This is a genomic window from Serratia sp. CY76391, assembly GCF_052166695.1.
Taxonomy (GTDB): Bacteria; Pseudomonadota; Gammaproteobacteria; order Enterobacterales; family Enterobacteriaceae; genus Serratia; species Serratia nematodiphila.
The window spans coordinates 335193-392863 of the sequence record NZ_JBJNOJ010000006.1; the positions used below are offsets into that span (position 1 = coordinate 335193).

Genomic DNA, 57671 nt, shown 5'->3' on the forward strand with positions numbered 1-57671 from the left:
GGCGTGCGTCCGGAAATGCTGTTCGCCTGTTATGCTCTGGTGGGGTTCAGCGTAGGCGTGGTGGGGGCCGTACCGTACGTGATGGTGCGGGCATTCCCGGCGGAAGTGCGGTTTACCGGTATCTCGTTCTCATATAACGTCTCGTACGCTATTTTTGGCGGTTTAACCCCTATTTTTGTGACGTTGATCATGAAATTAACCCCGTTAGCGCCCGCTTACTATGTGTTGGCGCTGTCGCTCATCGGGCTGCTGCTCGGCTTCTACCTGCATCGTGACCTGAACAGCGAAGCCGGGGAGCGGCGAGCCGACTCCTACAGCTAAAAAAAAGCCCTGCAGTGCAGGGCTTTTTCATCAGGGGCGGGCGATTACGCCGTGACCGGTGAGGCCGCGACGCGCGCCGGAGCCGGTTCGCCAATCGGCAGCACGGTGCGGCCGTATTGCTCGTTGAGTACTTCGGCCATCGCCAGGTAAATGGCGCTGGCGCCGCAGATAATCCCTTCATAGCCGGCGAAGGTCAGCAGCGTGTGGTTGCCGGTGATGTTGCCGACGGCCAGCAGGGCGAACAGCAGCGTCAGGCTGGCGAACACGAACTGCAGCACGCGGTTGGCGCCCAGGGTGCCGAAGAACATGAACAGGGTGAAGACGCCCCACAGCGCCAGGTAGATGCCCAGCACGTGGGCTTCGGTGGCCTCTGCCAGGCCCAGACGCGGCAGCAGCAGCAGGCCGACCAGGCTCAGCCAGAAGCTGCCGTAGGCGGTGAAGGCGGTCATGCCGAAGGTGTTGCCCTTCTTGTACTCCAGCAGTCCGGCCAGGATCTGGGCCAGGCCACCGAAGAAAATCCCCATGCTGATGATGGCGGAGTTCAGTGGGAAAAAGCCCGCGTTGTGCAGGTTCAGCAAGACGGTGGTCATCCCGAAGCCCATCAGGCCGAGAGGGCCGGGATTCGCCAACTTGTTGGTGTGCATAAGTCCTCTGCGATAACAGAAAATTAACGGAAACAGCGAATTAAAATCATAAATGGTCTGAATGGCCAAAAAATCGAAGTTTTCCACCAGAGCGCGCGCATCATAATGATCCCCGCAACCGGAAACAATGATCTGAATGACGATAAAAAAAGAAATTTTTTTCGCCTTGCCCCTTGATGCCGGGTTGGATGGCCCCATCTTATTTGCAACCGCAGCTGCTAACCGCGGGTCGCACTGAGATATCGGGCAGTTGAAAAGCAAAAAATCGCCCGCATATAGGTTAGCAACCTGACTGATTATGAATTTTTTAGTGGAGACGTTTAGATGGGCAAAATTATTGGTATCGACCTGGGTACTACCAACTCTTGCGTAGCAATTATGGATGGTGCCAAGGCACGCGTGCTGGAAAACGCCGAGGGCGACCGCACCACTCCTTCTATTATCGCATATACCCAGGACGGTGAAACTCTGGTTGGCCAGCCGGCTAAGCGTCAGGCAGTCACCAACCCTGAAAACACCCTGTTCGCCATCAAGCGCCTGATCGGTCGCCGCTTCCAGGATGAAGAAGCGCAGCGCGACAAAGCGATCATGCCGTACAAAATCGTCGAAGCCGACAACGGCGACGCCTGGCTGGAAGTGAAAGGCCAGAAAATGGCTCCGCCGCAGATCTCTGCGGAAGTGCTGAAAAAAATGAAGAAAACGGCGGAAGATTACCTGGGCGAACCGGTAACTGAAGCGGTTATCACCGTACCGGCTTACTTCAACGACGCCCAGCGTCAGGCGACCAAAGACGCCGGCCGCATCGCGGGTCTGGAAGTCAAGCGCATCATCAACGAACCGACCGCGGCGGCCCTGGCCTATGGCCTGGACAAAGAAGTCGGCAACCGTACCATCGCGGTTTATGACCTGGGCGGCGGTACTTTCGATATCTCCATCATCGAAATCGACGACGTTGACGGCGAGAAAACCTTTGAAGTGCTGGCGACCAACGGTGACACCCACCTGGGTGGCGAAGACTTCGACAGCCGTCTGATCAACTACCTGGTGGAAGAGTTCAAGAAAGATCAGGGTATCGATCTGCGCAACGATCCGCTGGCGATGCAGCGTCTGAAAGAAGCCGCTGAGAAAGCGAAGATCGAACTGTCTTCCGCTCAGCAGACCGACGTTAACCTGCCGTACATCACTGCAGACGCGACCGGTCCAAAACACATGAACATCAAAGTGACTCGCGCCAAACTCGAGTCGCTGGTTGAAGATCTGGTTGCGCGCTCTATCGAACCGCTGAAAGTGGCGCTGAAAGACGCTGGCCTGTCGGTTTCCGACATTCAGGACGTGATCCTGGTGGGCGGCCAGACCCGTATGCCAATGGTGCAGAAGAAAGTCGCAGACTTCTTCGGCAAAGAACCGCGTAAAGACGTGAACCCGGACGAAGCGGTTGCCGTGGGCGCTGCGGTACAGGGCGGCGTGTTGGCCGGTGATGTGAAGGACGTTCTGCTGCTGGACGTGACCCCGCTGTCGCTGGGTATCGAAACCATGGGCAGCGTGATGACGCCGCTGATCACCAAAAACACCACGATCCCGACCAAGCACAGCCAGGTGTTCTCTACTGCGGAAGACAACCAGTCTGCGGTAACCATCCACGTGCTGCAGGGTGAACGTAAGCGCGCCAGCGATAACAAATCTCTGGGCCAGTTCAACCTGGACGGCATCCAGGCGGCGCCGCGCGGCATGGCGCAGATCGAAGTGACCTTCGATATCGATGCCGACGGCATCCTGCACGTGTCTGCCAAAGACAAGAACACCGGTCGTGAGCAGAAGATCACCATCAAGGCATCTTCTGGCCTGAACGAGGACGAAATCCAGAAAATGGTGCGCGACGCCGAGCTGAACGCTGAAGCTGACCGCAAGTTCGAAGAGCTGGTGCAGACGCGTAACCAGGCGGATCACCTGATCCACGGCACTCGCAAGCAGCTGGAAGAAGCGGGTGACAAACTGCCGGCGGAAGACAAAACGGCGATCGAAGCGGCGCTGAAGGATCTGGAAGCGGCGGTGAAAGGCGAAGATAAAGCCGAGATCGAAACGAAGACTCAGGCGCTGGTGCAGGTTTCCGGCAAACTGCTGGAAATGGCTCAGGCGCAGCAGGCTCAGCAGGGTGCTGACGCCGGCGCGGACAACGCGGCGCAGAAAGACGACGACGTGGTTGACGCCGAGTTCGAAGAAGTTAAAGACAAAAAATAATCGCCCTTAAGCGGGCACGGGGCGGCCGAGGTGCCGCTCCCGGAAACCAGCACGGGCGTCGAGGCAACTCTGCGCCCGTGCACGCATGTTAAGGGTAAGCGAAAGAATGGCGAAGAAAGACTATTACGAGATTCTCGGCGTCAGCAAGACGGCGGATGAACGTGAGATCAAAAAGGCGTACAAACGCCTGGCGATGAAATACCATCCTGACCGCAACCAGGAACAAGACGCCGAAACCAAGTTTAAAGAAGTTAAAGAAGCTTACGAAGTTCTGACCGACGACCAGAAACGCGCGGCTTACGACCAGTATGGGCACGCAGCCTTTGAACAGGGCGGCATGGGCGGCGGTGGCTTTGGCGGTGGTGCCGACTTCAGCGATATCTTTGGCGACGTGTTTGGCGACATCTTCGGCGGAGGCCGCCGTCAGCGCGCCAGCCGCGGTTCCGATCTGCGCTATAACATGGAGCTGACCCTCGAGGAAGCGGTACGTGGCGTCACCAAAGAGATCCGCATCCCGACGCTGGAAGAGTGCGACGTCTGCCACGGCAGCGGCGCCAAACCGGGCAGCTCGCCGGTCACCTGTCCAACCTGTCACGGCCAGGGCCAGGTGCAGATGCGTCAGGGCTTCTTCACCGTGCAGCAGGCGTGTCCGCACTGCCATGGCCGCGGTCAGATCATCAAAGATCCGTGCAACAAGTGCCACGGCCACGGCCGGGTAGAAAAATCCAAGACGCTGTCGGTGAAAATTCCGGCCGGCGTCGATACCGGCGACCGCATTCGCCTGGCGGGTGAAGGTGAAGCCGGCGAACACGGCGCACCGGCGGGCGATCTGTACGTTCAGGTGCAGGTGAAGGCACACCCGATCTTCGAGCGTGAAGGCAACAACCTGTACTGTGAAGTGCCGATCAACTTCGCCATGGCGGCGCTGGGCGGCGAGATTGAAGTGCCGACGCTGGACGGCCGGGTGAAACTGAAGGTGCCTTCGGAGACCCAAACCGGCAAGCTGTTCCGCATGCGCGGCAAGGGCGTGAAATCGGTGCGTGGCGGCAGCCAGGGCGACCTGCTGTGCCGCGTGGTGGTGGAAACCCCGGTCAATCTGAACGACAAGCAAAAGCAGCTGCTGCGTGAGCTGGAAGAGAGCCTGGGTGGCCCGTCCGGCGACAAGAACAGCCCACGTTCGAAGAGCTTCTTCGACGGGGTAAAAAAGTTCTTTGACGATCTGACTCGCTAACCTGCTGTTTCTGTTGGCTTATGTGCGAACCCCGGGCTTCTGTCCCGGGGTTTTTATTTGCGCGCCGAACCGCTAATTCCACAACGTAAATGTGACTTATTCGTGCTTTTTATCGGTTTTTTCGAGCTGTTTAGCATTTATAAACTTATTTTTTCGAACTAAAACGCCCTCTATACTCACTTCATGACTGTGGTTCGCAGGGCGCTGTGCCTTGCACAGATTTGGAGAGACGTATTGTGACCAACATCATTCGTCAATTTTTACGTCAGGAAGCGGCGGGCGGTATCATTCTGATCGCGGCGGCGATCGTCGCCCTGATCATGGCCAACACCCCGGCGCAGGGGATCTATCAGGCATTCCTTAACCTGCCGGTGATGGTGAAGGTAGCTTCGCTGGAGATCGCTAAACCGCTGCTGCTGTGGATAAACGACGGCCTGATGGCCATCTTCTTCCTGGTGGTGGGGCTGGAGGTCAAGCGCGAGCTGATGCAAGGCTCGCTGTCCGGGCGCGACAAAGCGGTGTTTCCGGCGATCGCCGCGCTGGGCGGCATGTTGGCGCCTGCGCTGATTTACCTGTTGTTCAACGGCGCGGATGAAGTTACCCGCCAGGGCTGGGCGATCCCGGCCGCGACCGACATCGCCTTTGCGCTGGGCGTCATGGCCTTGCTGGGCAACCGCGTGCCGACCAGCCTGAAAGTGTTCCTGCTGGCGTTGGCAATCATCGACGACCTGGGCGTGATTATCATCATCGCGCTGTTCTACACCCACGAAGTGTCGATGGTGGCGCTGGGCGTGGCGGCGGCGGCGGTGGCGCTGCTGGCGGTGATGAACTGGCGTGGCGTGGGAAAAACCTCGCTGTATATGATGGTTGGCCTGGTGCTGTGGGTGGCGATCCTCAAGTCTGGGGTGCATGCGACGCTGGCCGGGGTGATCGTCGGCTTTATGATCCCGTTGAACGTCAAAAGGGGGCCATCGCCATCGGAAACGCTGGAGCATGAGCTGCACCCGTGGGTCGCGTTTATGATCCTGCCGCTGTTCGCTTTCGCCAACGCCGGGGTCTCTTTGCAGGGCGTATCGCTGGATGGGTTGACGTCGCTGCTGCCGGTCGGGATTGCGGCTGGCCTGTTTATCGGCAAGCCGCTGGGGATTTTCCTCTTCAGCCTGCTGGCGGTGAAAATGGGCATCGCCCGTTTGCCTGAAGGCATCGGCTTCAAACAGGTGTTTGCCGTTTCGGTGCTTTGCGGCATTGGTTTTACCATGTCGATTTTTATCGCCTCGCTGGCGTTCGGCGATGCGGATGCGGCGCTCAGCACCTATTCCCGCCTGGGGATCCTGTTGGGCTCCACCACTGCGGCGGTGGTAGGGTATGGATTACTGCGTCTGGCGTTGCCGCGCGTGCGTTAATCCTGAATGTGCCCGGTAAGGGCACATAATAAAATGGCTGGTCGGAGCTGTGCGGTATAAAATATGTGCAGCTTCGGCCGTTCTTCGTTGGGACTAATGGGGCTACACGTTGTCTGAAGCAGGGAAAGGAAGTTTGTCGCTCGTCACGGCACACCGTTTGCCGCTGCGAAACGTTGTTAAGGAGAGCCGCTCGTGAGGATGTCGCATATCAACTTTAATCACCTTTACTATTTCTGGCAGGTCTGCAAGGCCGGTTCCGTGGTCGGCGCCGCTGAAGCGTTGTTCCTGACGCCGCAGACCATCACCGGCCAGATCAAAGCGCTGGAAGAGCGGTTGGACGGCAAGCTGTTCAAGCGCCAGGGGCGCGGGTTGGTGCCTTCGGAGCTGGGGCAGCTGGTGTTCCGCTATGCCGACAAGATGTTCATGCTCAGCCAGGAAATGTTGGATATCGTCAACTACCGCAAAGAGTCCAACCTGTTGTTCGACGTCGGCGTGGCGGACGCGCTGTCGAAGCGGCTGGTCAGCCAGGTATTGGAAACGGCGGTGGTGGTGGACAACGAGCAGATCCACCTGCGTTGCTTTGAATCGACGCACGAGATGCTGCTGGAGCAGCTCAGCCAGCACAAGCTGGATATGATCTTGTCGGATTGCCCGGTGGACTCCAGCCAGCAGGAAGGGCTGTTCTCGCTAAAGCTGGGCGAGTGTGGCATCAGCTTTTTCTGTCGCCAGCCGGCGCCGGAGCTGCCGTTCCCGGCTTGTCTGGAGCAGCGCAAGCTGCTGATCCCCGGCCGCCGTTCGATGCTGGGGCGCAAGCTGCTCAACTGGTTCAATACGCAGGGCATTCAGGTGGAAATTCTGGGCGAGTTCGACGATGCGGCGCTGATGAAGGCCTTTGGCATGTACCACAATGCGATCTTCGTGGCGCCGACGCTGTATGCGCAGGATACCTACAACGATGACAACGTGGTGGAGATTGGGCGCATCGACAGCGTTCAGGAGGAGTATTACATTATCTTCGCCGAGCGCATGATCCAGCATCCGGCGGTGCAGCGCGTCTGCAACAAAGACTTCTCGGCGCTGTTTTCCTGCTAGCGGTTCACTGAACGCAGGACGTAAAAAAACCGGCCTGAGCCGGTTTTTTTATCAAGCAGATAACGAAATGCTTATTGCATTGCGTTGATGCGTGCAGTCAGGTTTGACTTATGACGCGCTGCTTTGTTTTTGTGGATCAGGCCTTTAGCTGCCTGACGGTCCACCAGTGGCTGCATTACCAGGAATGCATTTTGTGCTGCTTCTTTGTCGCCAGCTGCGATAGCTGCGTCTACCTTCTTGATGAAGGTACGCACCATTGAGCGACGGCTTGCGTTATGCTTGCGGCGTTTCTCAGACTGTACGGCGCGTTTCTTAGCTGATTTGATATTAGCCAAGGTCCAACTCCCAAATATATTCTATTGAGGACAATTCAAAGGCCGAGGAATATGCCCTTTTAGCCTTCGTTTGTCAATGGATTTGTGCAAATAAGCGCCGTTTGTACAGGCGGCACTCGCTACGTTGTGATGGCGCAGGATTTTACCAGCTTCGCTCTTGGGAATACAGTGTTTCGCGAGAAAATTCGCCAATGATTTGCCGCGGCGGGCGCAAGCCGTTGGCCGCGGTCGAGAATCGCCCCGGCAGCGCCGGATAAACTGCGGCGAAGCCGTTTCACGCGCAGATTATCTCCGGTATGGTATGTCTATTACATAAAGGCACCAATCGCGGGTTAACCTTACCGGCTGTACAAGGTATAATCCGCCGATTTCCACTGTTTTGAGCCAGCTATGGAGCTAATTCGCGGCATTCACAATATCCGGGCGCGCCACCATGGTTGCGTGCTCACCATCGGCAACTTTGACGGCGTGCATCGCGGCCATCAGGCGCTGCTGGAGCAGTTGAAGCAACAAGGGCAACGCCTCGGGCTGCCGGTGATGGTCATGATCTTTGAGCCGCAGCCGCTGGAGATGTTCGCCGCAGACAAGGCGCCGGCCCGCTTGACGCGCCTGCGCGACAAGGCCAACTATCTGGCGCAGGCGGGCGTCGATTACCTGCTGTGCGTCAAGTTCGATCCGCGTTTCGCCGCCAACACCGCGCAGGCGTTCGTCGCCGAGCTGCTGGTGGAAAAACTGGGCGTCAAATTCCTGATGGTGGGGGATGATTTTCGCTTTGGCGCCGGGCGTCAGGGCGATTTTCCGCTATTGCAGCAGGCCGGAAAAGAGTACGGCTTCGACGTGGTCAGCACCCCGACCTTCCGCGAAGGCGAGCGGCGCATCAGCAGCACCGCGATCCGCACCGCGCTGAGCGAGGACGATCTGCCGCTGGCGGAGACCCTGCTGGGCCACCCGTACAGCATTTCCGGGCGCGTGGTGCACGGCGACGAGCTGGGGCGCACCATCGGCTTCCCGACCGCCAATTTGCCGCTCAAGCGTCTGGTGGCGCCGGTGAAAGGAGTGTATGCGGTGGAAGTGTACGGCCTGGGGCCGAAGCCGCTGCCGGGCGTGGCCAATATCGGCACGCGCCCGACCGTCGCCGGCGTGCGCCAGCAGCTGGAAGTGCATCTGCTGGATGTCACAATGGATCTTTACGGGCGCCATATTGAGGTGGTGCTCCGCGCAAAATTGCGCAATGAACAGCGGTTTGCTTCGCTCGATGCCCTGAAGCAGCAAATCGCCAATGATGTGGTGACGGCCCGAAAGTTCTTCGGGTTAAAAACACTGGTTTAATCGTTTACCCTAAACAATTCGAGTTGCATCGCGGCGGCAACCGCGCGAACCCCGATGAGCTTGCACAGGCAAGTGATTCGGGTGAGAAAGGGCGGCCGACAAAGATGCAGCTTGAAGTGTGACGGGTAAATAGCCGAAAACGGAAACGAGAATCTCATGAGTGACTACAAGAATACCCTGAACTTGCCGGAAACAGGGTTCCCGATGCGCGGCGATCTCGCCAAGCGCGAACCTGGCATGCTGCAACGTTGGTATGAACAGGATCTGTACGGGATTATTCGTACTGCCAAAAAGGGCAAAAAAACCTTCATTTTGCATGACGGCCCTCCGTATGCGAACGGCAGCATTCACATTGGTCACTCGGTTAACAAGATTCTCAAAGACATTATCATCAAGTCGAAAGGGATGGCCGGCTTTGACTCGCCTTATGTGCCGGGTTGGGACTGCCACGGCCTGCCGATCGAACTGAAGGTTGAGCAACTGTACGGCAAGCCGGGCGAGAAGCTGACGGCGGCCGAGTTCCGCCAGAAGTGCCGCGAATACGCGGCCGAGCAGGTTGAAGGCCAGAAGAAGGACTTCATCCGTCTGGGCGTGTTGGGCGACTGGGATCGTCCGTACCTGACGATGGACTTCAAAACCGAAGCCAACATTATCCGCGCGCTGGGCAAGATCATCAGCAACGGCCACCTGCTGAAAGGCGCCAAGCCGGTTCACTGGTGCACCGACTGTGGCTCGTCGCTGGCGGAAGCGGAAGTGGAGTACTACGACAAGACTTCGCCGTCGATCGACGTGAGCTTCCATGCGGCCGACGCGGCTGCCGTGGCGGCCAAGTTCGGTGTGAGCCACTTCAATGGCGCCATCTCGCTGGTTATCTGGACCACCACGCCGTGGACCTTGCCGGCCAACCGCGCGATCTCGCTGCACCCGGACTTCACCTATCAGCTGGTGCAGGTTGACGGCCAGTGCCTGATCCTGGCGGCCGAACTGGTGGAAAGCGTGATGAAACGCGCCGGCATCACCGAGTGGACAGTGCTGGGCAGCTGCAAAGGCGCCGATCTGGAGCTGCTGCGCTTCAAACACCCGTTCATGGACTTCGACGTGCCGGCGATCCTCGGCGAGCACGTGACGCTGGACGCCGGTACCGGTGCGGTGCATACCGCGCCAGGCCACGGCCCGGACGACTTCGTGATCGGCCAGAAATACGGCCTGGAAGTGGCCAACCCGGTAGGGCCGAACGGCTGCTACCTGACCGGCACCTACCCGCTGCTGGACGGCAAGTTCGTCTTCAAGGCCAACGATCTGATCGTCGATCTGCTGCGTGACAAAGGCGCGCTGCTGCACGTCGAGAAGTTCCTGCACAGTTATCCGTGCTGCTGGCGCCACAAGACGCCAATCATCTTCCGCGCTACGCCGCAATGGTTCATCAGTATGGATCAGAAAGGCCTGCGTCAGCAGTCGCTGGAAGAGATCAAGGGCGTGCAGTGGATCCCGGATTGGGGCCAGGCACGTATCGAAATGATGGTGGCCAACCGCCCGGACTGGTGCATCTCGCGTCAGCGCACCTGGGGCGTGCCGATGTCGCTGTTCGTGCATAAAGAGACCGAACAGCTGCACCCGCGCAGCGTTGAGCTGATGGAAGAAGTGGCCAAACGCGTCGAGCAAGACGGCATTCAGGCCTGGTGGGATCTGGACGCGGCCGACATCCTCGGCGCGGAAGCCGCCGACTACGTGAAAGTGCCGGATACGCTGGACGTGTGGTTCGATTCCGGTTCCACCCACGCCTCGGTTGTCGACGTGCGCCCTGAATTTAACGGCCACGGCGCCGACATGTATCTGGAAGGCTCCGACCAGCATCGCGGCTGGTTCATGTCATCGCTGATGATCTCCACCGCGATGAAGGGCAAGGCGCCGTACAAGGAAGTGCTGACCCACGGCTTCACCGTCGACGGCCAGGGCCGCAAGATGTCCAAGTCGATCGGCAACACCGTCAGCCCGCAGGACGTGATGAACAAGCTGGGCGGCGACATTCTGCGTCTGTGGGTGGCGTCGACCGATTACACCGGCGAGATCGCGGTGTCCGACGAGATCCTCAAGCGTTCCGCCGACGCTTATCGCCGTATCCGCAACACCGCGCGCTTCCTGCTGGCCAACCTGAACGGGTTCGAGCCGAGCACCGATTGTGTGGCGCCGGAAGACATGGTGGTGCTGGATCGCTGGGCGGTTGGCCGTGCGCTGGCGGCGCAGCAGGATATCGAGCAGGCTTACGCCAACTACGATTTCCACGAAGTGGTGCAGCGCCTGATGCAGTTCTGCTCGGTCGAGATGGGCTCCTTCTACCTGGATATCATCAAGGATCGTCAGTACACCGCCAAGAGCGACAGCGTCGCTCGCCGCAGCTGCCAGACCGCGCTGTATCACATCGTCGAAGCTTTGGTGCGCTGGATGGCGCCGATCATGTCGTTCACCGCAGACGAGATCTGGGGCTTCATGCCGGGCAAACGCGCGCAGTACGTGTTCACTGAAGAGTGGTACGACGGCCTGTTCGGGCTGGCGGAAGGCGAGCCGATGAACGACGCTTTCTGGGCTGAGCTGCTGAAAGTGCGCGGTGAAGTGAACAAGGTGCTGGAGCAGGCGCGTGCCGACAAACGCCTCGGCGGTTCGCTGGAAGCGGCGGTGACGCTGTATGCCGACAGCGAGTTGGCGGCGCGTCTGAACAGCCTGCAGGATGAGCTGCGCTTTGTGTTGTTGACCTCTGCGGCAAGCGTTGCGCCATTGGCGGAGGCGCCGGCCGACGCGCAGGCCTCCGAGCTGCTGAAAGGGCTGAAGATCGCCTTCAGCACGGCGCCAGGTGAGAAGTGCCCGCGCTGCTGGCATTACACCACCGATATCGGCCTGGTGGCGGAGCATGCAGACATCTGCGGCCGCTGTGTGAGCAACGTCGCCGGTGACGGCGAGAAGCGTAACTTTGCCTGAGAACTTGCGCCTGATGAGTAAACCAATTTGTTCGACCGGCCTGCGTTGGCTGTGGGTTGTAGTGGCGGTGCTGGCGCTGGATTTCGGCAGCAAACAGTGGATCCTCGCTAACTTTACGCTGGGCCAGTCCCAGCCGTTGATCCCGTCGTTCAACCTGTTTTACGCGCGCAACTACGGCGCCGCGTTCAGCTTCCTGGCCGACCATGGCGGTTGGCAGCGTTGGTTCTTTGCCGGCATCGCCATCGCCATCGTCGCGGTGCTGCTGGTGATGATGTACCGCAGCACCGCGCAGCAGAAGCTGAACAACATCGCCTACGCCTTTATTATCGGCGGGGCGTTGGGCAACCTGTTCGATCGCCTGTGGCACGGTTTCGTGGTCGACTTCATCGACTTCTACGTCGGTGAGTGGCACTACCCGACCTTCAATCTGGCGGACAGCTTTATCTGCGTGGGTGCGGCGATGATCGTGCTGGAAGGTTTCCTGTCGCCGGCGAGCAAAGGCGCAAAGAGTAAAGGTGAGTAATATGACGGCTCAGGTTATCAGTGACAGCGCGGTGCTGGTTCACTTTACGCTGAAACTGGAAGACGGTTCGACCGCCGAATCCACCCGCAGCAGCGGCAAACCGGCGCTGTTCCGCCTGGGTGACGGCAGCCTGTCGGCGCCGCTGGAAGAGCAACTGCTCGGCCTGCGCGCGGGCGACAAGTGCGCCTTTACCCTGCAGCCGGAAGCGGCGTTCGGCGCGGAGAACCCGGATCTGGTCCAGTTCTTCTCGCGCCGCGACTTCGCGGAAACCGGCGTGCCGGACGTGGGCACCATCATGCTGTTTACCGCCATCGACGGCAGTGAAATGCCGGGCGTGGTGCGCGCGGTGGCGGAAGATTCGATCACCGTCGATTTCAACCATCCGCTGGCGGGCCATCCGGTGACCTTCGACATCGAAGTGCTGGAGATTGATCCGCAGCAGGAGGAGACGCATGCAAATATTGCTGGCTAACCCGCGCGGCTTCTGCGCCGGGGTTGATCGTGCGATCAGCATCGTGGAACGTGCGCTGGAGCTGTACGGTGCGCCGATTTACGTGCGACATGAAGTGGTGCACAACCGCTACGTGGTCGACAGCCTGCGTGAGCGCGGCGCCGTGTTTATCGAAGAGATTGCCGAAGTGCCGGACGGCTCTATCCTGATCTTTTCGGCGCACGGCGTTTCTCAGGCGGTGCGCGCCGAAGCCAAGGCGCGCGATCTGACCATGCTGTTCGACGCCACCTGTCCGCTGGTGACCAAGGTGCATATGGAAGTGGCGCGCGCCAGCCGCCGCGGCACCGAAGCGATTCTGATCGGTCACGCCGGGCACCCGGAGGTGGAAGGCACCATGGGCCAGTACAGCAACCCGCAGGGCGGCATGTACCTGGTCGAATCGCCGGAAGACGTGTGGAAGCTGCAGGTGAAAGACGAAAACAACCTGTGCTTCATGACGCAGACCACGCTGTCGGTGGATGATACCTCGGACGTGATCGACGCGCTGCGTCAGCGTTTCCCGAATATTATCGGTCCGCGCAAGGATGACATTTGCTACGCCACCACCAACCGTCAGGAAGCGGTGCGCAACCTGGCTGGCGATGCGGACGTGGTGCTGGTGGTGGGGTCGAAGAACTCCTCCAACTCTAACCGTCTGGCGGAACTGGCGCAGCGCGTCGGCAAACCGGCTTATCTGATCGATTCGGCGGCGGATATTCAGGAAAGCTGGCTGAGCGAAGCGCGCAATATCGGCGTTACCGCCGGCGCCTCGGCACCGGATGTGCTGGTGCAGGAGGTGATCTCCCGCCTGAAAGCGCTGGGCGGCCTGGACGTGCATGAAATCAGCGGGCGTGAAGAGAACATCGTGTTCGAAGTGCCGAAAGAGCTACGCGTGGACGTCCGTCAGATTGACTGAGGTGCGTGAGTGAATGACAACGGGGAGCTTAGGCTTCCCGTTTTTTTTTTGGAATGCCAACGGCATTAAAAATAAAATGCTGAGTATATTCAAATTTTCTGCTAACTAAAGTCAAATTTATTCTGAGTATTTGAAGTAGCGGTGGCGTCATTAATTATATAGGCTGAATGAAGTCATTAAATAGAATATCATTAGGCTGCAATCTAAATAGGGCCTGGTGTCGTCAACGTGATTACAATAATTACAATAGTGGTCTTGCAGATGTTTCTTATTTTATTCTTGTCGAATCTGTTCTAGGTCGTTTAATCCTTTCTCCTTTAAATAGAGCTTCATATGCTCCAGCAATCGCCGGACTTTTAATGGCTGGATCTCCCGTCGCGGCATAATGGCATAGCAATTAATTTCCGGTAATCGCCAGTCGGGCAATATTTCAATCAGCTCGCCGCTGCGCAACTCTCGCTCGACGTTGGCGAAGAAATTGCGAATGATGCCTTTGCCGGTCAGCGCCAGCTCCTTCATCGCCATGCCGCTGTTGGTGAACAGTCGCCCGGTCATGCGCATGCGGTGCTCGCCGCCGTCGCGATGGATCAGGCGAACAAACTGCGGATTGCCGAGCGGCGTAAAGGTGACCCAATGATGATGGGTCAGCGCCTGCGGCGAATCCGGCACCCCGTGGTGTGCCAGGTAGGCCGGGGAAGCGCACAGCACTTCGCGGCAGCGCGCCAGCCGCGTTGAGACGTAACTGGAGTCAGCCAGCGCGCCGCCGCGTATCGCCAGATCGATGCGTTGCGCGATGAGGTCTATTCTCTCATCGTGGATTTCCAACCGCAGCGTGATGCGCGGGTGTTCGTCGAGGAAGCTCTGCAGCGCCGGCACCAGATAATGGGTGGCGAATTCGGTCGAGGTGGCGACGCGCAGTTCACCGACCAGCTCACCGCGCAGCGCGGCGATCCGCTGTTGCCCGCGCTCGGCGGCGTGGATCATCAGCAGACAATCTTCATAAAAGCACAATCCGGCTTCGGTCAGGCTCAATGAGCGCGTCGATCGCAACAGTAATTGAATGCCCAGATGTTCCTCCAGCTGGCGAATATGCTGGCTGACGGCCGATGTCGTCATGCCCAATTCTTTTGCTGCCATGCTGAATGCGCCACAATCGACCACTTTTGAGAAAATGGCCATGCGTTTTAAAATATTGCTCATAGTTTGTTAAGCACAACTTAACCTAGATTGTGAATTATACGGGCTAATAATATAGCACCATCTTTCCTATATTGCCTGAAGCATATAAACGACGGGCTGATTATTATTTTGCATGCGCTTTATCTCTTTTTGATAAATCTTATTGCGCTTGCCAATAATACACCCGCGCCACATCGCAACAGGAGCTCATTGTGGATAGCGCACAGAAAAAAGAAGAAATAGCATTAAAAATCCTACGTGAATTATTGCAATATCGACGTCGCCTCATCGCCGACGATGCTTCTCTGGCTGAAGAAGAGCGGCAGGTCACTCAGGTGCAATTGCCGCGCATTCGGGCATTCATTGAAAACGACCAGCGCATCGAATTCGTGCTGCCGGCTTTTCCGACCAAGTCACCCAACGCCAATAAGGTGATAGGCGCGGTGCCGGACATGGCGGAGCGGCTGTCGCTGATCTTCCTCAACTCGCTGTGCCAGCGCATTCAACTCTATTACCCGCCGGGCGCGCATATCGTTATCTGTTCCGACGGCCATGTGTTCGGCGATCTGATCCGCGTCAGCGACGAAGCGATCAACCATTATCAACGTGAGATTGAAAGCCTGTTGCATGAAGTGGGCGCGACGCATCTTAGTGTATTCAACCTCGGCGACGTCAAAGGCCTGGCGGAGCATACCGATGACTACGATCTGCTGCGCCGGCTGTTGGTGGACGGCTATGCCGAATCGGAAGAGGCGATCAAGCGCCAGCTGATGCAGGACGAGCAGGGATTAATGCTGTATCGCGCCATCACGCGCTTCTTGTATGAAGACAGCCTCCTGCCGGGCTACAGCGGTTCCAACGCCGCGCTGCAAAAAGACGCCAAACGGCGCGCCTGCGGCGTTATCCAGCGCAGCTGGGCCTGGGGCAACCTGCTGGCCCAGCATTTCCCGGCGGCGATACGCCTGTCGATTCACCCGCAGCCGGCCGATAGCCTGAAGATAGGCATCCACATGATGCCGACCAAAGACGACTGGCTGACGCCGTGGCATGGCGTGGCAGCCAACGTGAACGGCCAGTTCGTGCTGATGAAGCGTAAAGATGCGCAGAGCCTGGACGGCGAATTGGTGGAGATTCGCGGCACGCCGAGCCATTACCTGATCGAACAACCGCAGATGGCCTGAGGCCGCTGCAGGCTTTTGCGCCCGAAATCCTGGCGGACGCGTTTTTGACGGCACGTTGCCGTGTGAGCAGCACATTCGATGCAAGGAGAATCACCGATGAATAACCAACCGCTTAATTGCCATATTCAACCGAATACCCCGTTTGGCGCGATCCTGACGCCGCAGCATCCGGGGCAAAAGATTGGCGAACTGCCGGTGGCAGCGCTGCGGGCGCTGGCGCAGGAGCATCACTTGCTGGTGCTGCGCGGATTTGACTCCGGTTTCAGCGAGCCGGAAGTCCTGACTCGCTACGCCGAGCAGTGGGGCGAGATCATGATGTGGCCGTTTGGCGCGGTGCTGGACGTGAAGGAACATCCGGACGCCAAGGATCATATTTTCGACAGCAGCTACGTCCCGCTGCATTGGGATGGCATGTATAAGCCGACTATTCCCGAGTTCCAGCTGTTCCACTGCGTGGCGGCGCCGTCGCCGGACGAAGGCGGGTGCACGACCTTCGTCGACACCACGCGCTTGCTGGCCAATGCGGACGAAGCGTTGCTGGATCAGTGGCTGTCGGTCTCGATCACCTACCGCATCAAGCAGGTGGTGCACTACGGCGGTGAAGTCTGTTCGCCGCTGGTGGTGCAGCACCCGAACGGCAGGGGCTTGATCATGCGCTACAATGAACCGCCGACGGAGGGGAAAAAATTCCTCAATCAACATGCGCTGGAATATCACGGCGTGCCGGAACAACAGCAGGAACAGTTCCACCACACTCTGCAGCAGCATCTGTACGATCCGCGTCACTATTATGCCCACCAATGGCAACAGGGCGACGTGGTGGTGGCGGACAACTTCTCGCTGCTGCATGGGCGTGAGGGCTTCACCGCCCGTTCCGCGCGTCATTTGCAGCGCGTGCATATTCAGAGCAACCCGGTGTGCGCCAATCTGGCGCTGAAGCCGGCTAACGCAGAAGCGTAAAGGAGCATTATGGCAAGGATATTGATGGCGGCAGTCGCCACTCCGGGGCACGTCTACCCGATGTTGGCCATCGCTCGCCACCTGATTGCCCAAGGGCATCAGGTGCGGGTGATGACCGGCGCGCTGTTCCGCGAACGCGCCGAGGCGGTGGGCGCGAGCTTCGTGCCGTTCGACGCGCAGGTGGATTTCGATTACCGCCACCTGGAGCAGCACTTCCCCGAGCGCGCCGCCCTGCCGCCGGGCAATGCACAGATGGCGCTGGCGCTGAAAGATTTCTTCGCCGCGCCGATCCCGCTGCTGGATCGGCAACTGCGTGCGGCCATCGCTGCCGAAGACACCGATCTGCTGATGGTGGAGAACTGCTTCTACGGCGTGCTGCCGCTGCTGCAGTCTGCCGAACGGCCGCCGGTCTTCGGTATCGGGGTCACGCCGCTGTCGTATTCCTCGCGCGATGCTATTTTTTATGGTCCGCGCATCCCGCCGGCGCTGCTGCCGCAGGCGCTGACCCGTGAGCAGCTGGTGGATGAAGAAACGCGCGTGCTGCTCGATGAAGTACAGCAGAGCTTCGATGCGGCGCTGGTGCAGGCGGGGGGACGGGCGCTGGATCGCCCGTTCACCGACGCGCTGATCGGCGGCTGCGAGCGTTTCCTGCAGCTGGCTACCACGGCGCTGGAATATGAGCGTGACGATCTGCCGAGCGGCGTGCGCTTCGTCGGCCCGCTGCGCAGCGGCGGCCAGCCGGCGGCGGAAGAAACGCTGTGGGAGGCGGACGATCGTCGGCCGCTGGTGATTGTGACGCAGGGCACGTTGGCCAATGTCGATCTGCATCAGCTGATCGTGCCGACGCTGCAAGCGCTGGCTCATCTGCCGGTGCGGGTGTTGGCCACCACCGGCGGGCGGGCGACGGAAGGACTGATGGACGCGCTGCCGGCCAATGCCAGAGTGCGGGAGTTTATCTCCTTCGAACGCTGGTTGCCGGAGACGGCGCTGCTGATCACTAACGGCGGTTACGGCTCGATCAACTATGCGCTGAACAGCGGCGTGCCGCTGATCGTCGCCGGCACCGGCGAAGACAAACTGGAGGCGGCCGCGCGCGTGGTCGCCGCCGGCTGCGGCATCAGCCTGCACACCAGCACGCCAAGCCCTGAACAGATCCTGGCGGCGGCGACGCGCATTCTGCAGCAGCCGATCTATCGCCAGCGCGCGGCACTGGTGCGTGAGGACTATGCCCGCCACGATGCGCTGACGGCGATCGCCAACGAAGTGGCCGCCATTACTGCCTGACTTCGCTGTGATCCTTTCCACAGGCGCCGTTTTCGGCGCCTTTTTTCTGCATTTTTTTGCCATGGAAACTGCATGATTATGTACAATCGTCGCAGGCCGCCAAATCGGTTGAATGTTAATCTCACGACAGCGCCGCTGATGAAAACGGGGGAATATCATAATTTTCTAATTATGAAATGAATCCTCTGGCGGCGCTGCAGCGGGGCAGTTACCCTGAATCGATAGCCTAATGGGATAGGCGTCAAATCAAGAAGAGAGCAAGCATGAGTGATTCACAAATCCGCATTGCGATTGCGGGCGCCGGCGGCCGGATGGGCCGTCAGTTGATCCAGGCGGTGCAGCAGGCGGAAGGCGTGGTGTTGGGCGCGGCGTTGTCGCGCCCGGGTTCAAGCCTGATCGGCGTCGATGCCGGCGAGTTGGCGGGCATTGGCGCACTGGGCGTCAAGGTAAGCGACAGCCTGGAGAAAGTGGCTAGCGAGTTCGACATTTTGATCGACTTCACCCGCCCGGAAAGCACGCGGAACTACCTGGATTTTTGCGTGGCGCACCACAAGGCGATGGTGATTGGCACCACCGGCTTCGATGACGCGGGCAAGCAGGCGATCCGCGCTGCAGCGCAGCATATCGGCATCGTGTTCGCCGCCAACTTCAGCGTCGGCGTCAACCTGGTGCTGAAACTGCTGGAGAGGGCCGCGCAGGTGATGGGCGACTATACCGATATCGAAATCGTCGAGGCGCACCACCGCCACAAAGTGGATGCGCCGTCGGGCACGGCGTTGGCCATGGGCGAAGCGATCGCCGGCGCGCTGGGGCGCGATCTGAAAAGCTGTGCGGTCTATGCGCGCGAAGGCCATACCGGCGAGCGCGATCCGAAGAGCATCGGCTTCGCCACCATTCGCGCCGGCGACATCGTCGGCGAGCACACCGCGATGTTCGCCGACATCGGCGAGCGGGTGGAAATCACCCACAAGGCCTCCAGCCGCATGACTTTCGCCAGCGGCGCGGTGCGCGCGGCTACCTGGTTACATAACCGGGATAAAGGTTTATTTGATATGCGCGACGTGTTGAATTTGGACCAGTTATAATTGATTTGCATACCATCGTGATGTGGTTGTATTGATCATAATGCTATGATAATCGGGCAATAATTTTATTGTCCTTTTTTTTTAACATGATAAATATCGTGTTGATGTTGTTTCCTTGTCAAGGCTGGTATTTGTTTATGTTTATCTTGCTAATTATCTGCTTTTTTTCCACCATTGGCTTTTTCAGCGTCTTTTTTGTCCCATTCCGGCACTATTTTCCGTCATTCTTCCCCGCAACCGTTTTCCAGCCCCGGTTTTCTGTGTTTTTATCGCCGCTCAAGCCGCATGAGCGCCGAGAACTGCAAAAATAAAACAAAAAACGGCAGTTTGGGTAGACAAGCCAGGCACTCATCATTAAAATGCGCCCAATTTGCCAAAAATTGGCCTCGCGGACGGTTTTTGCATTGATTTAGATCGCGATATCTGAATTAATATGCAAATATTGTGATTGATTATTCCTTGGAGGGTGTTTTGATAAAGTCAGCGCTATTGGTTCTGGAAGACGGAACCCAATTCCACGGTCGGGCCATCGGGGCAGAGGGAACGGCAGTGGGGGAAGTGGTCTTCAATACGTCGATGACCGGTTATCAAGAAATCCTCACTGATCCTTCCTATTCCCGCCAGATCGTTACTCTTACTTATCCTCATATCGGCAATGTCGGCACCAACGCTTCCGACGAAGAATCCTCCGCAGTACACGCCCAAGGCCTCGTCATTCGCGACCTCCCACTGATCGCCAGCAACTACCGCAACGAAGAAAGCCTGTCCGACTACCTCAAGCGTCACAACATCGTGGCGATCGCCGATATCGATACCCGTAAATTGACTCGCCTGCTGCGCGAGAAAGGCGCCCAGAACGGCTGCATCATCGCCGCCGATTCGCCGGATGCCGCGCTGGCGCTGGCCAAGGCGCAAGGCTTTCCGGGGTTGAAGGGCATGGATCTGGCGAAAGAGGTCACCACCCAAGAGGCCTACAGCTGGCAGCAAGGCAGTTGGACGCTTGAAGGCGACCTGCCGGAAGCCAAAACCGCCGCGGAACTGCCGTTCCACGTGGTGGCTTACGACTACGGCGCCAAGCGCAACATCCTGCGCATGCTGGTGGATCGCGGCTGCCGCCTGACCGTGGTGCCGGCGCAGACCCCGGCCGACGAGGTGCTGAAAATGAATCCGGACGGCATCTTCCTGTCCAACGGCCCGGGCGATCCGGAGCCGTGCGACTACGCCATCACCGCCATCAAACAGTTCCTGGAAACCGACATTCCGGTGTTCGGCATCTGCCTGGGCCACCAGCTGCTGGCGCTGGCCAGCGGGGCGAAAACCATGAAGATGAAGCTCGGCCACCACGGCGGCAACCACCCGGTGAAGGATCTGGACAACAACACCGTGATGATCACCGCGCAGAACCACGGCTTTGCGGTAGATGAGAACAATCTGCCGGCGAACCTGCGCGTGACGCACAAATCGCTGTTCGACCACACGGTGCAGGGCATTCACCGCACCGACAAAGCGGCGTTCAGCTTCCAGGGCCACCCGGAAGCCAGCCCAGGCCCGCACGATGCCGCGCCGCTGTTCGATCACTTTATCGAACTGATTGAGACTTACCGTTCTAACGCCAAATAATCAGGAGCAGTAAAAAATGCCAAAACGTACAGACATAAAAAGCATCCTGATCCTCGGCGCTGGCCCGATCGTTATCGGCCAGGCGTGTGAGTTCGACTACTCGGGTGCCCAGGCGTGTAAAGCGCTGCGCGAAGAGGGTTACCGCGTCATTCTGGTCAACTCCAACCCGGCGACCATCATGACCGACCCGGAAATGGCCGACGCGACATACATCGAGCCGATCCACTGGGAAGTGGTGCGCAAGATCATCGAAAAAGAGCGCCCGGATGCGGTGCTGCCGACCATGGGCGGCCAGACGGCGCTGAACTGCGCGCTGGAACTGGAGCGTCAGGGCGTGCTGGCCGAGTTCGGCGTTACCATGATCGGCGCCACCGCCGATGCGATTGACAAGGCCGAAGACCGTCGCCGTTTCGATGTGGCGATGAAGAAAATCGGTCTGGATACCGCGCGTTCCGGCATCGCGCACACCATGGAAGAAGCGCTGGCAGTGGCCGCTGACGTCGGCTTCCCGTGCATCATCCGTCCTTCCTTTACCATGGGCGGCACCGGCGGCGGCATCGCCTACAACCGCGAAGAGTTCGAAGAGATCTGCGAACGCGGCCTGGACCTGTCGCCGACCAACGAGCTGCTGATCGATGAATCGCTGATCGGTTGGAAAGAGTACGAGATGGAAGTGGTGCGTGATAAGAACGACAACTGCATCATCGTCTGCTCCATCGAAAACTTCGACGCCATGGGCATCCACACCGGCGACTCGATCACCGTCGCGCCGGCCCAGACCCTGACCGACAAGGAATACCAAATCATGCGCAACGCCTCGATGGCGGTGCTGCGTGAGATCGGCGTCGAAACCGGCGGCTCCAACGTGCAGTTCTCGGTCAACCCGAAAACCGGCCGCCTGATCGTCATCGAAATGAACCCGCGCGTGTCGCGCTCTTCGGCGCTGGCGTCGAAAGCCACCGGCTTCCCGATCGCCAAGATCGCCGCCAAGCTGGCGGTGGGCTACACCCTCGATGAGCTGATGAACGACATCACCGGCGGCCGCACCCCGGCGTCGTTTGAACCGTCCATCGACTACGTCGTGACCAAGATCCCGCGCTTCAACTTCGAGAAGTTTGCCGGCGCCAACGATCGCCTGACCACCCAGATGAAGTCGGTCGGCGAAGTGATGGCCATCGGCCGCACCCAGCAGGAATCGCTGCAAAAAGCGCTGCGCGGTCTGGAAGTGGGCGCCACCGGCTTCGATCCGAAAGTGAGCCTGGACGATCCGGAAGCGCTGACCAAAATCCGCCGCGAGCTGAAAGACGCCGGTTCCGACCGCATCTGGTACATCGCCGACGCCTTCCGCGCCGGTTTGTCGGTAGACGGCGTGTTCAACCTGACCAACGTCGACCGCTGGTTCCTGGTGCAGATTGAAGAGCTGGTGCGCCTGGAAGAGCAGGTGGCCGAGGCGGGCATCAACGGCCTGAACAAAGAGTTCCTGCGCACTCTGAAGCGCAAAGGCTTCGCCGATGCGCGTCTGGCCAAGCTGGCCGGCGTCGCCGAGAGCGAAATTCGCAAGCTGCGCCACAGCTACGGTTTGCATCCGGTGTACAAGCGCGTGGATACCTGCGCGGCGGAATTCGCCACCGACACCGCCTATATGTACTCCACCTATGAAGAAGAGTGCGAGTCCAACCCGACCAATGACCGGCCGAAAGTGATGGTGCTGGGCGGCGGGCCGAACCGTATCGGCCAGGGCATCGAGTTTGACTACTGCTGCGTGCACGCTTCGCTGGCGCTGCGTGAAGACGGCTACGAGACCATCATGGTCAACTGTAACCCGGAAACCGTCTCCACCGACTACGACACCTCAGACCGCCTGTACTTTGAGCCGGTAACGCTGGAAGACGTGCTGGAAATCGTGCGCATCGAGAAGCCGAAGGGTGTGATCGTGCAGTATGGCGGCCAGACTCCGCTGAAGCTGGCGCGCGAGCTGGAAGCCGCAGGCGTGCCGGTTATCGGCACCAGTCCGGACGCCATCGACCGCGCCGAAGACCGCGAGCGCTTCCAGCAGGCGGTCAACCGTCTGGGCCTGAAGCAACCGGCCAACGCCACCGTGACCGCCATCGAACAGGCGGTGGAGAAGGCGGCGGCCATCGGTTATCCGCTGGTGGTGCGTCCTTCCTACGTGCTGGGCGGCCGGGCGATGGAAATCGTTTACGACGAAACCGACCTGCGCCGCTACTTCCAGACTGCGGTCAGCGTATCCAACGATGCGCCGGTGCTGCTGGATCGCTTCCTGGACGACGCGGTGGAAGTGGACGTCGATGCCATTTGCGACGGCGAACGCGTGCTGATTGGCGGCATCATGGAGCACATCGAGCAGGCGGGCGTGCACTCCGGCGACTCCGCGTGTTCGCTGCCGGCGTACACCCTGAGCCAGGAAATTCAGGACGTGATGCGTCGTCAGGTGGAAAAACTGGCGTTCGAGCTGCAGGTGCGCGGCCTGATGAACGTGCAGTTCGCGGTGAAAGACAACGAAGTCTACCTGATTGAAGTCAACCCGCGCGCCGCGCGCACCGTGCCGTTCGTCTCCAAAGCGACCGGCGTGCCGCTGGCCAAAGTGGCCGCGCGCGTGATGGCCGGCAAAACGCTGGTTGAACAGGGCGTGACCGAAGAGATCATCCCGCCGTACTATTCGGTGAAAGAAGTGGTGCTGCCGTTCAACAAATTCCCGGGCGTCGACCCGATTCTGGGGCCGGAAATGCGCTCTACCGGGGAAGTGATGGGCGTGGGCCGCACCTTCGCGGAAGCCTTCTCCAAAGCGATGCTGGGCAGCAACTCGGGCATGAAGAAGCAGGGCCGCGCGCTGCTGTCGGTGCGTGAAGGCGATAAAGCCCGCGTGGTCGATTTGGCCGCCAGCCTGCTGAAGCAGGGCTTCGAGCTGGACGCCACCCACGGCACCGCGGTGGTGCTGGGCGAAGCGGGCATCAACCCGCGTCTGGTCAACAAGGTGCACGAAGGGCGTCCGCACATTCAGGACCGTATCAAGAACGGCGAGTACACCTACATCGTCAACACCACGGCAGGCCGTCAGGCGATTGAGGACTCCAAGCTGATTCGCCGCAGCGCACTGCAGTACAAGGTGCACTACGACACCACGCTGAACGGCGGCTTCGCCACCGCGATGGCGCTGAAAGCGGATCCGACCGAGCAGGTGACGTCGGTACAGGAAATGCACGCGCGCATCGGCAAGTAACCGCGCGATAACGCAACGTAAGGGGCGCTGCAGATGCAGCGCCCTTTTTTATTCAGCGAATTTGTCGGCTGGCGTTAAAAATTTCCGCTATCAATCAGTGGGCAAACTGTCACTCTGTGTGATTGGTATATGCTTGGTGTATTGGCAAGGAACGAAGGAACGACGATAACAATGATTCTGATAATTTATGCTCACCCGTATCCCCGGCATTCGCATGCCAATCACCGCCTGCTGCAGGCGGTGAAGGATCTCCCCGAGGTGGAGGTGCGCTCGCTGTATGAGCTGTACCCCGATTTCAATATCGACATCAACGCCGAGCAGCGGGCGGTGGAGCGCGCCGACCTGGTGGTGCTGCAACATCCGATGCAGTGGTACAGCTTCCCGCCGTTGTTGAAGCTGTGGATCGACAAAGTGCTGGAGCACGGCTGGGCCTACGGCCACGACGGCAATGCGCTGGTGGGTAAAGACTGCCTGTGGGCAGTGACCAGCGGCGGCGACGAGCACCACTTCGAGCTGGGCGACTTCCCCAACTTCGCCGCGCTGGCGCAGCCGCTGCAGGCCACGGCGATCTATTGCGGCATGACCTGGCTGCCTTATTTCGCCGTGCACAATACCTTTACCTGCAACGAGCCGGCGCTGCTCGCCGCCGGCGAAGCCTACCGCCAGCGGCTGGTCGACTACCTGATGGAACATGCCGAAGCGGAAACCCGGGAGGCCAGCCATGGATAATCACCACATGATGATCGAAGGGCTGATCTACCTCGGCTCCGCGGCGCTGTTTGTGCCGATCGCGGTGCGCCTGGGACTGGGCTCGGTGCTCGGTTACCTGATCGCCGGCTGCATCATTGGCCCCTGGGGGCTGAAGCTGGTGTCGGACGCCGAATCGATCCTGACCTTCGCCGAGATCGGCGTGGTGCTGATGCTGTTTATCATCGGCCTGGAGCTGGATCCTAAACGGCTGTGGACGCTGCGTGCCTCGGTGTTCGGCGGCGGCAGCATTCAGATGGTGGGCTGCGGCCTGGCGCTGAGCGCCTTCTGTTACTTCCTTGGCCTTAACTGGAAGGTGGCGTTGCTGATTGGCCTGACGCTGGCGCTCTCATCCACCGCCATTGCCATGCAGGCGATGAGCGAACGCAATCTGACGCCGTCGCCGATCGGCCGCAGCGCGTTTGCGGTGCTGCTGTTCCAGGATATCGCGGCGATCCCGCTGGTGGCGATGATCCCGCTGCTGGCCAGCAGCGGCGCCACCACCACGCTGGGCGCTTTCATGCTGTCGGCGGCCAAGGTGGTGGGCGCGTTGACGATGGTGGTGTTGCTCGGCCGCTACGTCACCCGCCCGCTGCTGCACTTCGTCGCCCGTTCGGGCATGCGTGAAGTGTTCAGCGCCGTGGCGTTGTTCCTGGTGTTCGGCTTCGGCATCCTGCTGGAGATGGCCGGGCTGTCGATGGCGATGGGGGCGTTCCTCGCCGGGGTGCTGTTGGCGAGCTCGGAATACCGCCACGCGCTGGAGAGCGATATTCAGCCGTTCAAGGGGTTGCTGCTGGGGCTGTTCTTCATCGGCGTCGGCATGTCGATCGACTTCGGCACGCTGTTCCATCATCCGTTACTGATCGCCTCGCTGCTGCTGGGCTTTATGCTGATCAAGGCGGCGTTGCTGTGGCTGATTGGGCCGCTGCTCGGCGTGCCGAAGCGCCAGCGCGGCCTGTTCGCCATTCTGCTGGGGCAGGGCAGTGAGTTCGCCTTCGTGATTTTCAGCGCCGCACAGCTGGCCGGCGTCTTGCCGGTTGAATGGGCCAAGTCGCTGACGCTGGCGGTGGCGCTGTCGATGGCGGCCACCCCGCTGCTGTTGGTGATCGCCGCGCAGCTGGAGAAAAATGCGCCGAAAGAGGATCGCCCGGCTGACGTCATTGATGATGAGAATGCCAGCGTGATCATCGCCGGCTTCGGCCGTTTCGGCCAGATCGCCGGTCGTTTACTGTTGGCCAACGGCGTGCACACCGTGGTACTTGATCACGATCCGGACCATATCGAAACGCTGCGTAAATTCGACACCAAGGTGTTCTACGGCGACGCCACGCGCGCCGATCTGCTGGAGGCCGCCGGCGCCGCTCACGCCAAGGTGCTGATCAACGCCATCGACGACGTGGAAGACAGCCTGGCGTTAACCGAGCTGGCCAGGCAGCACTTCCCGCATCTTAAGGTGGTGGCGCGGGCGCGCGACGTCGATCACTGGTATCAGCTGCGGCAGTTGGGGGTGGAAAAACCGGAGCGCGAAACCTTCGAAAGCTCGCTGCGCGTCGGCCGTGAAACGCTGGAGTTGCTGGGGCTGGACGCCTATGAGGCGCGCGAGAAAGCGGACACGTTCCGTCGCTATAACCTGAAGATGCTGGAAGATACGCTGGATAATTACCAGGATACTGAATTCCGTATCGCCAGCCTGCAGCGGGCCAAGGAGATGCTCAGCGCGGCCATCGAGCAGGATCAGAATCGGCTGGCGCGGGTGCAGCAGACCGGCTGGCGCGGCAGTATCGACGGCAAGGCGCCGGAGGATGAAGTGGTGGAAGCCAAAGGATAAGGGGAGGGGCGCCGTGATGGCGCCCCTTTTTTTGCTTAGCTCAGCGCCACCTTGATGCCTAAGGCGATCAACATGCCGCCCAGCAATTTGTCGACGATCTTCTGCGTCTTTTCCAACCCGCGGCGCACCGGCCCGCTCTGGATCAAAAATACCAGCAGCGGCCACCAGATGACCGACAGGCCGAGAATAATCCCCGCGTACCACAGCTTGTCACCCAGACCGGAATCGATCTGCAGCACCTGGGTGAAGACCGCCAGGAAGAACAGGGTGGCTTTCGGATTCAGCAGGTTGCACAGGTAGCCTTGCGCAAAGGCGCTCTTCAGGCTGACCTGCTGCTGCGGCAGATTGCTGACGTTCATTTTGCCGCCGCCGCGCGACAGTAGCGCCTGGATGCCGATCCACACCAGATAGACTGCCCCGGCGTATTTCAGCAGGTTGAACAGCCACGGTGTGGTGGTGATCACCACCGCCAGCCCGGCGACGCAGTAAGACATGTGGGTGGCGACGCCGCAGATCACGCCGAAGGCGGTCATCATGGCGGCCAGCCGCGGGTAGCGGGCGGCGTTTTTGATCACCAGGAAAAAATCCGGGCCGGGGGAAAGCATGCCGAGGGCGGCAATGCCGGCGACGAACAGTGAAGTTTCAAGCATGGGAGGCGTCTCGCGCAAAAGGCAGCAATCTGGCGATAATAACGCCGCTTCCTCTGATGCGCATCAACCCAATGAGGTATTGTTAGGCTCTATGATAATAATTCATCTACCGCCAGCGACGGAGCACCATGCAGCAGACTACCGCCACAGACAGGCCGGAACCGCACCGGCAACAGCGTGAAATCACCCGACTGTGCATTCAATGCGCGTTGCTGCTGTTGCAGCACGGCGCCGAGAGCACGGTGGTGGAACAGTTATCAACTCGCCTGGGACTGGCGCTGGGCATGGACAGCGTGGAAAGCTCGATCTCCGCCAATGCGGTGGTATTGACCACTCTTAGCCATGGTGCCTGTCTGACCACCACCCGTAAGAACGTCGATCGCGGCATCAATATGCAGGTGGTGACCGAAGTGCAGCATATCGTGATCCTCGCCGAGCATCGCCTGGCGGATGCGCACGACGTGGCGCGCCGCTTTGAAAGGATCCGGCCGCTGCGCTACCCGCGCTGGCTGGTGGTATTGATGGTGGGGCTGTCCTGCGGGTGCTTCAGCATGCTCAACGGCGGTGGCGGCGACGCCTTCCTGGTGACCTTTATCGCCAGCGGCACGGCGATGTTGGTGCGCCAGATCCTCACCGCCCGCCAGATGAATCCGCTGATCAATTTTTGCCTGACGGCATTTGTCGCGACGTCGATCTCCGGACTGCTGCTGCGCCTGCCGGCGTTTAAAGACACCTCGAGCGTGGCGATGGCCGCCAGCGTGCTGCTGCTGGTGCCGGGCTTCCCGCTGATCAACGCGGTGGCCGACATGTTCAAGGGGCATGTGAATACCGGGCTGGCGCGCTGGGCGATGGCCAGCCTGCTGACGCTGGCGACCTGTATCGGCGTGGTGATGGCGATGTCGCTGTGGGATCTGCGGGGGTGGTCATGAATCTGCTGTGGGCCTTGTTGCAGGAGATGCTGTTGGCGGCGGTGCCGGCGCTGGGCTTCGCCATGGTGTTTAACGTGCCGCTGCGTGCGCTGCGCTATTGCGCATTGCTCGGGGCTATCGGGCGCGGTTCGCGCATGCTGATGATGCATGCCGGCATGAACATCGAGTGGGCCTCGCTGCTGGCGGCGATCCTGATCGGCATCATCGGCATCTACTGGTCGCGCTGGCTGCTGGCGCACCCGAAGGTATTCACCGTGGCGGCGGTGATCCCGATGTTCCCCGGCATTTCCGCCTATACCGCGATGATAACTGTGGTGGAGATCTCGCATCTGGGCTACAGCGAGGCCTTGATGGAGACCATGATCACCAACTTCCTCAAGGCCAGTTTCATCGTCGGTGCCTTGTCGATCGGCCTGTCGTTACCGGGCCTGTGGCTGTACCGCAAACGCCCCGGCGTGTGAAATTTCCCGGCGAAAGAACGTTGGTTATTAGATATGCTGATAAGAGCTATCTTATATATTCATCTTGCTTGATTAGCCTATCGACGGCACTCAGGCCTTTACGTATAGTGTCACCAATTTTGCTGCCTACACAGGGTTAAACAATGATTATCAGCCTGATCGCTGCCTTGGCGGCGGATCGCGTTATTGGCATGGAAAACGCCATGCCGTGGCACCTGCCGGCGGACCTTGCGTGGTTTAAACGCAACACGTTGAATAAGCCGGTTATTATGGGCCGAAAGACCTTCGAGTCCATCGGCCGCCCGCTGCCGGGCCGCCACAATATCGTTTTGAGCAGCCGCCCGGGCAGCGAAGCCGGGGTGACCTGGGTAACCTCGCTGGATGAGGCGCTGGCCGCCGCGGGCGAGGTGGAAGAAGTGATGGTGATCGGCGGTGGGCGCATCTATACCCAGTTGCTGCCGCGCGCCGACCGTCTGTACCTGACGCACATCGACGCCGAAGTCGGCGGCGATACCCACTTCCCGGATTACGAGCCGGACGAGTGGGAAACCACGTTCAGCGAATTCCACGACGCCGACAATCTGAACTCGCACAGCTACTGTTTCGAAATCCTGCAGCGCCGCTGATCTCAGCGCGTTAGCCAGTTATCCCCGGGGGCGCAAGCAATTGCGCCCCCGGTCTTTTTACGCCGGTCATTCGTAACCTTTCCGTCACATTACCTGATTAGTATGAAGCCCAACTCCGAGCGCCACGGCAACTCTGGTGAATCTTGACCGCGGCGCCATAACTAAAAAGGTAACCACGTTATGACCAAGCAAATTGAGCAATTAGACGCCGACCGCCTGATCGATCCCACTCGCCGCAAGCTGTTGCTCGGCAGCGCCGGCGCCGTCGGCCTGGCCGGCTTTCTCGGCGGTGGCATCTGGTCGGTCTCCGCCGAGGCGTTGGCCGAGGATCTGCCACCGAACAGGCTGCTGGGCTTTCAGGGCATCGCCGCATCTACCGCCGACGAGGTGACCATCGCGCCGGGCTACCGCGCGGAGGTGCTGATCTCCTGGGGCGAGCCGCTGGTGGACGGCGCGCCGGCCTTCGATCCGCAGGGCAACAACAGCGCCGCCGATCAGGAAAAACAGTTTGGCGACAACAATGACGGCATGAGCTTCTTCCCTATTGATGACAATCACGGCGTGATGGCCATCAATAACGAATACGTCAACGAACAGTATCTGTTCGCCCACGGCGGCGCCAAAGCCACCAGCCTGGAAGAGGTGCGCAAGTCACAGGCGGCGCACGGCGTCTCCATTGTGGCGGTCAAGCGGGTCGGCGACGGCCAGCGCTGGGAGGTGGAACGCCCGTCGCGCTATAACCGCCGCATCACCGCCAACAGCGAAATGCAGTTCAGCGGCCCGGCCGCCGGGCACCCGCTGCTGCAGACCGCCGCCGATCCGAGCGGCCGCAAGGTGCTGGGCACCTTCGGCAACTGCGCCAACGGCAAGACGCCGTGGGGGACCTATCTGACCTGCGAGGAAAACTTCGACACCTATTTCGGCACCCGTCAGGCCGATTATCGCACCACGCCGGAACAGAAGCGCTACACGCTGAAGGCCAGCGAGCCGGAGCGCAACTGGCCGGATTATGATGAGCGCTTCGACGTGGCGAAGAACCCCAACGAATTCAACCGCCACGGCTGGATCGTCGAGATCGATCCGTTGAATCCGACCTCGACGCCCATCAAGCACACCGCGCTCGGCCGCTTCAAACATGAAAATGCGGCGGTGACCGTGGCCAAAGACGGCCGCCTGGTGGTGTACATGGGCGACGACGAGCGCGGCGAACATATCTATAAGTACGTCTCCAAAGGCGTGGTCGACGCCGCCAATCCGGCCAACAATCGCACGCTGCTGGACGAGGGGACGCTGTACGTGGCGCAGTTCGACGGCGATGAGGCCGGCACGCCGCTGAAGGGCAAAGGGCGCTGGATTGCGCTCGAGTTCGGCAAGAACGGCCTGACGCCGGAGAACGGCTTCCGCGACGAGGCCGAAGTGCTGATCTTCGCCCGCAAGGCGGCGCAGCAGGTCGGCGCCACCAAAATGGATCGCCCGGAGTGGATCGCGGTGAACCCGCATGACGGCCGCGCGTACTGTACGCTGACCAACAACAGCAAGCGCGGTGAGGAAGGGATGCCGCTGAACGCCGCCAACCCGCGGCCTAACAATATCTATGGCCAAATCATTCGCTGGGATGAAGGTGGCGACGCCACCGCCGACGTCTTCGCCTGGGACATCTATGCGCTGTGCGGCAACCCGATCGCCCACCCCGAAGGCGTCAACCGTGGCACGCCGAACATCACGGCGGAAAATACCTTCAACAGCCCGGACGGGCTGGGCTTCGATCGCGCCGGCCGCCTGTGGATCCTCACCGACGGCAAGTACAGCAACAAGGGCGATTATGTCGGGCAGGGCAACAACCAGATGCTGGTGGGCGATCCGGTCAGCGGCGAGATCCGCCGTTTCATGGTGGGGCCGAAGTCCTGCGAACTGACCGGCATCACTTTCACCCCGGACTACAAGACGATGTTCGTCAACGTGCAGCATCCGGGAGAAGAGGGCGATTCGCACTTCCCGAACAACAGCCCGCGCCCGCGTTCATCGGTATTGATGATCACGCGTGAAGATGGCGGGGTGATTGGGGCGTAAGGCGATAATATAGAAAACAAAGGCGGCCACCGGGCCGCCTTTGTATTTTCAGGATGCGGCCAGTCTGCCGGCGTGGTCAGACGCCTCGCCCCGATTGGCGGGCTGCGTGAAGTAACGGCGGTCTTCCCAGCGCAGCATCGTCAGGTCGCCGCCCCAGCAGCAGCCGGTATCCAGCCCGATCACGCCTTCCGGCGTGCCCTTGCCTTCGAGCGAGGCCCAGTGGCCGAAGATGATGGTGTATTCCGGATCCACCAGGCGCGGCAGTTCGAACCACGGCTTCAGCGGCGCCGGTGCGCTGCCCGGCGCATCTTTGCAGATCATGTCAAGCTGGCCGTTGGGGAAGCAGTAGCGCATGCGCGTGAACGCATTGGTGCTGAAACGCAGGCGCGCCAGGCCGCTCAGCTCCGGCGCCCAGTTGTTCGGCATGTCGCCGTACATGGTGTCGAGGAACAGCGGATAGCTGTCGCTGCTCAATACCGCCTCCACTTCGCGCGCGCACATTTTCGCGGTGTCGATATCCCACTGAGGGGTGATGCCGGCGTGCGCCATCACCAGCTTTTGCTCATCATCCACCTGCAGCACCGGTTGGCGGCGCAGCCAGTTGATCAGCTCGTCGGCGTCCGGCGCTTCCAGCAGCGGCGTGATGCGATCTTTGGGTTTGTTGCGGCTAATGCCGGCGTAAACCGCCAGCAGGTGCAGATCGTGGTTGCCCAGCACCATGCGCACCGCCGGGCCGAGCGAGCGCACGTAGCGCAGCACGTCCAGCGAGGCGGGGCCGCGCGCCACCAGATCGCCGGTCAGCCACAGTTGATCGCGCTCGGGATCGAACGCAACCTGAGCCAGCAGCGACTTCAGTTCATCGAAACAGCCGTGAACGTCGCCGATAAGGTATGTCGACATAATTAATGGATCAGCGTTGGAATGGCTAAGCGGAACACGGGAATAGCGGTGCGGAACGGCTGACCCTGATGGTCAACCATTTCGTAATGGCCTTCCATGGTGCCCAGCGGCGTTTCCAGAATGGCGCCGCTGGTGTACTGAAACTCTCCACCGGGCGGAATGACGGGCTGTTCGCCGATCACGCCTTCGCCCTGGACTTCGGTTTGGCGGCCGTTGCTGTTGGTGATCAGCCAGTAACGGCCCAGCAGTTGCACGTTGGTCCGCCCCAGATTGCGGATGGTAATGGTATAGGCGAAGACGTAACGCTCTTCTTCAGGGATCGACTGTGATTCCACATAGATGCTCTGAACCTGAATACACACGCGGGGCGAATCAATCATGACAACAACTCCTTATTGCTGCGGCGCCGGATTGGCTGACAGCCAGTTCGCCAGCTTGCAGTACTGCGCCACAGAAATATTCTCTGCTCTGAGCGAAGGATCGACGCCCAGCTCCGTCAGCTGCTCCGGCGTGAACAGGTCGCCCAGGCTGTTGCGGATGGTTTTCCGCCGCTGGTTGAACGCCTGCGTGGTGATGCGGCTCAGCATGCGCACGTCGCCCACCGGGTTCGGCAGCTCGGTGTGCGGGACCAGGCGCACCACGGCGGAATCGACCTTCGGCGGCGGCGCGAACGCGGTCGGCGGCACTTCCAGCACCGGAATGACGTTGCAGTAGTACTGCGCCATCACGGTCAAACGCCCGTAGGCCTTGCTGTTCGGGCCGGCCACCAGACGGTTGACCACCTCTTTTTGCAACATAAAGTGCATGTCGCGGATTGCCTGAGTATAGCTGAAAAGGTGGAACATCAGCGGCGTCGAAATATTGTACGGCAGGTTACCAAATACGCGCAGCGGTTGGCCAGCTTCCTCGGCCAGTTCGGCGAAATTCACCGTCATGGCGTCCTGCTGGCGGATGGTCAGCTTGTCTTTCAGCCGCGGGTGGTTCTCCAACCGGGTGGCCAGATCGCGGTCCAGTTCGATCACCGTCATGCGGTCCATGCGTGCGCCAACCGGCTCGGTCAAGGCGCCGAGGCCGGGGCCGATCTCGACCACCGCTTCGCCCGGCTGCGGGTGAATGGCGGAGACAATGCTATCGATGACAAACTGATCGGTTAAAAAGTTTTGTCCAAAGCGTTTGCGGGCAAAGTGCCCTTGGTGGACTCTGTTATTCATTACAATTAATTATCATTTTAATGGCGAGATTCAGGGCCGTTTGGAAACTGCCGACATCGGCGGTGCCGGTGCCGGCCAGTTCCAGAGCGGTACCGTGGTCGACCGAGGTGCGTATGAAAGGCAAACCGAGGGTGATATTCACCGCGCGGCCGAACCCTTGGTATTTTAGCACCGGCAGCCCCTGATCGTGATACATCGCCAGCACCGCATCGGCATCTTGCAGATATTTGGGCTGGAACAGGGTGTCCGCCGGCAGCGGGCCGATCAGATGGATACCGTCAGCGCGCAGCGCGTCGAGCGCCGGGATGATGGTGTCTATCTCTTCGCGCCCCATATGGCCGCCTTCCCCGGCGTGGGGATTCAGACCGCAGACATAAATGTGCGGCTGAGCGATGCCAAATTTGGTTTTCAGATCGTGGTCGAGAATGCGAATGACTTCGAACAGGCTCTGCTGCGTGATGGCGCCCGGCACCGCCAGCAGCGGCAGGTGGGTGGTCGCCAGCGCCACGCGCAGCTCTTCGGTCGCGAGCATCATCACCACGCGATCGCAGCGGCTGCGATCGGCAAAGAATTCGGTATGGCCGATAAACGGCACGCCGGCGTCGTTGATCACGCCTTTGTTCACCGGGCCGGTGATCAGAGCGGCAAATTCGCCGTTCAGGCAGCCGTCGCAGGCGCGCGCCAGGGTTTCCACCACGTAGGCGCTGTTGCCGACGTTCAGTTCACCGGCGGTGACCGGCTGAGCGAGCGACACCGGCAGCACGGTCAGCGTGCCGGCGCGTTGCGCCTCGGCCGGTTGCTGCGGTTGGTAGTCGCGCAGCGTCAGCGGCAGGCCCAAGCGCTTGGCGCGTTCAAGCAGCAGGGCCGGATCGGCGCACACCACCAGCTCAACAGGCCAATCCTGTTGCGCCAGGGCGGCTACCAAATCCGGCCCCACCCCGGCGGGTTCGCCGGGGGTAATGACGACGCGTTTATTGCTGCGCATCGCTGCCATCGAGGATCTTCACGTAAGCCTGGGCGCGCTGTTCCTGCATCCAGGTCTGCGCCTCTTCGGCGAACTTACGGTTGAACAGCATGCGGTAAGCGCGATCTTTCTGCGCGGCGTCGGTCTTATCCACCTGACGGGTATCCAGCAGCTGAATCAGGTGCCAACCGAAGGAAGAGTGGACCGGCGCGCTGATTTCACCTTTGCTCAGCTTCAGCAACGCATCGCGGAAGGCCGGATCGTAGATGTCCGGGGAGGCCCAGCCCAGATCGCCGCCCTGCATGGCGGAACCCGGATCCTGCGACAGCTGTTTGGCTTCGTCGGCGAATTTGGCGCGGCCGCTCTTGATGGCTTCCGCAACGGATTGCAGCTTGGCGCGCGCCTGATCGTCAGTCAGCACCACCGAAGGCTTCAGCAGGATGTGACGGGCGTGCACTTCGGTGACCGACACCGACTGGCTGGCGCCGCGGATATCGTTCACTTTCAGGATGTGGAAGCCGACGCCGGAACGGATTGGGCCGACGACGTCGCCTTTCTTGGCGCTCACCAGACGTTCAGCGAACAGGGTCGGGATCTCTTGCAGCTTGCCCCAGCCCATGTTGCCGCCTTTCAGCGCCTGAGAATCGGCGGAGTAGGTGATCGCCAGCTTGCCGAAGTCGGCACCGCTGTTGATCTCACCCACCAGGCGTTTGGCCAGCTCTTCGGCTTTGTCGACCTGCTGCTGCGACGGGTTTTCCGGCAGCGGGATCAGGATGTGGCTGATGTTCATTTCGGTGTCGCTGCCGTTCTGCGCGCCCACCTGTTTGGCCAGCGCGTCCACTTCCTGCGGCAGGATGGTGACGCGGCGGCGCACTTCGTTGTTACGCACTTCGGAAATCAGCATCTCTTTGCGGATCTGCGAACGGTAGGTGTTGTAGTTCAACCCTTCGTACGACAGGCGGCTGCGCAGCTGATCGACGCTCATGCGGTTCTGCGCGGCGATGTTGGCGATCGCTTTGTCCAGCTCGGCGTCGGACACGGTAATGCCCATTTTCTTGGCCATCTGCAGCTGGATGTTATCCATGATCAGCCGTTCGATGATCTGATGGCGCAGCGTCTTGTCGTCCGGCAACTGTTGGCCGGCCTGCTGGGCGTTGAGCTTGACTGACTGCAACAGACCGTTGACGTCGCTTTCGAGTACCACGCCGTTATCCACGACGGCGGCGACTTTATCCACTTCTTGGGGTGCTGCGAACGCGGCATTGGCGCAAACCACCAATCCGAGAATAAGCGTTCTCCAGTTCTTCATACATTTCCCATTATGTAATCCGCAAATGCGGGTGAAAGTTCTCGTTTTCAAAGTGTTGCAAAGCGTCAGAATGCGCGCTGATACGGCAGAATGCCGGAGCGCAGCATTTCTGCGGAGCCGAGACTATGATCGCTGCTCAGGCCGCGCAGTTCGACGTTGAACGAAACTCTGTTGTCGTAAACGCTGGTATTGTTGCTGTTGTTCCAGTCGGTGATCTTGCGCTCATAGCCCAGGGTCACCGCCCAGCAGCAGGTGTTGTACTTCAGCCCCACCAGTTGATCGGCGGATTGTTTGGCGCGGGTGTCGTAGTAGTACGCCCCGACGACCGCCCAACGATCGGCGATCGGCCAACTGCCGGTGATGCCCACCTGCGAGATGCCGTCCTGGAAGGCCGGAACCGTTTTGGTGTTCAACGCCGTCTGGATGTATTCCGGCGTGGCGTAACGGTAGTTCAGCTGCACCACGCGTTCGGCATCCTGGCGGTATTCCACCACGCCGTTGCCCAGCGAGACGCTGTTCAGGCGGGTGTCATACTGCAGGCCGCCGCGCAGGCCCCAACGATCGTCGATTTTCCAATAGGTATCGCCGGCCCAGGCCACGCTGCCGGTGTCGTCGTTGTTGTCGTAACCGGTCATCTGGTCACCGGTACGCGAACGGCTGAAGTAGTAGATTTGACCCACGGAAGCGTTAAAACGTTCCACCAGCGCGTCATCATAAATGCGCGTGGTCAAACCGGTAGAGACGCGGTTCTGCGAAGCGATGCGATCCAGGCCGCTGTAGGTGCGGTCACGGAACAGGCCGGAGTAGTCGGTCTGCAACAGCGTGCTGTCGTAGGTGTAGATGTTGCTCTGGTCGCGGTACGGCACGTACAGGTACTGCACGCGCGGCTCCAGCGTCTGGGTGGCGCCTTCAGCCCAGATCATCGGCCTCTCGAACACCAGCTTGCCGTCTACCTTGAACTGTGGCAATACGCGGTTGACCGAGTCGTCGAGCTTCGGTGCGTCGGCTGCGCTTACTTGATTACGCATGGCGTAGTTAGCAACGAAACCGTCAGGAATATCCTGTTGGTAGTGGGTCGCCATCAGCTTGGCTTCGGTGTTCAGGCTGGCCCAGCCGTTGGTGAGCGGCAGGTTGAGCGTCGGCTCCATGTGCAGACGGGTGGCGTCCGGGCTGTACGGGTTGACGCTGGTGAACTTGGCCGCCTGGCCGTAAATATGGAAATCGAACGGGCCGAGGTCGTTCTTGTAGTAGTTCAGATCCAGCTGCGGCTGTACCTTGTAGGTCTGCGACCAGGTACGATCGGTATTGTCGAAAATCTGGAACTGTTTGGAGCTCAGCGTGGCGTTCCAGTTTTCGTTGGCATAGCCGAGGCTGAATTTCTGCGTGGCGTAGCCGTCGGTGGTGGAGCCGTACTTGGAGTCCAGATCGGTGAAGTATTTGTAATCGCTGACCTTGGTGTAGTCGACGTTGAAACGCCACACCTGATCCATAACGCCGTTGTGGTTCCAGTAGAACAGCCAGCGTTTGCTGTCGTCATTATCTTTACCGTATTCCTTATCGTCCGGCAGCCAGTCGAACTCCATCAGGCCGAGGCCCGGCTGCACCAGATAACGGAACTCGGTCTGCCACTGCAGGCCGCGTTTGGACATATAGTGTGGCGTGATGGTGGCATCGTAGTTCGGCGCGATGTTCCAGTAGTACGGCAACATGAACTCGAAGCCGTTGTTGCTGCCGTACTTGGCGTTCGGGATCAGGAAACCGGAACGGCGCTTGTCGCCGACCGGCAATTGCAGGTATGGGCTGTAGAACACCGGCACGCCGCCGATGCGGAAGCGGGCGTTCCACACTTCCGCCACCTGCTCTTCGCGATCGTGGATCACTTCGGAGCCGACCACGCTCCAGCTGTCGTCGCCCGGCAGACAGGAGGTAAAGGTGCCGTTTTCCAGAATGGTATAACGGTTGGCGCCGCGCATTTTCATCTTGTCGGCGTCGCCGCGCCCCTGACGGCCGACCATCTGATAGTCGCCTTCATAGACGTCGGTATCTTTGGTATTCAGGTTCGACCAGGCCTTAGGGCCTTTCAGTTTGATCTGATTGTCGCTGTAGTGCACGTCGCCGGTGGCGGTGACGGTGCGCACCGGTTCCGTCTGGCCAGGGTTTTGCGTCTGGTTCAGCTCGACTTCTTTGGCGGTCAGGGTGCTGTTGCCTTGCTCGATATGCACGTTGCCGCTGAACAGGGCGCTTTTCGGGTAGTCGGCGCGCGAGTCATCGGCATTGATGGTCACCGGCTGGCTGTTCGGATCGCCGCTGACCAAAGGCTTGTCGTAAACGGGAACGCCAAGCATGCATTGCTCGGCCAGATCAGCCAGCGCATGCTGACTGTAGAGTGCCGTCCAAATCATCGTGGCCAGCAGTGTTGGGAAACTTTTTTTCATACGCGGTTTTGGTGTTCCGTCATCAGAGGCGTCGTGTCCGGCAAACGGTCAGAGACTATATTACTCATCTGCGTTGCGCTAGTGCTAAATCCAGCCGTTTACTTGCGTCGTCGTTAGGCGCAAAGATAAATGACAGGTATGATAATCCAAATTCTAGGAAAAATCGCCTGCGCCCTTTCCTGAAGCGAAGGAGAGCGGGCGGCTTTCGGCATGATAATTGAGGAGTATATGCAGTATTGGGGAAAACTGCTCGGCGTCATCGTCGCCATCTGGTCTGGCGCGGGATTCTGGGGTGTAGTTCTGGGGCTGATTATCGGTCATATGATCGATACGGCGCGCAGCAACAAGCGCAGCCGGGGGTTTTTCACCGACCAGCAAACGCGGCAAACGCTGTTTTTCCGCACCACTTTTCAGGTGATGGGCCACCTGACCAAATCCAAAGGTCGCGTCACCGAGGCGGATATCCAGATCGCCAGCCTGTTTATGGATCGCCTGCAGCTGCACGGCGAAGCGCGCACCGCGGCGCAGCAGGCGTTCCGCGAGGGCAAACAGAGCCAGTTCCCGCTGCGTGAGACGCTGCAGCAGTTCCGCAGCATCTGTTTCGGCCGCTTCGATCTGATTCGGATGTTTCTGGAAATTCAGATTCAGGCGGCGTTTGCCGACGGCTCGCTGCACCCGAACGAACGTCAGGTGCTGTATGTCATCGCCGAAGAGCTGGGCATTTCGCGCGCGCAGTTCGATCAGTTCCTCAGCATGATGGAGGGCGGGCGTCAGTTCGGCGGCGGTCAGCAGGGCGGGTATTCGCAGGGCGGCTATCAGCAGGCTCAGCGCGGCCCGACGCTCGACGATGCGTGCAAGGTGCTCGGCGTGCGCAGCAGCGACGATGCCGCTACCATCAAACGCGCCTACCGCAAGCTGATGAGCGAACACCATCCGGATAAGCTGGTGGCGAAAGGCTTGCCGCCGGAGATGATGGAAATGGCCAAGCAGAAAGCGCAGGAGATCCAGGCGGCGTACGACCTGATCAAACGCGAGAAAGGTTTTAAATAACGATACCCGTCATACTTCGAGCTGCAGGTGTGTTGGCTGCCCGCGCTTACCCCGGTCACGTACTTTTTGTACGCTCCCGGGGCTGCGCTTAGTTGCCGCCTTCCTGCAACTCGAATTATTTAGGGTATCTCAGGGTGATGAGCTCAGAAATCCGGCTCGGCGCGAAAGTGCATCGGCGTCTGGAAGGCGGGGTGGGTGATGCGCAGCTCTTGCGCATGCAGCTGTAGCCGTGGCGCCATCGCCTTAGCCTCCGGCGGGGCGTAGAAACCGTCGCCGAGGATCGGATGCCCCAGCGCCAGCATGTGCACCCGCAGCTGATGCGAGCGGCCGGTGATCGGCGTCAGCTTCACGCGCGTGCTGCCATCGGCGTCGCGCGACAGCACCAGATACTCGGTTTGCGCCGCTTTGCCGGTGTCAAAACACACCTTTTGCAACGGCCGGTTTGGCCAGTCGCAGATCAGCGGCAAATCCACCAGTCCTTCGTCATGTTCCATATGCCCCCAAACGCGGGCGATATAGGATTTCTTCGGCTCGCGTTCGCGGAACTGACGCTTCAGCTCGCGTTCGGCGGCCTTGTTGAGCGCCACCACGATCACCCCGCTGGTGGCCATGTCCAGCCGGTGCACCGATTCGGCGGCCGGATGATCGGCCTGAATGCGGGTCATCAGGCTGTCTTTGTTTTCCGGCGCGCGGCCGGGCACCGACAGCAAGCCGCTGGGCTTGTTGACCACCATGATGTGTTCATCCTGATACAGGATGTGCAGCGGGTCCTGCGGGGGATTGTAGGGTTCCATCTTGGCTCCGCGAAAAGGGCCGAACGGGGAGACGGTGGCCTCCCCATGTCGCGCCGGTTACTGGTGGGTGACCACCACCAGACGAATGGCGTCCAGGCGCCAGCCGGCTTCATTGAGGTTGGCCAGCACCTGACGGCGGTTGAACTCCAACGCTTCGACTTCGTCGTCGCGGATGTTCGGGTTGACTGCCTTCAGCGCTTCCAGACGCGCCAGCTCGGCGCTCAGCTTGTCGTCCGCCTCTTGCTTCGCCTGTTCGATAAGCGTGCGCGCCTGCGCTTCCACCAGGCTTTCCGCCTGCTGCAGCATGGCGTGCACGTCTTGCTGCACGGCATTGACCAGCTTGCTGGAGGTGTGGCGGTTGACCGCGTTCAACTGGCGGTTGAAGCTTTCGAACTCGACCTGCGCCGCCAGGTTGGTGCCCTTGCGATCCATCAGCATGCGGATCGGCGTCGGCGGCAGGAAGCGGGTCAGCTGCAGGTGCTTCGGCGCCTGGGCTTCCACCACGTATACCAGCTCAACCAGCAGGGTGCCGACCGGCAAGGCTTTGTTTTTCAACAGGGACACCGCGCAGCTGCCGGTATCGCCGGACAGGATCAGATCCAGGCCGTTGCGGATGATCGGGTGTTCCCAGCTGACGAACTGCGCGTCTTCACGTGACAGCGCCCGATCGCGATCGAAGGTGACGGTGCAGCCGTCCTGCGGCAGGCCCGGGAAGTCCGGCACCAGCATATGGTCGGACGGCGTCAGCACGATCAGGTTGTCGCTGCGGTCTTCCTGATTGATGCCGACGATGTCGAACAGGTTGAGCGCGAAGCCCACCAGGTTAACGTCGTTATCCTGCTCGGCGATGGCGGCGGCCAGCGCCTGAGCCTTGTCGCCGCCGTTGGAGTGCATCTCCAGCAGGCGATCGCGGCCCTGTTCCAGCTGCGCTTTCAACTGGTCATGCTGCTGGCGGCAGGCGTGGATGAATTCGTCCAGGCCCTCCTGCTCGGTCGGCGCGGCCAGATAGCCGATCAACTGCTCGTAGCAGCTGTCGTAGATGGTGCGGCCGGTCGGGCAGGTGTGTTCGAAGGCGTCGAGCCCTTCGTGGAACCAGCGGCCCAGCACTGCCTGCGCGGTGTGTTCCAGGTAAGGCACCATGATTTGGATATCGTGCATCTGGCCGATACGATCCAGACGGCCGATACGCTGCTCCAGCAGATCCGGGTTGAACGGCAGATCGAACATCACCAGCTGGCTGGCGAACTGGAAGTTGCGGCCTTCGGAACCGATCTCGGAACACAGCAGCACCTGTGCGCCTTCCTCTTCGGAGGCGAAGTAGGCGGCGGCGCGGTCGCGCTCGATGATCGACAGCCCTTCGTGGAACACCGCGGCGCGGATCGCTTCACGTTCGCGCAGCACCTGCTCCAGCTGCAGCGCGGTGTCGGCCTTGGCGCAGATCACCAGCACTTTTTCGTTGCGGTTGGCCAGCAGGTAATCCAGCAGCCACTCGACGCGCGGATCGAAGTTCCACCAGGTGGCGTTTTCGCCTTCGAATTCCTGATAGATCTGCTCCGGGTACAGCATATCGCGCGCGCGCGCTTCGACGGATTTTTTGGCGCCCATGATGCCGGACACTTTGATCGCGGTCTGATATTGGGTTGGCAATGGCAGCTTGATCTGGTGCAGGTTGCGGTGCGGGAAGCCCTTCACGCCGTTACGGGTGTTGCGGAACAGCACGCGGCTGGTGCCATGGCGATCCATCAGCATCGAAACCAGCTCCTGACGCGCCTGCTCGGCGTTGTCGCCTTCGCTGTTGGCGGCTTTGAGCAGCGGCTCGATGTCCTGCTCGTCGATCAGCTCGCCCAGCAGGTTCAGCTTGTCGTCGGCCAGGCGTTCACCGCTCAGCAGCAGGGTGACGGCGTCGGCCACTGGACGGTATTTCTGCTGCTCGGCGACGAACTCGGCGTAGTCGTGGAAACGGTTCGGGTCGAGCAGGCGCAGGCGCGCAAAGTGGCTCTGTTGACCGAGCTGTTCCGGGGTGGCGGTCAGCAGCAGCACGCCGGGGATATGCTCGGCCAGCTGTTCGATCACCTGATATTCGCGGCTTGGCGCTTCTTCGCTCCAGGCTAGGTGGTGCGCTTCATCGACCACCAGCAGGTCCCACTGGGCGTCCGCCAGCTCTTCCAGGCGCTGCTTGTTGCGGCGCACGAAGTCCAGCGAGCAGATCACCAGCTGTTCGGTCTCGAACGGGTTGCTGCTGTCGAGCTTGGCTTCGGCGTAGCGGCTGTCGTCGAACAGCGAGAAGTAGAGGTTGAAGCGGCGCATCATCTCCACCAGCCACTGGTGCTGCAGCGTTTCCGGCACCACGATCAGCACGCGTTCGGCGCGGCCCGCCAGCAGCTGCTGGTGGATGATCATGCCGGCTTCGATGGTTTTGCCGAGGCCGACTTCGTCCGCCAGCAGAACGCGCGGCGCATGGCGCTGGCCGACTTCATGAGCGATGTGCAGCTGGTGCGGGATCAGGCTGGCGCGCATGCCGCGCAGGCCGGCGAACGGCAGGCGATACTGCTCGCTCTGGTATTTGCGGGCGCGAAAACGCAGCGCGAAACGGTCCATGCGGTCGATTTGGCCGGCGAACAGGCGATCCTGCGGTTTGCTGAAGGTCAGCTTACTGTCCAGCAGCACTTCGCGCATCGCCACGCCGCTTTCCTGGGTGTCCAGGCGGGTGCCGATATAGGTCAACAGACCGTTTTCCTCTTTCACCTCTTCCACCTGCAGCTGCCACCCCTCGTGGCTGCTGACGGTATCGCCCGGGTTGAACATCACACGGGTGATCGGCGAATCGTTTCTGGCATAGAGGCGGTTTTCACCGGTGGCGGGGAAAAGCAGGGTAATCATGCGCGCGTCCAGCGCCACGACGGTGCCCAGTCCTAATTCGCTTTCCGTGTCGCTGATCCAGCGTTGACCAAGAGTAAAAGGCATATATTGTCGGCTCGATTCTTTGTAAGTAAGTCTTGTTACCGGGCGGGAAGGGCCGCGGCACCTGTACTGAACGTCTGCTAATCCCGGTTTGTTTTAAATTTGGCGGGCAATAGCCGTTCACGCCATGCAGACGTCGCGAGACGGCAGGGCTAAGCGTGGTTCAGTTTTGGGAAGGGCGCTATGGTAATGGAAGGCGGCGCGTTCGTCACCTGCAAAACCGGATGATTTTTCTTAACCTGGCGCAATCTCAAAACAGCCCCATCTGCCCGGTGACCAGCGTGGTGAAATCGTCGTGCAAGAAAGGGAGTATAGCGTCTGCCACCGGTTGCAGCTGGCGTTCAAGGTAATGCTGATAGTCGATGGGCGAATGGCGGGTTTCCAGCGGTTCCGGCCCGGCCACGGTCATCACGTAGCTGATCCAGCCGCCGTTCTGATACTGTAGCGGCCGCCCCTGGCTGCGGTTGTAGTCGTCGGCGATGCGCGCGGCGCGGGCGTGCGGCGGCACGTTGCGCTGATAGTCGTCGAGCTTTCTGCGCAGCCGTTTGCGGTACACCAATTGATCGTCGAAGTCACCGTTCAGGGTTTTGCCGACGTAGTCGCGCACGTAGTCCTGGTAGGGCTGTCGTTTGAAGATGCGCTGATAGAGCTGCTGCTGGAACTGCTGCGCCAGCGGCGTCCAGTCGGTGCGCACCGTTTCCAGGCCTTTATACACCATCTCTTCCTCGCCGTCGGCGCGCGCGATCAGGCCGGCGTAGCGTTTCTTGCTGCCCTGTTCGGCGCCGCGAATGGTCGGCATCAGGAAGCGGGAATAGTGGGTTTCGAACTCCAGTTCCAGCGCGTTCTCCAGCCCGAACTGCTGCTGCAGATGCTGTTGCCACCAGGCGTTGACCCGCTGCACCAGCGTCCGGCCGATCTGCGCCGCCTGCTGCTCGTCATGCGGCTGTTTCAGCCACACGAAGGTGGAGTCGGTGTCGCCGTAAATAACCTGATAGCCTTCGGCTTCGATCAGCTCGCGGGTTTGGCGCATGATCTCGTGGCCGCGCAGGGTGATCGACGACGCCAGCCGCGGATCGAAGAAGCGGCAGCCGCTCGATCCCAGCACGCCGTACAGCGCGTTCATGATGATCTTCAGCGCCTGTGACAGTGGCTTATTGTGTTGGCGTTTGGCGGCCTCGCGCCCCTGCCAGATCTGTTCGACGATCGCCGGCAGGCAGTGTTTACTGCGCGAGAAGCGGGCGTTGCGAAAGCCGGGCACCGAGTCGGCGTCGCTTGGGTGGCGCATGCCTTCCACCAGCCCGACCGGATCGATCAGGAAGGTGCGGATGATCGACGGGTACAGGCTTTTATAGTCCAGTACCAACACCGAATCGTACAGGCCGGGTTGGGAGTCCATCACGAAGCCGCCGGGGCTGTGCTCTTCCGGCTGTTCGCCGAGGTTGGGGGCAACAAATCCCAGGCGATGCATGCGCGGCATATAGAGGTGGCTGAAGGCCGCCACCGATCCGCCGCTGCGGTCGGCCGCCAGCCCGGTGACGGTGGCGCGCTCCAGCAGGAAGTTGAGCAGGTCGGCCTTGGCGAAGATGCGCGTCACCAGCTCACAGTCCTTCAGGTTGTAGCGAGCCAGCGCCGGCTTGTCTTCGGCGAAGCGCCGGTCGATCTCCGCCATGCGTTGATAAGGATTGTCGATCGCCTTGCCTTCGCCCAGCAGTTCCTGCGAAACGTATTCCAGGCTGAAGGAGGGAAAGTTCCAGGTGGCGGATTTCAGCGCCTCGATGCCATCGATGATCAGGCGGCCGGCGGCGGCGGCGAAAAAGTGATTCTGCTTGAAGCCGTGCTCGCGCCACTCCAGCAGGTTGCCGCCGCGCCCCAGCCGCAGCGGGATTTGGTAGCGCTCGGCGTGCTTCTGCAGCACCCGCAGATCGAACTGCACCAGGTTCCAGCCGATGATAGCATCGGGATCGTGCCGCTCCAGCCAGGCGTTCAACCGCTCCAGCAGCTGAGGGCGGCTGGCGCAGTACTCCAGATCGAAATCCAGCGGCGCATCGCCGCCGTTGGCCGGCCCCAGCATGTAGACCTGCCGCTGGCCGCAGCCTTCCAGCGCGATGGAGTAAAGCTCGCCGTGGGCGGTGGTTTCGATATCCAGCGACACCAGTTTTAGCGTTGGGCGGTACTCTGGCGCCGGCTTCATTTGGCCGCTGAGCAACGGCCCATTGCCGTCGCCCTGGCCGTTGAACCATACCGGCGCGGTGATGAAGCGTTCCATCAGGTAGCGCTCGGGTGGGCGAATGTCGGCCTCGTAGACCGCAACGCCGCCTTCCCGCAGCAGTTTTTCCAGCTTGATGAGCTGACGGTGCTGGCGGCAGTACAGCCCCAGCATCGGCCGGTGATGAAAATCCGTCAGCGCCAGCGGTTTCAGTTCGACTTGCCGTTCTTCCCGCAGCAGCAGTTCCGCGCGCTGCCTTTGTTCGGCGGGGATAAACGCCACCGAGGTTTGCGGCGGCAGGCGCAGCTGACGCGGGCCGGCGTCGGTCGCCAGCCAGAATTCGACCTCGGTGCCGGCGGGCGTGTCGCGCCAGTGGCGAGTGAGCAGGAAACCCTGTTGCAGTGCAGTCATAACCCCTTCGTTTGCCGCCGGGCGGCGGGCGTGACATTCAGCGAGATGTCGGTTTTGGCGCTAATATAGATAAATTATAGTATGGGTTTTTATACAGTCATTGTCCATCGCCGCGCGGCGTTGCCAAATACGCATACAATTGATCGATTGACTCGTCTGCGGCGGCACTGGAAAATCCTCCGCCCGTTTGGCCCGAATAATCCACAGAGGTGTAATGGAAGCCTATTTACAAGATTTGATCACCCAGTCACTGGCTTTCACCCTGATGGTCGTCCTGCTGGTCGCTTTTCTGGAGTCGCTGGCGCTGGTGGGGCTGCTGTTGCCCGGCACGGTGATGATGGCCAGCATCGGCGCGTTGATCGGCAGCGGCAAGGTGGATTTTTACTACGCCTGGGCGGCGGGCATCGTCGGTTGCGTGCTCGGTGACTGGATCTCTTATTTCGTCGGCCGCGCGTTCAAGGGGCCATTACACCGTTGGTCTTTCCTGAAGAAAAACAAGGCGCTGCTAGACAAAACCGAGCACGCCTTGCACCAGCACAGCATGGCGACCATTCTGATCGGCCGTTTCGTCGGCCCGACGCGCCCGCTGGTGCCGATGGTGGCCGGGATGCTCGATTTGCCGCCGTACAAGTTCGCGCTGCCGAACATCATCGGTTGCCTGACCTGGCCGCCGGTTTATTTCTTCCCCGGCATTCTGGCGGGCGTGGCGATCGATATTCCCGCCGGTGCCGACAGCGCGATGTTCAAGTGGCTGTTGCTTGCGGCGGCGCTGCTGGTCTGGCTGGCGGTATGGTTGAGCTGGCGCTGGTGGCGTGAGGGCAAGCGCAACGCCGATCGGCTGAGCCGTTGGCTGACGCCGCTGCGGCTGCGCGTGGTGTGCGGATTGAGTTGGCTGGCGGCACTGGCGGCCGGTTATGCGCTGAGCCAGCAGCCGCTGATGCCGGTGTATCGCCACCTGCTGTGGCAGGTGTTGTCGGGTCAATGACAAAAGGGGGCGAAAGCCCCCGTTCGCCTTACTGGAAGAACGCTTCCAGCTGTTCAAATACCCGCACGTCTTCGCTGTGGCGCTTCACCTGCAGCACATCCTCCAGCTTTTCCACCTGGCTTATCATCTGCTCCAGCCGCTGATCGTCGGCGACCAGTAGCCAAATGCGGCTTTGCTGGCCGTCTTTCAACGGCAGGCACAGAATGCCTTCGACGTTGAACGCGCGGCGGGCGAACAGCCCGCAAACGTGCGACATCACGCCGGGATGGTTGCGCACGGCCAGCTCCAGGATCACCTGGGGTTTATCTTGTGGTTGCAGCATGGCTTATTCTCCAATCATGTCGATGTTGGCGGCGCCCGGCGGCACCATCGGGAATACTTTTTCGTTGATATCGATCAGCGCGTGGATCAGGCAGGGGCCCGGGCGTTGGATCGCCTCGGCCAGCGCCGCCTGCGGATCTTCCGCGGCGTTCAGATCGCAGGTATCCAGCCCGAATCCGGCGGCGATCTTCAGGAAGTCGGTGCGCTTCGGATAGGCGGCGGCGAAGATGCGCTGCTGGTAGAACAGGGTTTGCTGCTGGTGCACCAGCCCCAGCGCCTGGTTGTTCATCAAAATGATTTTCACGTCCAGATCGTGCTCGACCGCGGTGGCCATTTCCTGAATGTTCATCATCAGGCTGCCGTCGCCGGAGAAGCACAGCACTTTGCGCTCGGGCTCCGCCAGCGCCGCGCCGATCGCCGCCGGCAGACCGAAGCCCATGGTGCCCAGCCCGCCCGACGTCAGCCACTGGCGAGGCCGGCTCAGCGGATAGGCTTGCGCCACCCACATCTGATGCTGGCCTACGTCGGTGGTGATAATAGCGCTGTCGTCCACGCAGCGCGCGGCGGCCAGCACCAGGCCGTAATGGCTCAGCGGATCGTCGGCGTTCGGCATGTTGAACGGGAATTCGCGTTTCAGGTCGTTGACGGTGTTCAGCCATTCGCTGCGCGGCTGCGTGTCGATCTGCGGCAGCAGCTGTTGCAGCACCTGGCCGACGTCGGCATGGATCGCCACGTTGGCCTGTTTGACCTTGCCCAGCTCGGCGCGGTCGATATCCACGTGAATGATGGCGGCGTTAGGGCAGAACTGCTCGGTTTTGCCGATTGCCCGATCGTCGAAGCGCGCGCCCAGCACGATCAGCAGATCGGCTTCCTGCAGAATGAAGTTGGTGCTGCGCGCCGCGTGCATGCCCAGCATGCCCAGCGACAGCGGGTGTTCCACCGGCATCGCGCCCAGCGCCATCAGCGTCATGGTGGTGGGCAGACCGGCGCGTTCGGCCAGTTCCACCGCTTGCCGGTGGGCGTCGGCGCAGATGATGCCGCCGCCCAGATAGAGGATCGGGCGCTTTGCCTGATTGATCATCGCGGCGGCCTGCGAAACCAGCGCCGGATCGAAGCTCGGAGCGGCGTCCGGCACGGCGATCGGCGGCAGCTCTTCCAGCGTGATGGTGGCGGTTTGCACGTCTTTCGGCACATCGATCCAGACCGGGCCGGGGCGGCCGGACTCGGCGATGCGGAAGGCGTCGCCAATCACCTGCGGCAGTTCGCGGATATCGCGCACCAGGTGGTTGTGCTTGGTGATCGGGATGGAAATGCCGTAAGTGTCCACTTCCTGGAAGGCGTCGGTGCCGATCATCGAGGAGGGCACCTGACCGGTGATGCACACCAGCGGAATGGAGTCGAGTTTGGCGTCGGCGATGGCGGTGACCAGGTTGGTGGCGCCCGGCCCGCTGGAGGCGATGCACACCGCCGCCTTGCCGTTGGCGCGCGCCATACCTTGCGCCATAAAGCCCGCGCCCTGTTCATGGCGCGCCAGCACGTGGTGAATGCGGGTGCTTTGGCTCAGCGCGTCATACAGCGGCAGCGCGGCGCCGCCGGGAATGCCGGCGACGGTGGTGATGCCCTGACGCTCCAGCAGATGAACGATCAATTGTGCGCCGGTGAAGCTGGTGCCCGGTTGAGGCGTGCCCGAAGTTGCCATGTTCCTGTCCTTTCTCAAGGCCGGTGAGCTTTGCTGGGCAGGGTGCTAAAACAAGAAACCCCGCCCGGTTTGCGCCGGCGGGGTTTGGGAATCGATGCGTTGATTCGGACCCTACGGCGCATTGCCGACGACCACCACCACACGCACGACGACCACCGCGGCTGGTAGCGCGGTAACTAGTAGGGTCGAAGTCAGCGAGGATGCGATCACAGGGAACCTTATCATCAGTAAAAAAAGTCAGGTTTTTATAAAAACACAGGCGCAAAATTCGCACAACAGGTTTATTGGCGCAGCATAAAAAACGCGCGTCAGATCACGCTTTGCCCGAAATGCCCAGCACGCGCGCTTCGGGCGCGCTGCCGTCCAATAGGGCCTGCGTCGGGCCGTCGTAATAGATGCGGCCGTCGACCACCAGCAGCGTGCGCGGCGCGATGCGCGCGGCGTCGTCGAGGTTGTGCGATACCATCAGCAGCGTCAGGTTGCGCTGTTCGCATACCGTCTGCAGCAGTTGCAACATCTCGTTGCGCAGCGCCGGATCGAGCGCTGAGAAGGGCTCGTCGAGCAGCAGGATCGGCCGTTGGCGAATCAAACAGCGCGCCAGCGCGGCGCGCTGACGCTGGCCGCCGGAAAGTTGCGACGGCAGGCGCTCCAGATGCTCTTCCAGACCGACCTGACGGGCGATGTGCGCCCGCTGTTGGCGCTGCTGTTCAGTCAAGCGCAGTCCGGGATCCAACCCCAGCCCGATGTTCTGCGCCACCGTCAGATGCGCGAACAGGTTGTTTTCCTGAAACAGCATCGACACCGGCCGCTTGGCCGGCGGCGTGGCGGTGTGGTCTTCGCCGTTCAGCAGCAGCCGGCCGCTGGCCGCCGGCAGAAAGCCGGCGATCAGGCTCAGCAAGGTGCTTTTACCGGCGCCGCTGGGGCCGAGCACCGCGACGCGCTCGCCCGGCTGGATGCGCAGATCAAAGCGCATCGGCAGGTGTTCATACAGGTAGGTCAGTTTTTCAAGCGTCAGCATGGCGGCCCGGTAAGCGTTCAATCAGGGTAAACAACAGGAAGCACAGCAGCAGCAACAGCAGAGCGGTCACCGCCCCGTCGTTGCTGCGGTAGGCGCCAATCTGCTGATACAGGTAAAAAGGCAGGGTACGGAAATGCTCGTTGCCAAACAAGGCGACCACGCCGAAGTCGCCGATCGACAGCACGCAGGCGAAGGCCAGCGCCTGTGCCAGCGGGCGGCGCAGGGCGCGCAGCTCAATCAGCCGCAGCCGTCGCCAGCTGCGGATATCCAGCGACAGGCACAGCGGGTTGTAACGTTCGGCGAGGTCGCGCATCGGGTTCTCCAATACCTTTAGCGCGTAGGGCACCGCCATCAGCGCATTGGTGAGGATCACCAGCGCATAGGGCGACTGCGGCAACCCCATTGTATCGCTCAGCAGCAGGAAGAAGCCTGTGGCCAGCACGATGCCCGGCATCGCCAGGATCACCATGCCGCTGAGCTCCAGCGCCTGGCCGCCGCGCAGCTGTTGCCGCAGTTTTAGCTCACGGCTGCTCCACAGCAGCATCATCGTGAGCGCCACGCACAGCAGCCCTGCGCCGAGGGCGATGCGCAGCGACGTGAACAGCGCCTGCCACAGCACCGGCTGGCGCAGCACGTTGACCATGGCCTGATTGGCGCCGTCGGCGATCACCGCCAGCAGAGGCGGCAGCAGCAGCAACAGCGCGGCGGCGATCAGCAGAAAATCGCCGACGCGTCGCCACAGGCTGTCATCCGGATTGCGCCAGCGCTGGGCGTGGGTATGCCCCACCGGCAATGCCTGGCTCAGGCGCTGACTGATCAACACCAGCCCGAGACAACAGCCCAGTTGGATCAGCGCCAGCATGGCGGCACGCCCCAGATCGTAGTCGTAACTCAGCGCCTGGTAGATCGCCAGTTCGATGGTTGTGGCCTGCGGCCCGCCGCCCAGCGACAGCACGGTGGCGAAGCTGGCGAAGCACAGCATGAAGATCAGCGCGCCGCTCGGCAGGATTTGGCGGCGCAGCGCCGGCCATTCGACGAAGCGGAACTGCTGCCAGCCGTTCATACCCAGTTGGGCGGCCAGCTGGCGCTGCTCCACCGGAATGTTCTCCAGTGCCTGCAGCAACAGGCGGGTGGCCAGCGGCAGGTTAAAGAACAGGTGCGCCAGCAGAATGCCCTGCAGACCGTAGGGCGAGAAACCATACTCGACGCCAAGCCAGCCGCACAGCGTCGCCAGCCAGCCCTGGCGCCCATAGACGCTGAGCAGGCCGAATACCGCTACCAGCACCGGCAGCACCAGCGTCATGGCGCACAGCCGCAGCAACAACTGCCGCCCGGGGAAACGGCGGCGATAGAGCGCGCGCGCCAGCAGAATGGCGGGCAGCACCGAAATCAGCGCTGACAGCAGCGCCTGCAGGAAGGTGAAGCGCACCACGTGCCACAGGTAACTGTCCTGCCACAGGCTGCGCCAGTCGCTGTCCGGCGCGTGACGCCACAGTGAGCCCATCGCCAGCGCGGCGACGAGCAGGATCAGCCCGGCGGCCAGCAGCCCCGGCCAGAGCCAGCGGGGGATCAGCGGCTGACGGCGGTTTGCCATGCCCGGATCCAGCCGCCGCGTTGTGTGGCCACCTCTTCGGCGCTGTATTGCAGCGCGGTATGCGGCACGTTCATCTGCTCAAAGCCGACGGGCAGCGGGGTGTTGATCACCGGGTACATCCAGTTGCCGGTCGGGATGGTGTTCTGGAATGCCGGCGTCACCATGAACCGCATGAAACGCTCGGCCAGCTCAGGCTGTTTGGCGGCTTTCAGCTTGCCGGCCACTTCCACCTGCAGGTAGTGGCCTTCGCTGAACGTGGCGGCGGCGTAAAGGTCTTTTTTCTCTTCGATCAGGTGGTAGGCGGGAGAGGTGGTATAGCTGAGCACCAGATCGCCTTCACCTTTCAGGAACAGGCCGTAGGCTTCGCTCCAGCCTTTGGTGACGGTGACGGTCTTCTTCGCCAACTGCTGCCAGGCGGCCGGCGCCTTGTCGCCATACACTTTTTGCATCCACAGCAGCAGGCCGAGCCCCGGCGTGCTGGTGCGCGGATCTTCGTAGATCACTTTCCAGTTGCGGTCGCCGCTGACCAGCTCCTGCAGGCTTTTCGGTGGGTTCTTCAGTTTTTCTTTGTTGTAGACGAAGGCGAAGTACCCGTAGTCGTAAGGCACGAAGGTCGCGTCCTGCCAGCCGCCCGGCACCGTCAGCCTGGCGGTATCTACGCCGCTCGGCGCGAACAGGCCGGTTTGCTGCGCCGCCTGCAGCAGGTTGTTGTCCAGCCCCAGCACCACGTCGGCGGCGCTGTTCTTGCCCTCCATGCGCAGGCGGTTCAGCAACGAAACGCCGTCTTCCAGCGCCACGAACTTCAGTTCACAGTCGCATTCGGCCTCGAAGGCTTTTTTCACCGCCGGGCCAGGACCCCAGTCGGCGGCGAAGGAATCGTAGGTGTAAACCGTCAGCGTCGGCTTGGCGAACGCCGGCGCGGCGCACAGCAGCAATAAGCAGGGCAGATATTTTTTGACCACGTTGCACTCCTGAAAAATAAGGGGGCAAGGGCATCTGAGGGGGCGAGGCGGCGTCGCCGGTTCGCTGGGCTCAAATCCCTCCGCCGGTATTGACCGGATCAGGTTCGACGGGTGTGCTCTCAGCGGAAAATCAGGCTTATTACGCGGCCCGGCTCTCCGCACCCCGTTGAGACGGCGCTATTGTAAAGATTAACCGACTTGGGCGAAAGGCGCTTATGTCTCCGGCGGGGCAAACCAGGCGGACTTGAAGTCGAACCAGCCGAGGGTGTTCATCCGCACGCCGCGCATGCTGCGCTGGCCGTGCAGCTGCAGCCAGTGGTGGAACAGCGGATGCAGCTGGTGGTTGCTGACCAGACGCTGGCAGAACTCCGCCAGCGGCAGGCGGTTGGCGCGCCACAGCGCCGCGTCCTGCGCCAGATCTTCGTTCATGCAATGCTGCATCAGCGGCAGTTCGTACAGCGTGGCGAACAGCGAAAACTCCAGCGGCAGATAGAAGTTGGCGCTGCCAAGCCACAGATCGCTGCGCGCGTCGCCCTGGTGCCAGGTGGCGTAGTCCACGCTTTGCACGATCAGGCGGATGCCGTGCTGCGCCAGCAGCGGCTCGATCGCCTGACGGATGGCGTGGAACTCCGAATGCTCATTGAAGTGGGTCATCGTCAGTTCGGTCAGCCCCGCCGGTTTGGGCTGCTGCGCCAGCGCGCGGTTGTGGTGCCAACGGGGCAGCAGGCCGTACGCCGGCGACCAATAGCGCTGGTAGAGCGGCCCGGCGTGGCTCAGCAGCGAAATGGGGTTGATCAATTCGCACAGCCAGCTGCGCATGGCGGGATCGGCCGCCAAGGGAGAGCGCTGATCGAACAGCAGGAAGTAGCAGCCTTCTTCCAGCCGGCTTTCCAGTTCGTTGTTGCCGGTTTCATCGCCCTGCAGCTGTACGCCGGAATGCACCAGTTCTTCGGAGAACTCCGGCAGCACCCAGATATTCACCTCATCGATCAGCGCCCGGTAGCCAAAATAGTCGTCGAAGGCATGGATCTTCATCTGGCTGGGGAGATTGCGCACTACGCGATAGGGGCCGGTGCCGATCGGATGGCGGGCGAAATCCGGCAGTTCGCGCCATTCGCGCGGCAGGATCATGGCGTGCACGCTGCCCAGCAGCCAGGGCAGCCAGTGGTCGGGGCTGCGCAGATGCACGTCAATCACGAATGGCGTCGGCGAGGTGACGCTCTCGATATGCGAGAACAGCGGTTGCGAGGTCAGACGCGAGAGAGAAGTCATGACGTCCGCCATCTCCAGCTCGCGGCCGTGATGAAAATGGATCGCCGGGCGCAGGTAAAATCGCCAGTGCAGTGGCGTCAACGCCTGCCAATGGTGAGACAGATCGGACTCCAGTTCCCCGTTTTCCTCATTTATGCGCGTCAGACCGTTGAAGATCTGGCGCGCCAGATGGGTTTCCGAACGCCGCAGCGCCGAGCCGGGCAGCAGGTTGTACAACTGACGGTAGTAGAGCACCCGCAGGATGTGTTTCCCCTGGCGGAAGCTACGCCCCAGCTGCGACAGCAGCATCTGGCGCACCACGTTTTTGTCGCCCACCAGTTGCACCAGCTGATCGATGCGATCCTGTTCCAGCAGCTCCTCGGCCCGCTGTTGCTGCAGCGCCAGGCCGGTGTAGTGGAAGGTTAGCCGCGAACGCTTGCCGCGCCCCGACTCCGCCTGCCAGGTGAGCCAGCCTTCCCGCTGCATGGCGCTCAGCAGGGAGCGCACGTGGCGCCGCGAGCAGCTGAGCACCTCCGCCAGATCCTGCAGCGTGGTGTCGGTGGTTTCACCGTGGCAGCGCTGCCACAGGCGGATGAACTGCTGCTGCAATCTGGACGTGGACATAAAAGAGGAACGCTCCCGCTTCAACTCGTCAATTTTTCTTTCCCTATATTACGCCGATAATTTTCATCAATGAAAGGGAGGGCGTAATCATGAAAGCTTTCTTATCCAGGCAGTTCTATCAGCGCTATTTCAGCGCGGTGCGCCGCCAGCGAGCCGACTGGCTGAGCGTGGTGCCCGAACAGGCGCGGCTGGCGATGCTGGCGCACCTGACGCAATGGGACATTAAAGAGATGACCGATAAGCAGTATCGCGAGCACCTGTAGGGGCTGCGGCAACAAGTTTCTGAGTAATGGTGCTGTTTCACCAGCCAGTGGGGCGACCCACTGGTTTTTTTATGCGCGGCGATGGCGATGCGCTTGCATTTTTCTCGCCGTGGCCTAAGGTTCTTTCTTCTGCTTTGAGGTCAGGGAAGACGATATGCAACGCCTGAGCCGGTTGTCACTGCGCATTAACCCCATCTTTGCCGCATTCCTGCTGATCGCTTTTCTCTCCGGCATCGCCGGCGCGTTGCTGACGCCGACGCTCAGTCTGTTTCTGACCACCGAGGTCAAAGTGCGGCCGCTGTGGGTCGGGCTGTTTTACACCGCCAACGCCGTGGCCGGCATCGTGGTCAGCTTCCTGCTGGCCAAGCACTCCGACACCCGCGGCGATCGGCGCAGGCTGATCCTGCTGTGCTGCCTGATGGCGGTCGGCAACTGCCTGCTGTTCGCCTTTAACCGCGACTATCTGACGCTGATCACCGCCGGGGTGCTGATGTCCGCCGTTGCCAACACCGCCATGCCGCAGATTTTCGCGTTGGCGCGGGAATATGCCGATAGCGAGGCGCGTGAGGTGGTGATGTTCAGCTCGGTGATGCGCGCCCAGCTTTCGCTGGCGTGGGTGATCGGCCCGCCGCTGTCGTTTGCGCTGGCGCTGAACTATGGGTTCACCGTGATGTTCCTGATCGCCGCCGCCACCTTCGCGGTTTGCGTGCTGCTGGTAGGGGTCATGCTGCCTTCGGTGCCGCGTGCGGCGGAGAATGGGGAGCTGCAGGGCGGGATGTCTGCGCCGATCGCGCCCGCCAGCGCCTGGCGCAATCGTGATGTGCGGCTGCTGTTCATCGCTTCGATGCTGATGTGGACCTGCAATACCTTGTATATCATCGATATGCCGCTGTATATCACCGCCGATCTCGGGCTGCCGGAAGGGCTGGCCGGGGTGCTGATGGGCACTGCCGCCGGGTTGGAAATCCCGGCAATGCTGCTGGCCGGTTATTACGTGAAACGCTTCGGCAAGCGCAACATGATGCTGCTGGCGGTGGCGGCGGGCGTGCTGTTTTATCTCGGGCTGACGGTGTTGGCGACCAAGCCGGCCCTGATCGCGCTGCAGCTGCTCAACGCGGTGTTTATCGGCATCGTCGCCGGTATCGGCATGCTTTATTTTCAGGATTTGATGCCGGGCCGGCCGGGCGCCGCCACCACGCTGTTCACCAACAGCATCTCTACCGGGGTGATCCTGGCCGGGGTGCTGCAGGGCGCGCTGGTGGAGAATTTCGGTCATGGTTCGGTGTATTGGATGGCGGCGCTGCTGGCGCTGGCGGCGCTCGGGATGAGCGCCAAAGTGCGTGAAGTGTGAGGTTAAACGACGGCATTCTTGATGCAAGTCATTGAGAAGGCTAAGCCGGGCGCTCAAGCTGAAGGCATATGGCGCGCGATCGTTGCGCCCACGCCCGTCTCGCTATTGAGATGCCGCCCTGTCGTTTAGAACAGTGGGAACGTTATGGATAAACTCACACCGCTCAAACCGCTTCCTTCCCTGTGCGCCCTTGGCGCCACGCTGATTATCTGGTTCCTCATTCCCGTGCCGGAGGGCGTTGCGCCCAACGCCTGGCAGCTGCTGGCGCTGTTTATCGGCACCATCATCGCCATCATCGGCAAGGCGATGCCGATCGGCGCGGTCTCGGTGATCGCCATCGCTCTGGTGGCGGTGACCGGCGTCACCAACCCCGGCAAGCCGGGCGCCGCGCTGGACGACGCGCTCAGCGGCTTTTCCAACCAGCTGATCTGGCTGATCGGCTTTTCTATCATGATCTCCCTCAGCCTGAACAAAACCGGGCTGGGCGCGCGCATCGGCTACTACTTTATTTCGCTGTTCGGCAAGAAGACGCTGGGCATCGCCTACGCGCTGACGCTGGCGGAAACCACGCTGGCGCCGGTGACGCCGAGCAACACCGCGCGCGGCGGCGGCATCATTCACCCGATCATGAAGTCGATCGCCGACAGCTTTGGTTCCAAACCCGAGCTCAATACCTCCGGCAAAATCGGCCGCTACCTGTCGCTGGTTAACTACAACATCAACCCGGTCACCTCGGCGATGTTTATCACCGCCACCGCGCCTAACCCGTTGATCGTCAGCCTGATCGCCAAAGGCACCCACGGCAGCTTCGAGCTGTCCTGGTCGATGTGGGCGGTCGCCGCCCTGGTGCCGGGGCTGTGCTCGTTGATCGTGATGCCGCTGGTCATCTACCTGCTGTATCCGCCTGAGGTGAAAAGCACCCCGGACGCGCCGCGCTTCGCGCGCGAAAAACTGCAGGCGTTGGGGCCGGTGACGCTGCCGGAGAAAATTACCCTCGGGGTGTTCGCGCTGTTGCTGGTGTTGTGGGCCGGCATACCGGCGATGATCTTCGGCCCGGCGCTGGCGGTCAATCCCACCACCGCGGCGCTGATCGGTCTGGCGGTATTGCTCGCCACCGGCGTGCTGAGCTGGGAGGATGTGCTGAAGCATAAAGGCGCCTGGGACACCGTGGTGTGGTTCTCGGCGCTGGTGATGATGGCCAGCTTCCTCGGCAAGCTGGGGCTGATCGGCTGGCTGTCGCAAACCGTCGGCAACGGCATCGACCGTATGGGCATGAGCTGGGTGGGCGGCACGATCTTGCTGACCCTCATCTATTTGTATTCACACTATTTCTTCGCCAGCACCACCGCGCACGTGACGGCGATGTTCGCCGCCTTCTTCGCCGCCGGCATCGCGCTTGGGGCGCCGCCGGCGTTGCTGGGCCTGATCCTGGCGTTCTCTTCTTCGCTGATGATGTCGCTGACCCATTACGGCACCGGCACTGCGCCAATCGTCTTTGGCTCCGGCTATGTGACGCTGGGGGAATGGTGGAAAGCGGGGTGGGTGATGAGCGTGGTTAACCTGCTGATCTGGATAGTGATCGGCGGCGCATGGTGGAAGCTGCTGGGCTACTGGTGAGGAAAAAATTCACCCGCCGGGCGGCGGGTGAAGGGGATTAATTCAGAAACGCCGGCTGCTGCGCTTCGTAGCGGGAGATGTCCGCTTCATGCTGCAGCGTCAGGCCGATGCTGTCCAGCCCGTTGATCATGCAGTGGCGGCGGAAGCTGTCTATTTCGAACGGATAGCTTTTGCCACCGGCGTTGACAGTCTGGTTCTCCAGATCCACCACGAACTCCGTCCCCTCGTTGGCGTCCACCAGCTTGAACAGCTCATCCACCTGCTGCTCGCTCAGCGTCACCGGCAACAGTTGGTTGTTGAACGAGTTGCCGTAGAAGATATCGGCGAAGCTCGGCGCGATCACCACTTTGAAACCGTAGTCGGTCAGCGCCCAGGGGGCGTGTTCACGC

48 protein-coding genes and 1 riboswitch (2 of these 49 cut by a window edge) are annotated in these 57671 nt (G+C 60.8%); of the genes, 27 read left to right on the top strand and 21 right to left on the bottom strand.

Annotated elements, in window-relative coordinates; all coding sequences use genetic code 11:
• On the top strand, window positions 1-321 hold the final stretch of the coding sequence (locus ACJ8PN_RS12445) for an MFS transporter (protein ID WP_049241978.1). The gene continues 987 nt to the left of window position 1, outside the view; only the last 321 of its 1308 coding nucleotides appear in the window; the start codon falls outside the window, past its left edge; its stop codon occupies window positions 319-321.
• Between the two features lie 44 nt (window positions 322-365).
• On the opposite strand, the gene satP is transcribed toward ACJ8PN_RS12445, so the two are convergent.
• Entirely contained in the window at window positions 366-965 is a 600-nt protein-coding gene (gene satP / locus ACJ8PN_RS12450; RefSeq protein ID WP_015376609.1) for an acetate uptake transporter, read from the bottom strand.
• A 324-nt stretch (window positions 966-1289) separates the two neighbouring features.
• Between satP and dnaK the strand changes: the two genes are divergently transcribed.
• The 4 genes from dnaK (at window position 1290) to nhaR (ending at window position 6929) form a co-directional block, all read left to right on the top strand.
• Window positions 1290-3203, top strand: a complete 1914-nt coding sequence (gene dnaK, locus ACJ8PN_RS12455) for a molecular chaperone DnaK (RefSeq protein WP_130017875.1) — start codon at window positions 1290-1292, stop codon at window positions 3201-3203.
• A 106-nt stretch (window positions 3204-3309) separates the two neighbouring features.
• On the top strand, window positions 3310-4434 hold the full coding sequence (dnaJ, locus tag ACJ8PN_RS12460; protein WP_004932969.1) for a molecular chaperone DnaJ: 1125 nt from the start codon (window positions 3310-3312) through the stop codon (window positions 4432-4434).
• Between the two features lie 236 nt (window positions 4435-4670).
• Complete coding sequence (gene nhaA / locus ACJ8PN_RS12465) at window positions 4671-5837, top strand: Na+/H+ antiporter NhaA (protein ID WP_171453299.1); 1167 nt, start codon at window positions 4671-4673, stop codon at window positions 5835-5837.
• 192 nt (window positions 5838-6029) lie between these two features.
• Window positions 6030-6929 carry a transcriptional activator NhaR gene (nhaR, locus tag ACJ8PN_RS12470; RefSeq protein WP_004932962.1) on the top strand — a complete coding sequence of 300 codons (900 nt, stop codon included), beginning with the start codon at window positions 6030-6032 and terminating at the stop codon, window positions 6927-6929.
• A 71-nt stretch (window positions 6930-7000) separates the two neighbouring features.
• Here nhaR and rpsT read toward each other — a convergent pair whose 3' ends face one another.
• Window positions 7001-7264 (bottom strand): 30S ribosomal protein S20, encoded by a 264-nt coding sequence (rpsT, locus tag ACJ8PN_RS12475; protein WP_004932960.1) that lies wholly within the window; start codon window positions 7262-7264, stop codon window positions 7001-7003.
• 390 nt (window positions 7265-7654) lie between these two features.
• Here rpsT and ribF point away from each other — a divergent pair, with 390 nt between their 5' ends.
• The 5 genes from ribF (at window position 7655) to ispH (ending at window position 13495) form a co-directional block, all read left to right on the top strand.
• The gene (ribF, locus tag ACJ8PN_RS12480; RefSeq protein ID WP_016929138.1) at window positions 7655-8593 is read left to right on the top strand and encodes a bifunctional riboflavin kinase/FAD synthetase; all 939 of its coding nucleotides are present in this window, start codon (window positions 7655-7657) and stop codon (window positions 8591-8593) included.
• A gap of 156 nt (window positions 8594-8749) precedes the next feature.
• The gene (gene ileS / locus ACJ8PN_RS12485) at window positions 8750-11566 is read left to right on the top strand and encodes an isoleucine--tRNA ligase (RefSeq protein WP_033631759.1); all 2817 of its coding nucleotides are present in this window, start codon (window positions 8750-8752) and stop codon (window positions 11564-11566) included.
• Between the two features lie 13 nt (window positions 11567-11579).
• Window positions 11580-12089 carry a signal peptidase II gene (gene lspA, locus ACJ8PN_RS12490; RefSeq protein ID WP_411261107.1) on the top strand — a complete coding sequence of 170 codons (510 nt, stop codon included), beginning with the start codon at window positions 11580-11582 and terminating at the stop codon, window positions 12087-12089.
• 1 nt (window position 12090) lies between these two features.
• On the top strand, window positions 12091-12561 hold the full coding sequence (fkpB, locus tag ACJ8PN_RS12495) for an FKBP-type peptidyl-prolyl cis-trans isomerase (protein WP_004932949.1): 471 nt from the start codon (window positions 12091-12093) through the stop codon (window positions 12559-12561).
• Window positions 12542-13495 (top strand): 4-hydroxy-3-methylbut-2-enyl diphosphate reductase, encoded by a 954-nt coding sequence (gene ispH, locus ACJ8PN_RS12500; protein ID WP_016929134.1) that lies wholly within the window; start codon window positions 12542-12544, stop codon window positions 13493-13495. Before fkpB ends, ispH begins: the two co-directional genes overlap by 20 nt.
• A 273-nt stretch (window positions 13496-13768) precedes the next feature.
• On the opposite strand, the gene ACJ8PN_RS12505 is transcribed toward ispH, so the two are convergent.
• Window positions 13769-14695: a LysR family transcriptional regulator gene (locus ACJ8PN_RS12505; protein ID WP_004932941.1), complete on the bottom strand. Its 927-nt coding sequence runs from the start codon at window positions 14693-14695 to the stop codon at window positions 13769-13771.
• A gap of 191 nt (window positions 14696-14886) precedes the next feature.
• Between ACJ8PN_RS12505 and pvcA the strand changes: the two genes are divergently transcribed.
• The 8 genes from pvcA (at window position 14887) to kefC (ending at window position 26620) form a co-directional block, all read left to right on the top strand.
• Entirely contained in the window at window positions 14887-15855 is a 969-nt protein-coding gene (gene pvcA / locus ACJ8PN_RS12510) for an L-tyrosine isonitrile synthase (RefSeq protein ID WP_004932937.1), read from the top strand.
• A gap of 96 nt (window positions 15856-15951) precedes the next feature.
• Window positions 15952-16815, top strand: coding sequence for a TauD/TfdA dioxygenase family protein (locus ACJ8PN_RS12515; protein ID WP_049300137.1), 864 nt, complete (start codon window positions 15952-15954; stop codon window positions 16813-16815).
• A gap of 24 nt (window positions 16816-16839) precedes the next feature.
• Complete coding sequence (locus ACJ8PN_RS12520; protein WP_171455020.1) at window positions 16840-18099, top strand: glycosyltransferase; 1260 nt, start codon at window positions 16840-16842, stop codon at window positions 18097-18099.
• Between the two features lie 263 nt (window positions 18100-18362).
• Window positions 18363-19184 carry a 4-hydroxy-tetrahydrodipicolinate reductase gene (gene dapB / locus ACJ8PN_RS12525; protein ID WP_442534983.1) on the top strand — a complete coding sequence of 274 codons (822 nt, stop codon included), beginning with the start codon at window positions 18363-18365 and terminating at the stop codon, window positions 19182-19184.
• Between the two features lie 471 nt (window positions 19185-19655).
• Entirely contained in the window at window positions 19656-20804 is a 1149-nt protein-coding gene (gene carA, locus ACJ8PN_RS12530) for a glutamine-hydrolyzing carbamoyl-phosphate synthase small subunit (protein WP_004932920.1), read from the top strand.
• Window positions 20805-20820: 16 nt separating this feature from the next.
• A complete protein-coding gene (carB, locus tag ACJ8PN_RS12535) occupies window positions 20821-24045 on the top strand; it encodes a carbamoyl-phosphate synthase large subunit (protein WP_033631765.1) in 3225 nt (1074 codons plus the stop codon).
• A gap of 171 nt (window positions 24046-24216) precedes the next feature.
• Window positions 24217-24774: a glutathione-regulated potassium-efflux system oxidoreductase KefF gene (kefF, locus tag ACJ8PN_RS12540; RefSeq protein ID WP_004932911.1), complete on the top strand. Its 558-nt coding sequence runs from the start codon at window positions 24217-24219 to the stop codon at window positions 24772-24774.
• A complete protein-coding gene (gene kefC / locus ACJ8PN_RS12545; RefSeq protein ID WP_021505358.1) occupies window positions 24767-26620 on the top strand; it encodes a glutathione-regulated potassium-efflux system protein KefC in 1854 nt (617 codons plus the stop codon). Before kefF ends, kefC begins: the two co-directional genes overlap by 8 nt.
• A 35-nt stretch (window positions 26621-26655) precedes the next feature.
• Here kefC and ACJ8PN_RS12550 read toward each other — a convergent pair whose 3' ends face one another.
• Window positions 26656-27270, bottom strand: coding sequence for a LysE family translocator (locus tag ACJ8PN_RS12550; protein ID WP_015376619.1), 615 nt, complete (start codon window positions 27268-27270; stop codon window positions 26656-26658).
• 128 nt (window positions 27271-27398) lie between these two features.
• Here ACJ8PN_RS12550 and ACJ8PN_RS12555 point away from each other — a divergent pair, with 128 nt between their 5' ends.
• From ACJ8PN_RS12555 to ACJ8PN_RS12570, 4 genes are all read left to right on the top strand, one after another.
• Window positions 27399-28199, top strand: coding sequence for a threonine/serine ThrE exporter family protein (locus ACJ8PN_RS12555; RefSeq protein ID WP_015376620.1), 801 nt, complete (start codon window positions 27399-27401; stop codon window positions 28197-28199).
• On the top strand, window positions 28196-28660 hold the full coding sequence (locus tag ACJ8PN_RS12560; protein ID WP_015376621.1) for a threonine/serine exporter: 465 nt from the start codon (window positions 28196-28198) through the stop codon (window positions 28658-28660). Before ACJ8PN_RS12555 ends, ACJ8PN_RS12560 begins: the two co-directional genes overlap by 4 nt.
• Before the next feature lie 143 nt (window positions 28661-28803).
• Window positions 28804-29286, top strand: a complete 483-nt coding sequence (gene folA / locus ACJ8PN_RS12565) for a type 3 dihydrofolate reductase (protein WP_004932893.1) — start codon at window positions 28804-28806, stop codon at window positions 29284-29286.
• Between the two features lie 180 nt (window positions 29287-29466).
• Window positions 29467-31356, top strand: coding sequence for a PhoX family protein (locus ACJ8PN_RS12570; protein WP_380692552.1), 1890 nt, complete (start codon window positions 29467-29469; stop codon window positions 31354-31356).
• Window positions 31357-31404: 48 nt separating this feature from the next.
• Here the strand turns inward: ACJ8PN_RS12570 and apaH are convergent, their stop codons facing one another.
• The 6 genes from apaH to lptD form a co-directional block, all read right to left on the bottom strand.
• Window positions 31405-32256 (bottom strand): bis(5'-nucleosyl)-tetraphosphatase (symmetrical) ApaH, encoded by an 852-nt coding sequence (gene apaH, locus ACJ8PN_RS12575; protein ID WP_442534984.1) that lies wholly within the window; start codon window positions 32254-32256, stop codon window positions 31405-31407.
• Between the two features lie 2 nt (window positions 32257-32258).
• A complete protein-coding gene (gene apaG / locus ACJ8PN_RS12580; RefSeq protein WP_015376624.1) occupies window positions 32259-32636 on the bottom strand; it encodes a Co2+/Mg2+ efflux protein ApaG in 378 nt (125 codons plus the stop codon).
• A 12-nt stretch (window positions 32637-32648) separates the two neighbouring features.
• On the bottom strand, window positions 32649-33467 hold the full coding sequence (gene rsmA / locus ACJ8PN_RS12585) for a 16S rRNA (adenine(1518)-N(6)/adenine(1519)-N(6))-dimethyltransferase RsmA (RefSeq protein WP_004932881.1): 819 nt from the start codon (window positions 33465-33467) through the stop codon (window positions 32649-32651).
• A complete protein-coding gene (gene pdxA, locus ACJ8PN_RS12590) occupies window positions 33460-34461 on the bottom strand; it encodes a 4-hydroxythreonine-4-phosphate dehydrogenase PdxA (RefSeq protein ID WP_171453306.1) in 1002 nt (333 codons plus the stop codon). The genes rsmA and pdxA overlap by 8 nt, the downstream gene beginning before the upstream one ends.
• Window positions 34439-35740 carry a peptidylprolyl isomerase SurA gene (surA, locus tag ACJ8PN_RS12595; protein WP_033631769.1) on the bottom strand — a complete coding sequence of 434 codons (1302 nt, stop codon included), beginning with the start codon at window positions 35738-35740 and terminating at the stop codon, window positions 34439-34441. The genes pdxA and surA overlap by 23 nt, the downstream gene beginning before the upstream one ends.
• A gap of 65 nt (window positions 35741-35805) precedes the next feature.
• A complete protein-coding gene (gene lptD / locus ACJ8PN_RS12600; RefSeq protein ID WP_411261109.1) occupies window positions 35806-38175 on the bottom strand; it encodes an LPS assembly protein LptD in 2370 nt (789 codons plus the stop codon).
• 228 nt (window positions 38176-38403) lie between these two features.
• On the opposite strand from lptD, the gene djlA reads away from it, so the two are divergent.
• Window positions 38404-39225, top strand: a complete 822-nt coding sequence (gene djlA, locus ACJ8PN_RS12605; protein ID WP_025301546.1) for a co-chaperone DjlA — start codon at window positions 38404-38406, stop codon at window positions 39223-39225.
• 143 nt (window positions 39226-39368) lie between these two features.
• On the opposite strand, the gene rluA is transcribed toward djlA, so the two are convergent.
• From rluA to ACJ8PN_RS12620, 3 genes are all read right to left on the bottom strand, one after another.
• Window positions 39369-40019, bottom strand: a complete 651-nt coding sequence (gene rluA, locus ACJ8PN_RS12610; RefSeq protein ID WP_004932866.1) for a bifunctional tRNA pseudouridine(32) synthase/23S rRNA pseudouridine(746) synthase RluA — start codon at window positions 40017-40019, stop codon at window positions 39369-39371.
• A gap of 57 nt (window positions 40020-40076) precedes the next feature.
• On the bottom strand, window positions 40077-42983 hold the full coding sequence (gene rapA, locus ACJ8PN_RS12615) for an RNA polymerase-associated protein RapA (RefSeq protein WP_437189342.1): 2907 nt from the start codon (window positions 42981-42983) through the stop codon (window positions 40077-40079).
• 247 nt (window positions 42984-43230) lie between these two features.
• Window positions 43231-45597, bottom strand: a complete 2367-nt coding sequence (locus ACJ8PN_RS12620) for a DNA polymerase II (RefSeq protein WP_442534985.1) — start codon at window positions 45595-45597, stop codon at window positions 43231-43233.
• 214 nt (window positions 45598-45811) lie between these two features.
• Between ACJ8PN_RS12620 and ACJ8PN_RS12625 the strand changes: the two genes are divergently transcribed.
• Window positions 45812-46582, top strand: coding sequence for a DedA family protein (locus tag ACJ8PN_RS12625; RefSeq protein ID WP_171453309.1), 771 nt, complete (start codon window positions 45812-45814; stop codon window positions 46580-46582).
• A gap of 28 nt (window positions 46583-46610) precedes the next feature.
• Here ACJ8PN_RS12625 and ilvN read toward each other — a convergent pair whose 3' ends face one another.
• The 7 genes from ilvN to sgrR form a co-directional block, all read right to left on the bottom strand.
• Window positions 46611-46904: an acetolactate synthase small subunit gene (gene ilvN / locus ACJ8PN_RS12630; protein ID WP_016929110.1), complete on the bottom strand. Its 294-nt coding sequence runs from the start codon at window positions 46902-46904 to the stop codon at window positions 46611-46613.
• 3 nt (window positions 46905-46907) lie between these two features.
• Window positions 46908-48602, bottom strand: coding sequence for an acetolactate synthase large subunit (gene ilvB, locus ACJ8PN_RS12635; protein WP_033631774.1), 1695 nt, complete (start codon window positions 48600-48602; stop codon window positions 46908-46910).
• A 111-nt stretch (window positions 48603-48713) separates the two neighbouring features.
• A complete protein-coding gene (gene ivbL / locus ACJ8PN_RS12640) occupies window positions 48714-48827 on the bottom strand; it encodes an ilvB operon leader peptide IvbL (RefSeq protein ID WP_154747116.1) in 114 nt (37 codons plus the stop codon).
• An 88-nt stretch (window positions 48828-48915) separates the two neighbouring features.
• The gene (gene thiQ, locus ACJ8PN_RS12645; RefSeq protein ID WP_025301552.1) at window positions 48916-49620 is read right to left on the bottom strand and encodes a thiamine ABC transporter ATP-binding protein ThiQ; all 705 of its coding nucleotides are present in this window, start codon (window positions 49618-49620) and stop codon (window positions 48916-48918) included.
• A complete protein-coding gene (gene thiP, locus ACJ8PN_RS12650) occupies window positions 49607-51214 on the bottom strand; it encodes a thiamine/thiamine pyrophosphate ABC transporter permease ThiP (protein WP_351107373.1) in 1608 nt (535 codons plus the stop codon). The genes thiQ and thiP overlap by 14 nt, the downstream gene beginning before the upstream one ends.
• On the bottom strand, window positions 51190-52176 hold the full coding sequence (gene thiB, locus ACJ8PN_RS12655; protein ID WP_171453312.1) for a thiamine ABC transporter substrate binding subunit: 987 nt from the start codon (window positions 52174-52176) through the stop codon (window positions 51190-51192). The genes thiP and thiB overlap by 25 nt, the downstream gene beginning before the upstream one ends.
• Before the next feature lie 57 nt (window positions 52177-52233).
• Window positions 52234-52352: riboswitch (TPP riboswitch) on the bottom strand.
• A 37-nt stretch (window positions 52353-52389) separates the two neighbouring features.
• Window positions 52390-54051, bottom strand: a complete 1662-nt coding sequence (gene sgrR / locus ACJ8PN_RS12660) for an HTH-type transcriptional regulator SgrR (RefSeq protein ID WP_351107368.1) — start codon at window positions 54049-54051, stop codon at window positions 52390-52392.
• 89 nt (window positions 54052-54140) lie between these two features.
• Between sgrR and sgrT the strand changes: the two genes are divergently transcribed.
• The 3 genes from sgrT to ACJ8PN_RS12675 all read left to right on the top strand — a co-directional run bounded on the left by sgrT (window position 54141) and on the right by ACJ8PN_RS12675 (window position 57282).
• Window positions 54141-54314: a glucose uptake inhibitor SgrT gene (gene sgrT / locus ACJ8PN_RS12665; RefSeq protein ID WP_004932838.1), complete on the top strand. Its 174-nt coding sequence runs from the start codon at window positions 54141-54143 to the stop codon at window positions 54312-54314.
• Window positions 54315-54468: 154 nt separating this feature from the next.
• A complete protein-coding gene (locus ACJ8PN_RS12670; protein WP_442534986.1) occupies window positions 54469-55665 on the top strand; it encodes a sugar efflux transporter in 1197 nt (398 codons plus the stop codon).
• 144 nt (window positions 55666-55809) lie between these two features.
• Window positions 55810-57282: a DASS family sodium-coupled anion symporter gene (locus tag ACJ8PN_RS12675; protein ID WP_442534987.1), complete on the top strand. Its 1473-nt coding sequence runs from the start codon at window positions 55810-55812 to the stop codon at window positions 57280-57282.
• Window positions 57283-57319: 37 nt separating this feature from the next.
• Here the strand turns inward: ACJ8PN_RS12675 and leuD are convergent, their stop codons facing one another.
• Window positions 57320-57671 carry the 3' portion of a 3-isopropylmalate dehydratase small subunit gene (gene leuD, locus ACJ8PN_RS12680; protein WP_004932829.1) on the bottom strand. Its footprint extends 251 nt past the window's final position, so only the last 352 of its 603 coding nucleotides appear in the window; its start codon lies beyond the right edge, outside the window; the stop codon is at window positions 57320-57322.

Coding starts and splice junctions, on each gene's coding strand:
- satP (WP_015376609.1), bottom strand. CDS start 965: ATGCACACCAACAAGTTGGCGAATCCCGGCCCTCTCGGCCTGATGGGC.
- dnaK (WP_130017875.1), top strand. CDS start 1,290: ATGGGCAAAATTATTGGTATCGACCTGGGTACTACCAACTCTTGCGTA.
- dnaJ (WP_004932969.1), top strand. CDS start 3,310: ATGGCGAAGAAAGACTATTACGAGATTCTCGGCGTCAGCAAGACGGCG.
- ribF (WP_016929138.1), top strand. CDS start 7,655: ATGGAGCTAATTCGCGGCATTCACAATATCCGGGCGCGCCACCATGGT.
- ileS (WP_033631759.1), top strand. CDS start 8,750: ATGAGTGACTACAAGAATACCCTGAACTTGCCGGAAACAGGGTTCCCG.
- lspA (WP_411261107.1), top strand. CDS start 11,580: ATGAGTAAACCAATTTGTTCGACCGGCCTGCGTTGGCTGTGGGTTGTA.
- fkpB (WP_004932949.1), top strand. CDS start 12,091: ATGACGGCTCAGGTTATCAGTGACAGCGCGGTGCTGGTTCACTTTACG.
- ispH (WP_016929134.1), top strand. CDS start 12,542: ATGCAAATATTGCTGGCTAACCCGCGCGGCTTCTGCGCCGGGGTTGAT.
- ACJ8PN_RS12505 (WP_004932941.1), bottom strand. CDS start 14,695: ATGAGCAATATTTTAAAACGCATGGCCATTTTCTCAAAAGTGGTCGAT.
- ACJ8PN_RS12515 (WP_049300137.1), top strand. CDS start 15,952: ATGAATAACCAACCGCTTAATTGCCATATTCAACCGAATACCCCGTTT.
- ACJ8PN_RS12520 (WP_171455020.1), top strand. CDS start 16,840: ATGGCGGCAGTCGCCACTCCGGGGCACGTCTACCCGATGTTGGCCATC.
- dapB (WP_442534983.1), top strand. CDS start 18,363: ATGAGTGATTCACAAATCCGCATTGCGATTGCGGGCGCCGGCGGCCGG.
- carB (WP_033631765.1), top strand. CDS start 20,821: ATGCCAAAACGTACAGACATAAAAAGCATCCTGATCCTCGGCGCTGGC.
- kefF (WP_004932911.1), top strand. CDS start 24,217: ATGATTCTGATAATTTATGCTCACCCGTATCCCCGGCATTCGCATGCC.
- kefC (WP_021505358.1), top strand. CDS start 24,767: ATGGATAATCACCACATGATGATCGAAGGGCTGATCTACCTCGGCTCC.
- ACJ8PN_RS12550 (WP_015376619.1), bottom strand. CDS start 27,270: ATGCTTGAAACTTCACTGTTCGTCGCCGGCATTGCCGCCCTCGGCATG.
- ACJ8PN_RS12555 (WP_015376620.1), top strand. CDS start 27,399: ATGCAGCAGACTACCGCCACAGACAGGCCGGAACCGCACCGGCAACAG.
- ACJ8PN_RS12560 (WP_015376621.1), top strand. CDS start 28,196: ATGAATCTGCTGTGGGCCTTGTTGCAGGAGATGCTGTTGGCGGCGGTG.
- folA (WP_004932893.1), top strand. CDS start 28,804: ATGATTATCAGCCTGATCGCTGCCTTGGCGGCGGATCGCGTTATTGGC.
- ACJ8PN_RS12570 (WP_380692552.1), top strand. CDS start 29,467: ATGACCAAGCAAATTGAGCAATTAGACGCCGACCGCCTGATCGATCCC.
- apaH (WP_442534984.1), bottom strand. CDS start 32,256: ATGTCGACATACCTTATCGGCGACGTTCACGGCTGTTTCGATGAACTG.
- apaG (WP_015376624.1), bottom strand. CDS start 32,636: ATGATTGATTCGCCCCGCGTGTGTATTCAGGTTCAGAGCATCTATGTG.
- rsmA (WP_004932881.1), bottom strand. CDS start 33,467: ATGAATAACAGAGTCCACCAAGGGCACTTTGCCCGCAAACGCTTTGGA.
- pdxA (WP_171453306.1), bottom strand. CDS start 34,461: ATGGCAGCGATGCGCAGCAATAAACGCGTCGTCATTACCCCCGGCGAA.
- surA (WP_033631769.1), bottom strand. CDS start 35,740: ATGAAGAACTGGAGAACGCTTATTCTCGGATTGGTGGTTTGCGCCAAT.
- lptD (WP_411261109.1), bottom strand. CDS start 38,175: ATGAAAAAAAGTTTCCCAACACTGCTGGCCACGATGATTTGGACGGCA.
- djlA (WP_025301546.1), top strand. CDS start 38,404: ATGCAGTATTGGGGAAAACTGCTCGGCGTCATCGTCGCCATCTGGTCT.
- rluA (WP_004932866.1), bottom strand. CDS start 40,019: ATGGAACCCTACAATCCCCCGCAGGACCCGCTGCACATCCTGTATCAG.
- rapA (WP_437189342.1), bottom strand. CDS start 42,983: ATGCCTTTTACTCTTGGTCAACGCTGGATCAGCGACACGGAAAGCGAA.
- ACJ8PN_RS12620 (WP_442534985.1), bottom strand. CDS start 45,597: ATGACTGCACTGCAACAGGGTTTCCTGCTCACTCGCCACTGGCGCGAC.
- ACJ8PN_RS12625 (WP_171453309.1), top strand. CDS start 45,812: ATGGAAGCCTATTTACAAGATTTGATCACCCAGTCACTGGCTTTCACC.
- ilvN (WP_016929110.1), bottom strand. CDS start 46,904: ATGCTGCAACCACAAGATAAACCCCAGGTGATCCTGGAGCTGGCCGTG.
- ilvB (WP_033631774.1), bottom strand. CDS start 48,602: ATGGCAACTTCGGGCACGCCTCAACCGGGCACCAGCTTCACCGGCGCA.
- ivbL (WP_154747116.1), bottom strand. CDS start 48,827: ATGATAAGGTTCCCTGTGATCGCATCCTCGCTGACTTCGACCCTACTA.
- thiQ (WP_025301552.1), bottom strand. CDS start 49,620: ATGCTGACGCTTGAAAAACTGACCTACCTGTATGAACACCTGCCGATG.
- thiP (WP_351107373.1), bottom strand. CDS start 51,214: ATGGCAAACCGCCGTCAGCCGCTGATCCCCCGCTGGCTCTGGCCGGGG.
- sgrR (WP_351107368.1), bottom strand. CDS start 54,051: ATGTCCACGTCCAGATTGCAGCAGCAGTTCATCCGCCTGTGGCAGCGC.
- sgrT (WP_004932838.1), top strand. CDS start 54,141: ATGAAAGCTTTCTTATCCAGGCAGTTCTATCAGCGCTATTTCAGCGCG.
- ACJ8PN_RS12670 (WP_442534986.1), top strand. CDS start 54,469: ATGCAACGCCTGAGCCGGTTGTCACTGCGCATTAACCCCATCTTTGCC.
- ACJ8PN_RS12675 (WP_442534987.1), top strand. CDS start 55,810: ATGGATAAACTCACACCGCTCAAACCGCTTCCTTCCCTGTGCGCCCTT.